The organism is Pseudomonas sp. DW-iso17 (assembly GCF_058725345.1).
Genome location: NZ_JBZXEA010000011.1, coordinates 614411 through 672081 on the forward strand (window position 1 = coordinate 614411; position 57671 = coordinate 672081).

At 54.0% G+C, this 57671-nt stretch carries 51 protein-coding genes and 1 pseudogene (2 of these 52 running past the window's edge); 26 read left to right on the forward strand and 26 right to left on the reverse strand.

The features are described from left to right. The 3 genes from AC4PS6_RS10690 to AC4PS6_RS10700 all read right to left on the reverse strand — a co-directional run. A protein-coding gene (locus AC4PS6_RS10690) for a nucleotidyltransferase domain-containing protein (protein WP_056854279.1) crosses the window boundary here: on the reverse strand, positions 1 to 947 show its 5' portion. The gene continues 304 nt to the left of window position 1, outside the view; only the first 947 of its 1251 coding nucleotides appear in the window; the start codon lies at positions 945 to 947; its stop codon lies beyond the left edge, outside the window. Next, positions 948 to 2114: an SAVED domain-containing protein gene (locus tag AC4PS6_RS10695; RefSeq protein ID WP_416364690.1), complete on the reverse strand. Its 1167-nt coding sequence runs from the start codon at positions 2112 to 2114 to the stop codon at positions 948 to 950. Between the two features lie 415 nt (positions 2115 to 2529). Continuing rightward, the gene (locus tag AC4PS6_RS10700) at positions 2530 to 4161 is read right to left on the reverse strand and encodes a TniQ family protein (protein WP_492180798.1); all 1632 of its coding nucleotides are present in this window, start codon (positions 4159 to 4161) and stop codon (positions 2530 to 2532) included. Positions 4162 to 5265: 1104 nt separating this feature from the next. On the opposite strand from AC4PS6_RS10700, the gene AC4PS6_RS10705 reads away from it, so the two are divergent. The 8 genes from AC4PS6_RS10705 to AC4PS6_RS10740 all read left to right on the forward strand — a co-directional run bounded on the left by AC4PS6_RS10705 (position 5266) and on the right by AC4PS6_RS10740 (position 13716). Continuing rightward, entirely contained in the window at positions 5266 to 5904 is a 639-nt protein-coding gene (locus AC4PS6_RS10705) for a TnsA endonuclease N-terminal domain-containing protein (RefSeq protein WP_011953077.1), read from the forward strand. After that, a complete protein-coding gene (locus AC4PS6_RS10710; protein WP_016497347.1) occupies positions 5885 to 7843 on the forward strand; it encodes a TnsB C-terminal domain-containing protein in 1959 nt (652 codons plus the stop codon). The genes AC4PS6_RS10705 and AC4PS6_RS10710 overlap by 20 nt, the downstream gene beginning before the upstream one ends. Continuing rightward, complete coding sequence (locus AC4PS6_RS10715) at positions 7840 to 8799, forward strand: TniB family NTP-binding protein (protein WP_010951429.1); 960 nt, start codon at positions 7840 to 7842, stop codon at positions 8797 to 8799. Before AC4PS6_RS10710 ends, AC4PS6_RS10715 begins: the two co-directional genes overlap by 4 nt. Before the next feature lie 75 nt (positions 8800 to 8874). Further along, complete coding sequence (locus AC4PS6_RS10720; protein ID WP_010951430.1) at positions 8875 to 10791, forward strand: TniQ family protein; 1917 nt, start codon at positions 8875 to 8877, stop codon at positions 10789 to 10791. Between the two features lie 56 nt (positions 10792 to 10847). After that, on the forward strand, positions 10848 to 11207 hold the full coding sequence (locus AC4PS6_RS10725; RefSeq protein ID WP_010951431.1) for a histone-like nucleoid-structuring protein, MvaT/MvaU family: 360 nt from the start codon (positions 10848 to 10850) through the stop codon (positions 11205 to 11207). 645 nt (positions 11208 to 11852) lie between these two features. Further along, positions 11853 to 12695 (forward strand): TIGR04255 family protein, encoded by an 843-nt coding sequence (locus AC4PS6_RS10730; protein WP_010951432.1) that lies wholly within the window; start codon positions 11853 to 11855, stop codon positions 12693 to 12695. Further along, positions 12692 to 13375, forward strand: a complete 684-nt coding sequence (locus AC4PS6_RS10735) for a transcriptional regulator (protein WP_126404318.1) — start codon at positions 12692 to 12694, stop codon at positions 13373 to 13375. The genes AC4PS6_RS10730 and AC4PS6_RS10735 overlap by 4 nt, the downstream gene beginning before the upstream one ends. 2 nt (positions 13376 to 13377) lie before the next feature. Then, the gene (locus tag AC4PS6_RS10740) at positions 13378 to 13716 is read left to right on the forward strand and encodes a hypothetical protein (protein ID WP_492180800.1); all 339 of its coding nucleotides are present in this window, start codon (positions 13378 to 13380) and stop codon (positions 13714 to 13716) included. Between the two features lie 153 nt (positions 13717 to 13869). On the opposite strand, the gene istB is transcribed toward AC4PS6_RS10740, so the two are convergent. Both istB and istA read right to left on the reverse strand, forming a co-directional pair. Continuing rightward, positions 13870 to 14673 carry an IS21-like element ISPsy20 family helper ATPase IstB gene (istB, locus tag AC4PS6_RS10745; protein WP_492180801.1) on the reverse strand — a complete coding sequence of 268 codons (804 nt, stop codon included), beginning with the start codon at positions 14671 to 14673 and terminating at the stop codon, positions 13870 to 13872. Beyond that, positions 14666 to 16165 (reverse strand): IS21 family transposase, encoded by a 1500-nt coding sequence (istA, locus tag AC4PS6_RS10750; RefSeq protein WP_102619021.1) that lies wholly within the window; start codon positions 16163 to 16165, stop codon positions 14666 to 14668. Before istA ends, istB begins: the two co-directional genes overlap by 8 nt. Positions 16166 to 16210: 45 nt before the next feature. On the opposite strand from istA, the gene AC4PS6_RS10755 reads away from it, so the two are divergent. The 4 genes from AC4PS6_RS10755 (at position 16211) to AC4PS6_RS10770 (ending at position 18593) form a co-directional block, all read left to right on the forward strand. Then, the gene (locus AC4PS6_RS10755; RefSeq protein ID WP_492180802.1) at positions 16211 to 16708 is read left to right on the forward strand and encodes a hypothetical protein; all 498 of its coding nucleotides are present in this window, start codon (positions 16211 to 16213) and stop codon (positions 16706 to 16708) included. 310 nt (positions 16709 to 17018) lie between these two features. Then, entirely contained in the window at positions 17019 to 17942 is a 924-nt protein-coding gene (locus AC4PS6_RS10760) for a hypothetical protein (RefSeq protein ID WP_010951435.1), read from the forward strand. Positions 17943 to 18162: 220 nt separating this feature from the next. After that, a complete protein-coding gene (locus AC4PS6_RS10765) occupies positions 18163 to 18372 on the forward strand; it encodes a hypothetical protein (RefSeq protein WP_003298409.1) in 210 nt (69 codons plus the stop codon). 14 nt (positions 18373 to 18386) lie between these two features. Beyond that, positions 18387 to 18593, forward strand: a complete 207-nt coding sequence (locus tag AC4PS6_RS10770; protein ID WP_003298411.1) for a hypothetical protein — start codon at positions 18387 to 18389, stop codon at positions 18591 to 18593. Between the two features lie 143 nt (positions 18594 to 18736). Here AC4PS6_RS10770 and AC4PS6_RS10775 read toward each other — a convergent pair whose 3' ends face one another. Both AC4PS6_RS10775 and AC4PS6_RS10780 read right to left on the reverse strand, forming a co-directional pair. Continuing rightward, the gene (locus tag AC4PS6_RS10775; RefSeq protein WP_003253468.1) at positions 18737 to 18865 is read right to left on the reverse strand and encodes a hypothetical protein; all 129 of its coding nucleotides are present in this window, start codon (positions 18863 to 18865) and stop codon (positions 18737 to 18739) included. Between the two features lie 122 nt (positions 18866 to 18987). Next, positions 18988 to 20685, reverse strand: coding sequence for a phosphoethanolamine transferase (locus tag AC4PS6_RS10780; protein ID WP_003298414.1), 1698 nt, complete (start codon positions 20683 to 20685; stop codon positions 18988 to 18990). 490 nt (positions 20686 to 21175) lie between these two features. Between AC4PS6_RS10780 and AC4PS6_RS10785 the strand changes: the two genes are divergently transcribed. The 3 genes from AC4PS6_RS10785 to AC4PS6_RS10795 all read left to right on the forward strand — a co-directional run bounded on the left by AC4PS6_RS10785 (position 21176) and on the right by AC4PS6_RS10795 (position 22982). Beyond that, the gene (locus AC4PS6_RS10785) at positions 21176 to 21514 is read left to right on the forward strand and encodes a zinc ribbon domain-containing protein (RefSeq protein ID WP_079732563.1); all 339 of its coding nucleotides are present in this window, start codon (positions 21176 to 21178) and stop codon (positions 21512 to 21514) included. Positions 21515 to 21568: 54 nt separating this feature from the next. Beyond that, positions 21569 to 22474 carry a cation diffusion facilitator family transporter gene (locus tag AC4PS6_RS10790; protein WP_010951438.1) on the forward strand — a complete coding sequence of 302 codons (906 nt, stop codon included), beginning with the start codon at positions 21569 to 21571 and terminating at the stop codon, positions 22472 to 22474. A 157-nt stretch (positions 22475 to 22631) separates the two neighbouring features. Then, complete coding sequence (locus AC4PS6_RS10795; RefSeq protein WP_011953105.1) at positions 22632 to 22982, forward strand: DUF3147 family protein; 351 nt, start codon at positions 22632 to 22634, stop codon at positions 22980 to 22982. Positions 22983 to 23014: 32 nt separating this feature from the next. Here the strand turns inward: AC4PS6_RS10795 and AC4PS6_RS10800 are convergent, their stop codons facing one another. Continuing rightward, complete coding sequence (locus AC4PS6_RS10800; protein WP_010951440.1) at positions 23015 to 23341, reverse strand: DUF2790 domain-containing protein; 327 nt, start codon at positions 23339 to 23341, stop codon at positions 23015 to 23017. Between the two features lie 689 nt (positions 23342 to 24030). Between AC4PS6_RS10800 and AC4PS6_RS10805 the strand changes: the two genes are divergently transcribed. Both AC4PS6_RS10805 and AC4PS6_RS10810 read left to right on the forward strand, forming a co-directional pair. Next, positions 24031 to 24705 (forward strand): heavy metal response regulator transcription factor, encoded by a 675-nt coding sequence (locus AC4PS6_RS10805; protein ID WP_003253457.1) that lies wholly within the window; start codon positions 24031 to 24033, stop codon positions 24703 to 24705. Next, positions 24702 to 26120 (forward strand): heavy metal sensor histidine kinase, encoded by a 1419-nt coding sequence (locus AC4PS6_RS10810; protein WP_010951441.1) that lies wholly within the window; start codon positions 24702 to 24704, stop codon positions 26118 to 26120. Before AC4PS6_RS10805 ends, AC4PS6_RS10810 begins: the two co-directional genes overlap by 4 nt. A gap of 57 nt (positions 26121 to 26177) precedes the next feature. Here AC4PS6_RS10810 and AC4PS6_RS10815 read toward each other — a convergent pair whose 3' ends face one another. Beyond that, positions 26178 to 26765, reverse strand: a complete 588-nt coding sequence (locus AC4PS6_RS10815) for a hypothetical protein (RefSeq protein WP_010951442.1) — start codon at positions 26763 to 26765, stop codon at positions 26178 to 26180. Positions 26766 to 27031: 266 nt separating this feature from the next. Between AC4PS6_RS10815 and AC4PS6_RS10820 the strand changes: the two genes are divergently transcribed. Next, positions 27032 to 27253 carry a hypothetical protein gene (locus tag AC4PS6_RS10820; protein ID WP_010951443.1) on the forward strand — a complete coding sequence of 74 codons (222 nt, stop codon included), beginning with the start codon at positions 27032 to 27034 and terminating at the stop codon, positions 27251 to 27253. An 82-nt stretch (positions 27254 to 27335) separates the two neighbouring features. On the opposite strand, the gene AC4PS6_RS10825 is transcribed toward AC4PS6_RS10820, so the two are convergent. From AC4PS6_RS10825 to AC4PS6_RS10835, 3 genes are read right to left on the reverse strand one after another with little or no spacing between them, the layout of a single operon-like run. Next, positions 27336 to 28790, reverse strand: coding sequence for a phospholipid carrier-dependent glycosyltransferase (locus tag AC4PS6_RS10825; RefSeq protein ID WP_010951444.1), 1455 nt, complete (start codon positions 28788 to 28790; stop codon positions 27336 to 27338). Next, the gene (locus tag AC4PS6_RS10830; protein WP_010951445.1) at positions 28784 to 29767 is read right to left on the reverse strand and encodes a glycosyltransferase family 2 protein; all 984 of its coding nucleotides are present in this window, start codon (positions 29765 to 29767) and stop codon (positions 28784 to 28786) included. Before AC4PS6_RS10830 ends, AC4PS6_RS10825 begins: the two co-directional genes overlap by 7 nt. After that, on the reverse strand, positions 29733 to 30152 hold the full coding sequence (locus tag AC4PS6_RS10835; RefSeq protein ID WP_010951446.1) for a GtrA family protein: 420 nt from the start codon (positions 30150 to 30152) through the stop codon (positions 29733 to 29735). The genes AC4PS6_RS10830 and AC4PS6_RS10835 overlap by 35 nt, the downstream gene beginning before the upstream one ends. A 370-nt stretch (positions 30153 to 30522) precedes the next feature. Between AC4PS6_RS10835 and AC4PS6_RS10840 the strand changes: the two are divergent. The 3 genes and pseudogenes from AC4PS6_RS10840 to AC4PS6_RS10850 all read left to right on the forward strand — a co-directional run. Beyond that, positions 30523 to 30654 (forward strand): annotated as a pseudogene (locus AC4PS6_RS10840) (helix-turn-helix domain-containing protein); the annotation flags it as partial. A gap of 27 nt (positions 30655 to 30681) precedes the next feature. After that, positions 30682 to 31377, forward strand: coding sequence for a LysR substrate-binding domain-containing protein (locus tag AC4PS6_RS10845; RefSeq protein ID WP_492180827.1), 696 nt, complete (start codon positions 30682 to 30684; stop codon positions 31375 to 31377). A 210-nt stretch (positions 31378 to 31587) separates the two neighbouring features. Next, on the forward strand, positions 31588 to 32895 hold the full coding sequence (locus AC4PS6_RS10850; RefSeq protein ID WP_009395904.1) for an OprO/OprP family phosphate-selective porin: 1308 nt from the start codon (positions 31588 to 31590) through the stop codon (positions 32893 to 32895). Between the two features lie 285 nt (positions 32896 to 33180). On the opposite strand, the gene AC4PS6_RS10855 is transcribed toward AC4PS6_RS10850, so the two are convergent. Further along, positions 33181 to 34343, reverse strand: a protein-coding gene (locus AC4PS6_RS10855; RefSeq protein WP_282374564.1) for an IS3 family transposase whose coding sequence is annotated in 2 segments (ribosomal slippage) — positions 33181 to 34088 and positions 34088 to 34343 — 1164 coding nt in all. Because the reading frame shifts where the segments join, the coding sequence is not laid out codon by codon here. An 88-nt stretch (positions 34344 to 34431) separates the two neighbouring features. Here AC4PS6_RS10855 and AC4PS6_RS10860 point away from each other — a divergent pair. Together AC4PS6_RS10860 and AC4PS6_RS10865 are read left to right on the forward strand one after the other, a co-directional pair. Further along, positions 34432 to 35457, forward strand: coding sequence for a hypothetical protein (locus AC4PS6_RS10860; protein WP_011953109.1), 1026 nt, complete (start codon positions 34432 to 34434; stop codon positions 35455 to 35457). 127 nt (positions 35458 to 35584) lie between these two features. Beyond that, entirely contained in the window at positions 35585 to 35809 is a 225-nt protein-coding gene (locus AC4PS6_RS10865; protein WP_010951451.1) for a hypothetical protein, read from the forward strand. A gap of 92 nt (positions 35810 to 35901) precedes the next feature. Here the strand turns inward: AC4PS6_RS10865 and AC4PS6_RS10870 are convergent, their stop codons facing one another. The 5 genes from AC4PS6_RS10870 to AC4PS6_RS10890 form a co-directional block, all read right to left on the reverse strand. Beyond that, positions 35902 to 37899 carry a heavy metal translocating P-type ATPase gene (locus AC4PS6_RS10870; RefSeq protein WP_010951452.1) on the reverse strand — a complete coding sequence of 666 codons (1998 nt, stop codon included), beginning with the start codon at positions 37897 to 37899 and terminating at the stop codon, positions 35902 to 35904. 202 nt (positions 37900 to 38101) lie between these two features. Then, complete coding sequence (locus AC4PS6_RS10875; protein WP_003253432.1) at positions 38102 to 38425, reverse strand: DUF2790 domain-containing protein; 324 nt, start codon at positions 38423 to 38425, stop codon at positions 38102 to 38104. A 162-nt stretch (positions 38426 to 38587) separates the two neighbouring features. Further along, entirely contained in the window at positions 38588 to 41749 is a 3162-nt protein-coding gene (locus AC4PS6_RS10880; protein ID WP_010951454.1) for a CusA/CzcA family heavy metal efflux RND transporter, read from the reverse strand. A gap of 24 nt (positions 41750 to 41773) precedes the next feature. Beyond that, a complete protein-coding gene (locus AC4PS6_RS10885; RefSeq protein ID WP_010951455.1) occupies positions 41774 to 43024 on the reverse strand; it encodes an efflux RND transporter periplasmic adaptor subunit in 1251 nt (416 codons plus the stop codon). A 68-nt stretch (positions 43025 to 43092) separates the two neighbouring features. Continuing rightward, positions 43093 to 44364, reverse strand: coding sequence for a TolC family protein (locus AC4PS6_RS10890; RefSeq protein ID WP_010951456.1), 1272 nt, complete (start codon positions 44362 to 44364; stop codon positions 43093 to 43095). Positions 44365 to 44768: 404 nt separating this feature from the next. On the opposite strand from AC4PS6_RS10890, the gene AC4PS6_RS10895 reads away from it, so the two are divergent. The 3 genes from AC4PS6_RS10895 (at position 44769) to AC4PS6_RS10905 (ending at position 47717) form a co-directional block, all read left to right on the forward strand. After that, a complete protein-coding gene (locus AC4PS6_RS10895) occupies positions 44769 to 46112 on the forward strand; it encodes an OprD family porin (protein WP_003253422.1) in 1344 nt (447 codons plus the stop codon). A 489-nt stretch (positions 46113 to 46601) separates the two neighbouring features. Beyond that, a complete protein-coding gene (locus AC4PS6_RS10900) occupies positions 46602 to 47276 on the forward strand; it encodes a heavy metal response regulator transcription factor (protein WP_003253420.1) in 675 nt (224 codons plus the stop codon). Positions 47277 to 47393: 117 nt separating this feature from the next. Beyond that, positions 47394 to 47717 carry a hypothetical protein gene (locus tag AC4PS6_RS10905; protein WP_010951457.1) on the forward strand — a complete coding sequence of 108 codons (324 nt, stop codon included), beginning with the start codon at positions 47394 to 47396 and terminating at the stop codon, positions 47715 to 47717. A gap of 101 nt (positions 47718 to 47818) precedes the next feature. Here AC4PS6_RS10905 and AC4PS6_RS10910 read toward each other — a convergent pair whose 3' ends face one another. The 8 genes from AC4PS6_RS10910 to glmS all read right to left on the reverse strand — a co-directional run. Further along, complete coding sequence (locus AC4PS6_RS10910; protein WP_012269855.1) at positions 47819 to 48346, reverse strand: hypothetical protein; 528 nt, start codon at positions 48344 to 48346, stop codon at positions 47819 to 47821. A gap of 189 nt (positions 48347 to 48535) precedes the next feature. Beyond that, positions 48536 to 49963, reverse strand: a complete 1428-nt coding sequence (locus tag AC4PS6_RS10915; protein WP_196997244.1) for a hypothetical protein — start codon at positions 49961 to 49963, stop codon at positions 48536 to 48538. Positions 49964 to 50014: 51 nt separating this feature from the next. Continuing rightward, positions 50015 to 50416 (reverse strand): hypothetical protein, encoded by a 402-nt coding sequence (locus AC4PS6_RS10920; RefSeq protein ID WP_153428583.1) that lies wholly within the window; start codon positions 50414 to 50416, stop codon positions 50015 to 50017. 698 nt (positions 50417 to 51114) lie between these two features. Beyond that, the gene (locus AC4PS6_RS10925) at positions 51115 to 52884 is read right to left on the reverse strand and encodes a TnsD family Tn7-like transposition protein (protein WP_235865619.1); all 1770 of its coding nucleotides are present in this window, start codon (positions 52882 to 52884) and stop codon (positions 51115 to 51117) included. Between the two features lie 15 nt (positions 52885 to 52899). After that, positions 52900 to 54351, reverse strand: coding sequence for an ATP-binding protein (locus tag AC4PS6_RS10930; RefSeq protein ID WP_492180803.1), 1452 nt, complete (start codon positions 54349 to 54351; stop codon positions 52900 to 52902). Beyond that, complete coding sequence (locus AC4PS6_RS10935) at positions 54348 to 56516, reverse strand: TnsB C-terminal domain-containing protein (protein WP_492180804.1); 2169 nt, start codon at positions 56514 to 56516, stop codon at positions 54348 to 54350. The genes AC4PS6_RS10930 and AC4PS6_RS10935 overlap by 4 nt, the downstream gene beginning before the upstream one ends. Beyond that, entirely contained in the window at positions 56513 to 57367 is an 855-nt protein-coding gene (locus AC4PS6_RS10940; RefSeq protein WP_492180805.1) for a TnsA endonuclease N-terminal domain-containing protein, read from the reverse strand. Before AC4PS6_RS10940 ends, AC4PS6_RS10935 begins: the two co-directional genes overlap by 4 nt. A 282-nt stretch (positions 57368 to 57649) precedes the next feature. Continuing rightward, on the reverse strand, positions 57650 to 57671 hold the final stretch of the coding sequence (glmS, locus tag AC4PS6_RS10945) for a glutamine--fructose-6-phosphate transaminase (isomerizing) (RefSeq protein ID WP_014720585.1). 1811 nt of this gene lie beyond the right edge of the window; the window shows 22 of its 1833 coding nt (coding positions 1812–1833); the start codon falls outside the window, past its right edge; its stop codon occupies positions 57650 to 57652.

Consider the following 57671-nt stretch of genomic DNA (forward strand, 5'->3'; position numbering starts at 1 on the left):
GGTCGATTCCACTTCTCTGCAAAGTTTTCGCCGTTATCAGCAGGGTTGCAGACAAAGCAATCGCTACCTCTTTGCGCGATGTGCTGCGGCATTCTGCGAACGATTTCCAGAATTGCATCGAGCGGTGCCAGAGGCTTCGACTGGGACTCCTTCACGACATCCAGGTACGCGTGAGTGGCCAGAGTAGTGATAACTGCAGATATGGGCCGAGTATCAGCGCTCCTTGTTTTGATGGCCCATTCATCGCGATGCCGCTTAAGCAGCTTTATGGTCGCACGCAGGGGATCTTGATCGATGTAGTCCTGATAATGCGGCAAAGGATCTTGTGTCGCGGCATCAAGCATTCGCTGGCTTTTGGCAATCACCAAGCTTTCCAAGGAGATTTCCTGGGCGGAAGCGACCTGCAACCAATTCGAGTAAGGAATAGGGCTGCTTGCTTTCCACCCTGTGACCCGATCCGGAACCTCCAGCTTTCCCTCGCCATTTGCTTCGCCATTTCCGTTGATCGCGCGGGCAGGTGTGACATCGATGTGAAAACCTGGATTTTCATCGGCATAAACGATCCGAATACCACGACGTAGTTGCTTAACTTCTTCCTGAACGCGGGAGCCTTCTCTAAAACGCTGTTCAATCGCCTCTAGAACTTCCTTCGCACCAGCGCCTTGAGCGTGAGGGAGCCAGATAATCGCGTCCGCATCAATGGTGTCCAGATCCGCAGGCGCACCGGGAATTGGCTTGATGGTGGTTTTCAGCCGCATTGAGCCCTGAACGAAGATATGGGCCTCAGCGAGCAACGGATTGTCAGAAGCCGAGAGGATTTTTTCCAGTTGGGAGTAGCGGTCGTTGATTTTTTCGTACTGCGCTTCCGACAGCGAGATTTCCCGCGCGGCGCGAAGCAGAAAATATTCCCAACTGCTGCGCTTGGTCTGTTCGTTGCTCAAAAGCATTTACATAGCCTCCTGGGCCACCGAGCCCAATTGCAGTGTTTGCGTAAACCGATCTTGGTTGTCCTTGTCCCGATCGAAGATCAGGTACGTATGTTGATGCTGCGTTGTGAGCAACGCGCCAAACTCGATAGCCAGTGCCGCAGGGATGGCGGCGAAGACGTGGATAGGATTAGGAGTCAGAGCCTCAAGCTGGCTCAGTCGTATTTGGAGCGCGTCGCGAAAGGCATGAATCACCCTACGGTTCTGTACCATCGCGTAGCTTGGTTCAGGAATCGACAGCTCTGCAATACGTGCACCGGGTAGAGCGTCGGTCACGTCGCGAACTGGAACTTGCGCAGAAATGGAGAGCACCAACGCCAGTGGACCATCGCCGTTGGGTGGAGGCGTAAACAGAAAACTGGGCGGCTCAGCAGACTGATCGGGCCAGCGCAAAAGATGCTCGCGGTGAAAAGAGAAGATTAAGCGCTTGGAACGATCGCCGATGCTCTGGCCCAACATCATCAAAGCTGGGATATCGGCCAAGCCTACTACTGCTAGCGCGGGCGAGTCGCCATAGGTGCCGCCGCGACGCTTGAGTTGCTGCTCCAGCTCGTACTGGATGCTGTCTTTGACGTTCTGCCAATAGGCAGCGTCCCTGCCGCGCGGTCCGGGCGCAGGGAAGGCAATTTTGATGCCTTGATCGAAGGCGGTTAATCCCTCCGCAGACATCGCAGTCAACAGATCGCGAACCGGAATATCGTTGATCGTCTGGAAATGCTGACTCTGGACAATGAGAGGAATCGCTCTGCCACCATCAGGGGTCGTTGCGGCGATTCGGATGCGCTCTAGGTATGCTTGGTGTAAACCACTCAAATCATTTTCAGGATAACCGTCTGCGTCACGATCAATTTTGTCATGACAGCCTGGGCACAGGAGCATCAGGTTAGCAGTATCGTTCGTGTGCGCCTCAGCATCATGATCCGCGCGTCCCCGAGGCCCCTTGGGACTGGCGGGTAGGATATGCGCCACTTCGCCCCATTTCATTGGCTTGCCGGCACGATAGTCGAACGTTAGATCTGTGCCGCACAGTTCGCAATGACCAGCGGTCTGTGTCCATACGATCCGCTTCGTCTCATCATTCGTGTTAAAGCGCCCACTCGCGGGCTTAGCGTCTTCTGGTTCTGCCATTTCGACCTACCCCCGAGAAACATCCATGATTGAAAACGATGATGGCAATATAAGATCATACTAAGGTCATTTGCCGCGATTTCAAGAGAGATCTGAGGGTGATTAATGCCGAGTCAGCTTGGCCAGGACGCTTTTTTTGACTCATCGAAACGGAGTGATGGCAGCTTTCGATTTCTTGCAAATGCTGATGGGTTATGGCGCTGACCAGAAGCGTATTTATCGAAATTAGCGAGTTTATGCAGAAGACATAAACTCGCTAATTTCGATACATATCTCGCTCAAAAACCAAACGACGTCAATCTCCGGGCGCCCCCCACAAGAACCAGCTAAAGAACCCGATGCGCTATAATCGGTTCTTAAAGCTATCGCTCCAGCCCCTGAGGACGTTTTCGGGGCGGATGGAGCGCAGATGCCCTCAGAAGCTAATCGCAATCGGCGGTCCCTCCCAGTCTCTCGATACGCCGGTAGACTTGAGCAAGGCCTCTGCATCCACGCCTGTTCTCGCCAAGCTTTCCAGATCCCACTCGAAGAAGCTGGAAAAAACCAAGAAAACTTTGCTTGCTACCGCCGAGGTCAATCTTACAGTCGAATAGTTCACCGGCAGCTTCATTCTTATGATTTCAGAGATGCTCCACACCAATGTCCTTAATCGGAAATACCACACTGACTCTTGGTGACGCTTGATCTGGTGATAAGTAAGCGGGAACCTCTGCTTACGCAGATCTAGGCCGTGAGGTAACGAGTTTGGGAGCAGCGTCTGCAAATTTCTAATGTTCACCCTTTTAGGATCTTTCGCAACGCTATACAACTCATCCACGCCCGCTTCAATAAGGGCTGCATAACCAGCGTCTCTTGAGTCGATAGTCTTCTCAACCTTAACGGCAACCTTCTTAGGCATGCGAAGTTTTGCGATCAGCCACGCATTATCATTTTCCATTAGCCAATGAGTTGGTTTATAGGCTTTTTTCCAGAGGTATTCCACATCAGCCTCGGAGCGCAGTGCCAAAAGCATCTCGATTTTTTGACGGTACTTAATCATTTTACCGGAATGCGCATCTACATTTTTAGAAGGTCGTGGCGAACTCGAAGCACTTAGCAGGATAGACTCCTTCTTCAACGCTCCCTCGAAATTATCAGCACTGGAAAATAAATGAAGCGCGATAACCAAATGTCGCGCTAATGGCATATTAAGCTGACCCTTGTCTGACTTCAGCCTAATCCATTGCTCATGCTTTCCATTATTGTAGGCCGGATCAATTTGCGCTAAATACTCATCGCCATAAGCACTTTGAATACTATCAAAAAGTTTCGCAATGCCCGCATTGTTTCCAAATACAAATCCACGTTTCTTACATTGCCGCACATAGCAAGAACTCAATACTGCGCTACCTATTGGCGGGATCTTTCGTTGCAAGATATCGTGCGCGAATAGCGCGACCTTCTTCTCCAGATCCGAGCCCTTATGCGTCGTCTTAGCGTTGAGCGGACTCCACCCGCATGCACATGGCTCAGTCAGATTTGGAAGCAGCTTCAATTTTCGATAGAAAGGGTGGGAGCACTTGGGGCAAGCATGGATCAGCGAGTCCCCGTGGCGCCAACAGACTGAAACACCGGGTATATGGTGTGATCGATGCCAGTAGGCAGAACCGCAATCGATCAAATCCTCCTGAACGCAGTTAGGGCAAAGCTTAGCTTTCCCATGGATGGACTCTTCGCGGCGAGGAATTCGTACCACCCCATCAAAAGCGTGCGATCCAGAATGGTCCTCCGGTCCTTGCCTAACACCTAGAAAAGGTCTGTACGCAGGAAACGTCGTGTTGTTACTGATCAGTTCTGCGAGATTGCTCTCCAGCTGCCCTGGTAGCCTGTCGGCGAGCTTCTCAATCTGCTGAGGCACAATGCCACCGATGCTAAATGGCTTAGATGCGAATAAATCACGGTAGGTTTCCGCCGCTGTTCTATTCCCTGACAGGTAGTGATAGCGGGTGACGCGAGAGTGCAGCATTTCATCCGGCATCGATACAGGGAAAAATAGTAGATCAGACATCATTTACCGATTAAAAAAGTAGGGTTAAAGAAAAACGCGGATCCAAGATGGAGTATATAGATTACACATTAAATTTTGTACCGGGTTTAGGCTCTCTGAAATGACCACACGATAGGGTGTCACCCTGCTCCGAATTTTGATGGATTATCCAACCGCAATCGTAGCAGTATTCATTGAATCCAAAACACGTATCGATAATCCAGCTCCCGCTAGTTGAACGCGTGAGGAATATACAATCAAGATTATTCTGATCGCTAGATAAAACATACTTCTTGTAGGTTCACAGAAAAGCTGCACGCTTTCACAAATAGATGACCGGCCGGGCTTCAACCATGGCCCCTGTCGGTCACCATCAAGCCCGCCTTCGCGGGCTTTTTTTTGCCTGGAATTCCTGCCGGGGCGCCCTACTCCGCTCATTGGAAAATGATGCAGATGGGGGGATTTGAGGAAGTGATTTGATGGGGCGCTGGAAGTGCTGAGAGGGTCGGCGGGCGGATCTGAGCAGCAGAGAGATTGAGAGGACTTTAAAACTAATATTTGAACACCTTAATAGTTAATTAAGCGTACGTGTTAAGTATTAATTTGAACAATTTAGTATGGAAATGGAATTTGGTGGAAGTTGCCATTTTGGATTTTTTGTAGATTTCGAAGGGATGTTGGAATAAGATCTATGACCAACTTTTCCGCTTTGCACTGAAGATTTTCAGCCAAATCAGCTGTTTGAAGCGAGAGCTTCAGACCTGATCCAAATTGCTCCAGCGATCACGAAGTGGCCGTTTAGAAATAAAGAGAGCAAGCCGATTGCTTTAGATTCTGATCAGTCATGAGAGTCATGACCAATGAGAGAAAAGGAGACCTGAAAATGTAGAAAAACGCGATCAATCCCGAGAGGACTGACCGCGCTTAGCGAAGCAGACTTGCGTCCTCAGAACCCGCAATGTCTGCTTTTTCGAAGCGACTGTCAATCCTCTCCCATTTTTTCGACCTTAGCGAGGTTACTCGACGGCACAGTGTTGCCTGTCGAAAGGCCTCACTTCGCCCGCCCTGCGCCTTGATTTTTTGGCGCAGCGTCGGCGCTCGTTTCGAGATTTTCGGAGGTGTTTCATGACAGTACGAAAGGTGGTCACGCGGCGGTCCAACCATTACCGCGGCTACTTCCCATCGCTCAAAAATAAAAAGCCTGTGCCCTGGGAGTCCCAGCTCGAAGGCGCTCTTTTTCGGCTTCTTGAGCTGTCTCCTGCGGTCATCGGCTACGTCCCGCAGCCCAGTGAGGAACGTGTTCCATCGCTCCAGGGCTACTTCAAATATTACCCAGACGTACAGGTTTTCCTCGCGGATGGGCGCGAGTGGTGGTTTGAAGTGAAGCCTCACGACCGACTGAAGATTGCCAGCGTCAGGCAGCGACTGGATGCCGCTGAGCGCTACTTCAACGCCACTGCCCGTAACTTTTCGGTGATCACTGAAAAGTTAATTGAAGCTGAACCCCTGGCTACCAATCTTAGAAGGCTGATGTATCACCGGCGCGGTCCAGAGCTTTCGCATCAGGCGTTGGAGGAGGTAATGGCGACCTTCAACGAATGGCCGCCTATGACCGTTGCAGATCTGCTCTACGTGGTTGGTGAGGGGAAAGCCTGGCGCTTGTTAGGCCTTGGGGTGGTGGGCATTGACCTTGATAGGTCAATTGACACTGACTCCCCGGTCTTCCTGCAAGGGGGGCACCGTCATGCAAACCTTTTCCCTTAGGGTGAAATTGGTCGTCATCGTTCGTGGCGTACTGATGGTGCTTGAGAAGAGGCTTATTGACCGGAAGCTGCTCTTTTTCGATGAGCTTGGTGAGCCCACGAAGCTATCCGAGAAGGAGTTCTATGAGGCCTACGAGAAGCGCGAGATCGAGATCTCCGCTGATCAGCCATACCTTGGGAAGGTTCCGTATGTGCGGAACGTCCCTCCAGATATTTCATGCTTCCCCAAAAAACATGGAGATGAGGCATTGCGTCGACGCAAGTATCTGGACGACCTAACTAAGCGCGGTAAATACAAGCTACCGGGTGACGAAGACATGATCAAGAAACTTAGAGATATCGCCAAAAAGATTGGGGATGCGTGCGCACCCTCGGTTTCCACTATTCGACGTTGGGCAGCCAAATACATTGGCCAGAACGTAGTAAAGCTTATCCCTCAGCATGCCAAAAAGGGTCGGGCTGCCGCGATACAGGGAGAGCTCGAAGTTATTCTTGAAGGGGTGATTAATAAAACCTACCTGCAGGATACGATTCCAGCGGTCAGCGTGGTCGTTTCAGAATTCGAAGATCAGATAAAAGAGAGGAACAAAAGTCGTTTGCCTTCGGATCAGCTCAAGATCCCAAGCGGAATGACTGTCCGAAGGTACATCGCCAAGCTGGATCCGTACCTTGTGGATAAGGAGAGGCTCGGAAAACACGCAGCAGACAAGAAGCACCGTGTTGCGGCGGGTGTCCTACGTGTCCATGAGATTTTGGAACGTTGGGAAATTGATCACACCTTGTTGGACGTCCAGCTTGTGGATGAAACCTCGGGGCTGTGCATTGGGCGCCCCTATCTGACGATCGTCCTCGACCGCTTCTCTCGAATGGTGATGGGATATTTGCTCCACCTGTCGGCGCCAAATACGGAAACCGTGCTTCGTGTGATCGAACGCTCAATCCGTCCAAAAGCCGAATTGCTGAAGCGCTTTCCGAAAGTGAGAAATGAATGGTGGGCACGTGGGCTGCCGGCTCGAATAGTCCCAGACAACGCAGCGGAATTTCACGCGGGCGATCTCATCATGGGATTCAACGAGTTGGGTATCGAGATCATGTATCCCGCTTCAAGGGCCCCTCAAAGGAAAGGTGCCGTCGAACGCTTTTTCAGCACACAGAACCTGGGGCTTATCCACAACCTCCCGGGTACCACCTTCTCGAATATCCAGCAGCGTGGCGATTACGACTCGGAGAAGAATGCATGTTTCACGCTCCCTCAATTGGAGGCGGTGGTAGTGAAATGGATCGTCGATGGTTACCACCAGACTCCTCATCGGGGGCTGGACAACAGAACACCGGCTCAAGTCTGGGGGACTAGCGAGGCGAACCATGTCATCAGCCTTCCCGTCGACCTGGACTCGTTGGAGTGCATTCTGGCCAAGCGGGCCTCGGTGAAGGTTCACCATTACGGCATCGAGGTTGCCAAAGTGGGCTACCACTCTACGGAACTTGCTGAGCTCCGTATGCGTTTGGCAGACGGAGAAAAGGTAAACGTCCGCTATCGAGACGAAGCCGGGCACGTTTGGGTTCACGACCGCTTCAGAAACTTGTTCTTCAAAGTGCCCGCCAAAGATGAGCGAATGGCCGGTAAGAGCAGGGAGGTGTGGAAGGCTGCCGAGAAAGCGCTGCGAGAAAAATATAATGAGCAGCCTAGCTTCGAGGCTACGCACAGGTGCTACCAGGAAATTATGGAAGATGCAGACGAGGCCCGCCGTTCGCAGACGCTCAGAAAACGACGCGCAGCTGCCATAGCGAAAATCGACAAGGAGGGTCGAGTGACCGAAAGCACGCCTCCACCCAAGGTACTCGCTGAAGTGGAATGGACCGGTGACTCTATTCCTAACATTCCGCCAGCAGCCTTCAAGGTCTCGGTTCGTCGCCCTGCTGGGAGTTCTAAGCCATGAACGCCATCAATCTGTACGAATGCTACGAGCATGGTGAATACAGCTTTACGCTCCGCGATCGTTTTATTCACAGCCCTCAAGTCGAGCGAGCGTTGACGCGACTAGGCGATATCCACGGCGATAGTCGGCGTACCAGAGCAAGTAAAGGGTTGCTGATCCAAGGTCCAAGCGGAGTGGGCAAGAGCACATTGGTCAAGGAGTACATTCGGTCATTGGAGGAATTGGAGAGCCATGACCCACAGAAGCGGACAGTTCTGTTCGTCGAGATGCCTTCGTCTCCAACCAAAAAGAACCTGGCAGCAGCCATTTTGGCAGAGCTGAAGGATCCCTTCGCAGAGGCACGAGGACATTCGGCAGAGGTTAAATTTGCGCGAGTAGTCCTGCTGCTGAAGAACCTTGGCGTGGAGATGTTGGTCCTCGATGAGGCGCAGCACCTGGTCGATTATCGTCGTAATGGTGCGTATGAGGCAGCAGACTGGATCAAGAGTCTGATGAATGAAACCAGTATCGCGTTTGTTCTGATTGGGCTGAAGCGCACCGAAAATCTCCTGCTAGCAAACGAGCAACTGCGACGCAGGTTTTCGGCCACGGTGGCATACGATCGCTTCACCTTCTCCGCTAATACGTCTCTTCATTTCGTGATGTTGTTGCAGGCAATCGAGGGCGAACTGCCTGTTCAAACCATCAGTTTTGTAGAGCCAGCGATGATTAAACGCTTCTACCTGGCTTCCTATGGATTGATCGACTACCTCATCAAGATTGTGGACAGGGCTGTTTGGCTGGTTCAAGTCCAGGACCTTGTCGGGATTGAACTTCCTGTGCTGGCCCAGGCTTTTGAAGACGAGGTTTGGAGCTACGCCACCGAGGATCGAAACCCCTTCAGTGCGAGCTTCAATTTCCAGCCTCTGTTCGGGAAGCGGGAGCCGTTTGAGACGTTCGAAGAGAGCAGTACCTGACGGCCAAGGGCCGGGCTTATCGGCCCGGCTCTACTCCCCTGATTTTTATGTCTTCGATTTCATGGATGTGTAGGAATGTTTGGTCTTTTAATCAACCCACGACCACACCAAGACGAAAGTCTTTTGGGGTACCTGCAGCGCCTGGCGAAAGCCAACGGATTACCCAGAAAGGAACTGCTCACCGCCTTTGCACGAGCCGACGAGACCGATGTTGCGGACTGGCTGCAGATGATGGAAGGACCACTGAGCTGGCCTGCGGTATCTGCTGAGTTTCGTGATCCAAGGCCCAAGGGGGTCAAGTTATGGACGACTCATCACGCTCGTTACTGTCCGATCTGTTTGGGCGAAGCCGGTTATTGGAGAGAAAGCTGGGGCTTGACCCTGGTTACGACGTGTTCTGTCCACGGCACTGAACTCCACGGGCGGTGCCCCAACTGTCTGAAGGAAACCGATCCAAGCGCAATGAGTGCGAATAGTTGCCAAGCGTGTGGCACCTCATTGAGTGGGACCAATTTTGAGATCGCGCCGGCGAGTGATACGGCCGCCTGGCTCACCTCTGGCTTTGAAGATAGGTTTTACGCCGACTCGTTGCCAGCTGACGCGGGATTGGCGGCCCTCACCTACGAACAGTTTCACGAGTTGTCATCGCGTCTCGCTGTCAGAAGTTTGCCTACGGAAAGAACCCAGCCGCTGAAGGTTGCTGATTCGGGTTCGCTAGAGATATCGCGGCTTATGGCAAACGCGGCGGGCGTGGTTCTCATGAACTGGCCTCTCGCATTCAGAGAACTGCTGAGTGGCCTCAAGGCAGTCCATTCCGATAACGAACATTGGACGCTCAGCAGATCGTTCGGCCCGATATACCACGACATCCACCGTGATCTGGATGACTCTTGTTTTGACTTTCTTCGTCGAGAGTTCGAATCATTTCTGCAGCATGCGTGGGAAGCACCGTTAGCGAAGCGAAATCGCAATTTGAGTGAGGAGACGATTGAGAGACATCGTTGGGTGTCGTTCGATTCTGCTGCTGAAGCTTGTGGTCTCGGGGTATCAGTCATAAAACGCCTTCATCAGGAGGGACAAATCGCCTATCGGGAGAAGGTCCATGAAGATCGAGTCTTTACGGTCGTGGACCTGGATCATTTGAAGGCAATCTCGCAGCATCTCCAGGGCGTGGCTGATATGAAAGAAACCTCGACTTTGCTAAGCCTCTGTCGCAATCGGGTTAGGCAGCTGCTAGCTGGTGGTACCCTCCAGTTCTTTGGTGGAGAACCGCGCCCAGGCGAAAGGTGGCTGATTGACTGCCGCTCGATCAACGAATTGATTGATGAGAAGCTGCCTACCAGCTCTGACCAGAGCCTGGTGTCGATCAACTACTTGGCCAAGCATTCTCTGCCCAAGGGGGGTGGGTTGGTCGAGTTGGTTCAGGCAATACGTGCAGGTGAACTTCGCGCTTACGGCCCAGCTGAGAATGGCTCGGTTGCGGTAGGGGCGTGGTTACTCAAGCCGCAAGATTTTGCAGCGTGGCAACAAGCCCGAGCTGAGAACAAGAGTCCGGTCTTTCCCGGCCTGTCGGTAGTCAAGGCTGCTGCGCTGTTAGGCGTCAAAGAACAATGCGCATACGCGTTCGTTCGACTGGGTCTGCTATGGAGCACTGCTGTCGAACGAGGCCGGCGTACGCAATTGATGGTTAAGCCTCAAGCCATCGACAGATTCAGGCGTGGCTATATCTTGGGACCGGAGATTGCGGTGTATTTGGGGAAGTCGACCAGGGAGGCGTTCAAGCACCTTTGGGAGGCCAGGTTTCGCCCCGTTGCGGGGCCATCCATTCCAAACGCGGCTTGCCGGCAGTACGTTTGGGTAAGAAGCAAAAAGCTGATCGATTACCTCGCAAGTGAAGCCGCCCAGATCGACGATCCTGAAGCCATCACGTTTTTATCCACACCGATCGCTCAGCCTCGTGATTGCCGATTCAGGCATGTGGGATCAAGATAGTTAGCACGCTTTCTTTCTTGATTGCTAAAATCATCGAACCCATTTTGGAGAATCTTATGTCCCGTCTCGCTGAATTCCGCCTGCTCGAACAACAGCTCGCAGCCCAACTGGCGGAGCTGGAAGCGCTGAAAAATGACTCTGCCCTGAAGCAGGAAATGGAATTTGAAACGAAGCTGCGCAGTTTGCTCAACGAGTATGGCTACGGCCTGCGCCAAGTGGTGCTGATCCTCGATCCGCAAGCGGTGGCTTCCACTGATATGGCCCCAAAAACCTCTCGGAAACCACGCGAAGTAAAGGTCTACAAGAATCCACACAGCGGAGAGGTTGTTGAGACCAAGGGTGGTAATCAGCGTACGCTTAAGGCCTGGAAAAACGAGTATGGCGCTGAGGTAGTCGAGTCTTGGCTCGCCAATTGATTGCACTGCAGGCGGCTTCTGGCACGAGATGAATCGTGGTGCGCCCCGAATGCAAATTCCCATTCTGGGGCGTGACGAAATTTTCTGCGGGTGGTGGTGACACACAGTTTATGCGCATTAAATAGAGGTCCACTTCAAAAAATGGACTCTCCAAAATGCGGAATGCTCTCGTCTCAATCTCAGTGAACACCATCGCAAGCCTCCTGACTGCGCTTGTGCTTCACTGGATCACCCGTCCTCTTTCCGACCTCTCCATTCAGCCAATCACGGCCTCAAACTCTGGATCCAAGAGCTCTTCGTGCTCTTCGTAGATGAGAAATCTGGACCAGACAGCACGTTTCTGAACCACCCCATCAGAGCAAGCGTTCCCCTGGATTGAGCTATCTGGTGACGATTCGTTGAGTTTCTTCTCACTGCTAGGAAGAGCTCTGATTAAAAATTCGTGCTTCCTCAGAGGCTTAGCGATGGTGTCTGTAGAGGCTTTTCTGGAATGACGAGTAAGCTCCTGATGGAGGCGTTTTCTGCACTCCATCCCTCACGGGGACCGCTTGTCAAATCGAAAGGCCCTGCTATACAGTTCTTGTCAAAGGATTTGTCAAATGATGTAGAATCCGGTCCCTCGTTGGGCGCGGTGGAGGAGTTAACATGTCAGAACGCGAAGGGGTCTTAGCAAGGGCGCCGCTTATCTATGCGTTGAGCGTAATCAGATTTGCCCCGATTCTTAAGCTGCCAAAGCTGATCCCAGACATTCAGCACACGATCCGTCAGAGCCTCCCGGGCTTCTTCCAGATGGTCAAGGGCGTGCCGCCTGGAGTGATGCACAGCGGAGAACCGAATTCTTGGGCGTTCCTTAATCGGGATGCTGACTACGCGTGCGTGCTGGCCATGGATCACATGATCCTGCAAAGCACAAATTATCTTCATTTTGATAACCACTTAGCGCTTTTCCGTGAGTGCATTGAGGCGCTGGTAGGGCAAGCAGGTGCATTGGATATCACCGCTATCGGGATGCGGTACGTCGATAAAATTGAACCAGCTGAAGGTGAGACCCTAGCCGACTACCTTCCGGAAGCCATGCTCCCACTTAAATGCGATGAGCTAGCGGCGCATGGGAAAGTCCCCAAGGAGCAGCTTGGAATCTCTACTACCACCTACCATCTAGATCCGGAGTATCTGCACATCAGATGCTGGCGGCAGACTGGTATGTGGATACCGGAAGATTTGGTCGAGCCGGCCATGGTTTTCGAAATTGCTAAGCAATCGAGGAATTCATCCAAGCATGGTGCTCCTCTGCAAGGTGCATTTGTGCCTGTTAGCGAAAATGGTGCTCTTCTCGATACGGATGCGCATTGGCCGCTGCAGTTAGCCGAACGACTGGGAACCGAGGAGATCTGCACGAGACTCGACGGTTTGCATAAGACTGCTAACTTTGCTTTTAGGACAGTCGCGAAAGATCATGCCTTTGAGGTTTGGGGGAAGGCGAAATGACTACAGCAATGAATGGGCAATGGATTGATCCTACCGGGGCTGCTGTAAGCAGATCTTCTACTTGGGAAAACCCTGAAATTGCTCCGCGTGTAGGTAGCACGACAGCAAACCCTGTATTGGCGATTGCTTTCACAGCGATGCTGGCCGTTTCGGTAGTAGTCGCTCCTGGGACTGCCTCCCTGCCCTATCCACAACTTATCGGCTCAGCAGGCATGAGCTTTCATGGCGTGCATGCTGGTGCCTGGACCGAGGTGGACACCAGCCAGGATGCCAATGTTACCGAAGACGTAGCGCCGGCCTTAATCGAGGAGCTTAGGAGCGACTTCAAGTTGTCAGATAGCTCCATCGCGCAGATCTTCAACGTGTCTCGTCAGACCGTGTACAATTGGCGGACTGGAAAAACCGCCACTGGTTTTCCCGAGAGGCTTGCGGCTTTAACTGAGGCGTTGCGCCAAGTTAACGCCGAAGAAGCGCAGTATCTGCATCGGGTGCTTTTCTATCCAACCGCCGATGGCCGCCTGATTCAGGATGCGCTTTCGGATGAAGCGTGGAATCGAAATGGCGCTAAAGGTGTGTACGGAATGGTTGCGGAGTTGGCTGGCAAGGCGCAGCAGCTACGTGATAGGGACCTCAAAACCATCGCCAGGTTAGAAAAATCGGGCGGTTCGAATTTGGTTTGATTATGGCTGATACACCTGAGCAAGAGATCGTAAGTGCCATTAGCGCTGCTGGTTGGCTGCAAGGAGATACCGTCTCAGGTGACGCCTTGATTGAACACATATCCGAGGAGGTCCTGAAAGGCCAATTCGAGGGGGTGGCTCCAGCTTATTGGATGTTGGCCTCCCATTCCTGCACGGTGCATGCACGCAACCTTTGTGATGCGCCGTGGATAGAGTGGATTGCCGTTAAGGTAAAGAAAAAGGCCTTTGATAAGCAGCTGCACGCCCTCAATCCACGTACGCTGCACCTGCAGCACGCGGAAAAGCAGGTTTTGGAGCTCAAGATTGTTGGCGCTGATTGAAAACTGACCCACCCTGCCGATTGAAAATTGACCCAGGACGGATTGCTGATTTCTGTCCCAGCAATTGTGGATAAGCTTAGCAGCAGTGGGCCGATTCAAGACGCATCAACCCCCACCGCATGTAGGCATGCAGCAGGGTATTTATGGTGCGGATCAAAATGGCTCATCGTCCTCGACATCATCTCCGTCCTTGCGCTTTCGTTCCCGTGACTTGATCTTTGTCTGGGCGGCCAAGGTGCTGTGTTGTAGGCGGTAGGACTCGTTGCCCGTTTCGACGATGTGGCAGTGATGTGTCAGCCGATCCAACAACGCGGTGGTCATCTTGGCGTCGCCAAACACACTCGACCATTCCGAGAAGCTGAGGTTGGTGGTGATGACCACGCTGGTGTGTTCGTACAGTTTGGACAGCAGGTGAAATAACAGGGCACCGCCGCTTTGGCTAAAGGGCAAATATCCCAGCTCATCCAGTATCACCAGGTCTGTGCGAAGCAGTCCCTGGGCGATTCGCCCTGCCTTGCCATCGTACTTCTCACGCTCCAGCAGATTCACCAGATCCACCGTGGAAAAGAAGCGCACGCGTTTGTTGTGGGCCGTGATTCCGGATATAGCCAAGGCACTGGCCAGGTGTGTTTTCCCGGTTCCAGGGCCGCCAATGAACACGACATTCTGCGCCGTTTCAGTGAACGCTAAGCTGGATAGATCGCTGACCAGCCGGGCATCAGCGCTGGAAGCGCTGAAGTCAAAGCCAGCTAAGTCACGGTGCATGGGGAGTTTTGCCATGTTCATCTGATGATTCACCGAGCGCACCGCGCGATCCGCATGTTCCTGCTGAAGCAGATGTTCCAGCAGCCATTTCGATGAAGCCGTCGACGCTGTTCCTTGAGAGACCAGTTCTTCCCAAGCACTGGCCATGCCGTGCAGGCGAAGTTCTTTGAGTTCAGTCATTAGGTCACGCATTGCGATTCTCCTCATCGGTCGCACGGAGCCGGTCGTAGCGTGCTGTATTGGCAACAGGCGCGACCTTGAGTTGCAGGCTGGTTTCTACACTGGGAGGTAGTGCGGTGGAGGTCAGGCGGGCAAGGACATTGAGGATGTGATCGGCGCTCAGACTTCCCGATTCAAGTACCAGCTCCACCGCCACCAGCACAGGTTCGAGCCCCGCAATTGGCACAGCAGCCAGTACCTGCATCATGATTCGATCACCGTTGGTGTGACGCCTCAGTCCTCGTTTGAGAAGCCGTAACGGTTTTGGCAGATCAGCAAATGGCGCACCGTTGCGCAATGCACCAGGCTTGCGTTCGATGAGTGGGATGTAGTGCTGCCAGTCAAAACTGACCTGATCTCGATCAAAGAGGCGCTCGTGACTGGCGATCACCGTTTCGTCAGCAATGACCACGATCCGCGAAGGGTACAAACGGCTACTGACCCACTGGCCGACGCGCTCACATGGCACTGAATAGCGATTTCGCGCCACGCTGATCAGGCAGGTGCTGGAGACCCGCACGGTACGCTCGACGTAGCCATCAAATGCCGTCGGCATTGGCATCATTTCGACCTGCTCCAGCTCTAAGACCTCGGCCACCGTCAGCCCGTTGTACTGCGGATGCACCAGTTCGCTCCAGAGCGACCGACAACGTTGGCCGAGCCAGACATTCAGTTCCTCGAAGGTGTGAAACATACAGTTTTGAGCATCGAGCCAGATTCGCCTCCGGCTGTCCTGAACGTTCTTTTCGACGATGCCTTTTTCCCAGCCAGAGGCCACGTTGCAGAAGTCCGGATCGAACAGATAGTGCGCGCACATCACGGAAAACCGGGCGTTGACCGTGCGCCCTTTGCCTTTGTTGACCTTGTCGACAGCCGTTTTCATGTTGTCGTAGATGCCGCGACGCGGCACACCACCCAACGCTCCAAACGAACGGGTGTGGGCATCAAACAGCATCTCGTGGCCTTGGCTGGGGTACGCAACTAACCAGAATGCGCGGCTGGCACACAGCTTCATGTGGGAGACCTGGATACGTCGAAAAAGACCACCGATCAGCAGACCTTCTTCGCTCCAGTCAAATTGAAAGGCCTCACCGAGCGCAAACGTCAGCGGTACAAAAGCGCGTAAAGACTTGCCTTGCTCGCCTCGCCAAGAGCGCACAAACGCCGTGAGCTGGCTGTAACCGCCGTCATAACCCTCGGCTTTGATCTGCTCAAAAAGTGCTTTGGCGCTCCTGCGGTTGTGTTTTGGCCGGAACGAATCGGCCTTGAGCGCCTGCTCCAGGGTCTCGTGAAAAGGGCTGAGCTTATTGAAGGTTGCGCACCGTTGGTACGCTGGCTGAATGGCTTCGGGCGCTCTGACCCATTTTCGGATGGTGTTTCTCGACAGCCCGGTACGCTTGGCTATCTGATGCAGCGAGAGCTTGTCGCGGAAGTACATCCGCCGGATTTTTCCCAACATTTCCATGCTGATCACCCTGTGTTCTCCTGCTCGAAAAGTGAGCAGAAGCAGTTGAACACCTGGGTCAGTTTTCAGTCGGCAGAAGAGCCTCTACTGGGTCAGTTTTCGGTCAGCGGCAACAGTATTGCGATGCCGGACGAGTTGGTCAACCGCCTGAAGGCAGACCAAGGTGACGACGGCATGAAGGGCATCGCCGTGCTTGTCGACGATTTCCTCCATCAGAACAACCAATTTTTCGCTAGTGCTTGGGTTTCCTTCAACCCCAAGGGCGAGATTCGCGACCCGGCTGAGCCCTACGAGGTGGTGTTCCGGTTTTTGACCAAACGAGAGCACGCCAGGCGCGCAAATGAGCTGCACGACCAGCTGAATGAATTGCTCGGGGTGGCCAGAAATCTCAACGATGGGCTGTACTTCGGTGGAGCAGACGTCACGGTGCTCCAAGACTTTACCATGCTCGATGCGGAAGACTTCGTGCGGTACAACCTTCACGACTGGCTCAGTGTTGGGGATACCGATGAAGATGAAGAAGGTGCCGATGATGCTGACTGAGCTGCTATCGGCCTCCCCTTTAGGATCTGGGTTTGACCTTAGCTGACCGGCTGCTCTACAAACCAATTGATTTTCTCCGGAGCCGGTGTCACTGTCGCTCCAAGAATAGCCCCCACGCCTCGGGCAGGTCCCAGACCTGTACTGCGCACCAGGGGGTTAGTTGTTTCTAGGGCCCGCCCAGGTCGATCAGGCATGCTTTGGGCGGGCCTCAAACCAGTGGGTGACCACCAAAAGGGTCAGTTAGGCCTACTGCTGCCTATCCTCGCTCGTTACCATCCAGAGACCCTCTATTGATACGGTTTCAGCAAAGATGGATGTCTATAAGGTCCGCATCGAAGACACAGAAAGCAAGATCATCGACAAGGAAGGTTTCGAGGCCGAGACCTTCCGCAGAGATCCATGGTACCAGCCTGGAAGTGCCGGCAAGCTAGCTCAGTTTGCTGTATGCCCGGCATGCGACAACCCTGTCCAGCTGGTTGGGCTGTATGAGCTACCGCCTAACGTGAAGAACCCATTCGGGAAACATGCTACTAAGAGCATTCGCGGCATCGCTCCATTTGATAGTGAGGCCCGTAACGATTGCCCGTACTTCCAGCCTCGCCAGCACAAGAAAACAGAACGAAAAACCAGGTTTGACGGCGTCCCACGGAAGATTCTCAAGCTATTGATCGAACAGTTCGATCGCGTGGTTTACATCCTGGAGAAAGAGACCCAACTGGTCCTTTCCGAGAACGCGTTGAGAGGCATGCTGCAGCGTTACAAGGGAGAGCGTGGCTACCTCTATACCGGCGCGACGCTTCGCAATGTGCCATGGATCTTTGCTTACATGTCGGACGCCACCCGCCTGTTTGGCCAGAAGGTCATTGGAAATGCTGAGCTGGTGAAAGCTATTGCCGCTGAGGTGCCAGGGGCGGAAATCAGCAGCACTGGTCGGCTGGAATCGAAGAAGGTGCCTGGTTCGAAGGCGGCATATTTTGATCTCAAAATGAGTTTCATCCGCCATCGAATCGTCAAAGACAGTGAAGCGTCCGGCTTGGTTGAAAGCATGGAGTTTGTAGTGTCACAGCCTCGCGGAGGTGAGCTTGAGCACATTCACAAGGAAGTCATCAAATTCGATTCGGCTTGGTTCGAATCCCTTATCCGGATGCCGGTTGATCATCCTTATCGCAGAATGGATAGAGTGAAGATGGCCCGGGAGGAACTGGGCGATCTGCTGGAGCTGACTCAGGCCTGAGGAGGCCTGTTGTAAACCACTTTTTTTCACTGTAACCACAGTGGTTTACAGTGAAAAAAAGTGGTTTACAACGTAGCTACGACACGCGCCCTGGCCACTCCCCAGGCCAGCGCGCTCCTCATTGATTCGTTCAGTCGGGCGTCGAACACCTATGCTGCTCGGGGCCTTGCCACGCCGCGGTGTCCTATAATTCATCTTCAGCTGAATGGAGCAAAATGTTGTGAAGCGCACATTCATTGGAATGGTCGAGGCTGGTGAGCCACTGATGAGGCAAGCGCTTGAAGCTATCCGACAGGCCCACGAAGCGGAGGCTGCTGGATTGCCAGACCTTGAGGTACAGCGTCTTCACCCATTGGCAGATTCGCTCTATCAGGCGGTCATTGATTTTCAGCTCCTCAAAGCAGGTAAACCACCGTCGACTATCCAGTGAGGACCTGCCGCTACATGACGAAAAAGATGCCAGCTCTTCTCCCCGACCACCCCATGTATACCGACGCAGTGGATGCGATGAAGCAATACCACGAGGCGCAGGCTTCTGGCTCATCTGCCGAAGAGGTTGAGCGCCTGCGTCAAATCGCAGAATCACAATTTCGGGCTGTCAGCGAGTATCAGCTCAACGCTCTGGGATATCAGTCTCGTCGTCCGCACTGAAGGGATAACCGATCCGGAGGTAGCTTCAGAATCCATCAAGCCAAGCGGAAGACTCACGACGCGGTCCGATTGATCAGCGAGACGGTCGGGAGGGTTTGCACACAGCCCCAAAAAAAAAGCAGCTCCCGAGAGCTGCTTTTTTCTTACTCCCCCTTTTTGTGCTTGTGGGGTTTCAGGTCCGGATGGTCCTTCTGCTTTTCAGGGGTGACTCGCTGCCTTTTGTCCGGAGTGCCATCTTCATTGGTGCGCTTTGGGCCTGGCTTGATGCTCATGCAAAACTTCCTTTTCCGCTTGGGTTGTTGAATGCAGCTATGTAATTAGTCCAGCTTCTCTCAGCTGTCAAAGCAGGCTGGTGCAGAACCGCCTGGCCGATGATCCGGTCCACATCGAACATTCAGAGGCCAGAATAAGAGCCTCCGACAAAGGGCTTACAAGGGGCAGTGAAATCCAGCGCTGAGCGATACGAAGACGTCTGGACGTTCATCATGCCGAGCACGGTGTGGAACAGGTTGTCGTGGCTCAGCGGTGACGTGGTTTGAGCTTTCAAACAACCCACGTTGACCTTTTCGCTCTTCGCGAGCGAGTCAGACATCCAAAGTACCAACGGCACCTTTGTTTGCTCGTCAGGAGCCATCGCGTAAGGCAGCCCGTGTAGATAGAGCCCACCCTCCCCCAGCGATTCGCCGTGGTCCGAAACGTACATCAGCGCAGTGTCGAACTTGGTGTTGGCCGCCAGGATATCGATGAGATTTGCAGTCACATAATCGGTGTAGAGGATTGAGTTGTCGTAGGCATTGACCACCTCCTCCTGCTTACATTTGTCGAGCTCGTTGGTCTCGCACACCGGTGCGAATTTCTTGAATTGCGAGGGGTAGCGCTTGTAGTAGGCCGGGCCGTGACTGCCTTTGTAGTGGAGCACCAGGACAGCATCGCCTTCCTGGCGCTTGATGAAGTCTTGCATCTCCGTGAGCAGCACCCCGTCCTTACACTCCTCGCTGGTGCACAGTTGGGAATCCGCGTGAGAGGCAGCCTTGTGGTTGGGAACCCTGTCGCAGACCCCTTTGCACCCCGAGTTGTTGTCAGTCCACATGACACTGATGCCAGCGCGTTGAAGCACGTCGAGCAGCCCTTCTCGGCTCTTGGCCAAGCCATCTTTGTACTGGGCCTTACCCACGTCCAGGAACATGCATGGCAGCGAGACCGCGGTAGCGGTACCGCAGGAGCTCACGTTCGTGAAGCTAATGACATTTCGCTTTTCTAGTTCCGGATTCGTTTCACGGGAGTAGCCGTTGAGGGAGAAGTTGGCGGAGCGAGCGGTCTCTCCTACTGCCAGTACCAGCAGCCTGGGTTTACGAGCCGCACCCTGTCGATTAACTACCGCATCAGTACCAATGGCCGTCAGCGTTTTAGGTGAGGCCAGCTGACGCTTCAGGTACCCATGGCCAGCCGCAAACAAGTTGGTAGGTACCAGAATCAGCCGGATCTCCCGATTGTTGCGCAGCAAGGAGGCATACGACTGGTACTGACTCAACGCGATGCCAGATAAGGTCAACAGAGCGAGCGACAGAGCAATGAACCTGCTGACCAAAGCTTTGGCCCAAGGCTTGCGCCGGAGGGGAACCCGGGCAATCAGGTAGACGGGCAACACCCCAACCATTGCGACCCAAAGACCGAGCTTCCAATTCAGCAGCTCGGTTGCCTCAGCGACGTCGGTCTCCACAACGTTGGTGAACATTGTGTAATCGATCACGATGCCGTAGGCATTCATGAAGTAACTCGCAAAAGACGCGCTGATCAGTACCAGGCACAGTATGGGTTTGGCCAGCCGCCCCCATGACAGCAAGCTCAGAACGGTAAACACCCATGCGAATACTATGACTGGGAGGCTAGCCGCTAGCTGCCAGTTCACTTCATCGGTTTTGAATACCAGCTTCCAGAGCACGTTCCAGAGCTCAGCGTTCGCGAATAGCAGTAACCAAAAAGTCACCAGGCCGATTAGCAAATTAGTACTGATGCCTTTCTGCCGCGCATTGCGAATAGCAAAGATCCATTTGCTTAACAGGGTGTGAACAATGGATTTGGAAGGTGTCATTATCAAACTCTGGAAGCTGCTTATCCATGGCGGTAGCTATGGAGTTAGCGGGAGCTACAAGGCAAACCGTCGACAGATGCTGAGCGATTGCGCAATGTGCGGAGCGTCAGAGGCCTTAGGCCCCTAGGCGTTGGGGACGCTTAGTATGTGTGAGGCATAGGGATAAAAAGAGAAATGAATCTCGCTGAGCGCATTATTTCCGGGACCTGATAACGACACGATGACCTCGGGATTACAATGCTGACAGAAATCCAATTACTGCTGTTTTGATTGTCATTGATCACGCTATGATCAAAATTAGGGGAATACTACCCACCAAAAGCAATGCTCCGCTCAGCTAGATAAATTTAATTTCACAAACAAAACGGTTTCGTTTTGTCGTAGGCTAATTTTGAACTTTCAATTCAACTTACAAGTCTTTCTCGCGAGCAGAACATAATTTTCAACTTTTGCTCGTTAATATGTCACCCATCAATGAGGGGCGAATACCATGAGCTTTTTCAAAAACATCCTGGGCGGGCACCATGGCCGTGGAAACCACGGTGGAGGCAAGCACCACAGCGGGGGACATGGGGCCGAGCAATATGATCGCCATGGCCGGCAGCAGGGCTGCGACGGCGGTAATCAGGTGTATGACGGCGGGCGCCCTCCCACTCCTGCCCCCATCAAAGATCTGCAGGGCTGCAGGCAGTGCCGGACGGCCAACGATCCGTCAGCACGCTTTTGTCTAAACTGCGGAACACCGCTATCGAGTGGTTGCACCGCCTGCGGCTCGCTGCTGAGTGCAGGAGCAAGATTTTGCAGTCAGTGTGGCCAAGCGACGCTCTAAGGCTAGGTAGACAGGAAGGCCAACGAGACCACAACCCTGCGCAAGGAGAAATACGTGGGTTCAAATCATGACCATGGCAGCGCTGCAGTACGCGAGGGGCATCAGAAGAAGCTAATCATGGCGCTCGGCTTGACTGGCAGCTTCATGATTGCAGAAGTGATCGGTGCGTGGATTACCGGCAGCCTGGCGCTGCTGTCGGACGCATCTCACATGTTCACAGATACTGCCGCCTTGGCGATCTCACTGATTGCACTTCAGATAGCCAAGCGGCCGGCGGATCAGAAAAGAACCTTCGGCTATGCGCGCCTGGAAATTCTGGCTTCGACGTTCAACGCCGTGCTGCTCTTCCTGGTGGCGATGTACATCTTGTATGAGGCCTACCAGCGCTTCTTCATGCCGGCGGAGATCGCTACCGGAGCGATGATGTGGATCGCAATCGCCGGCCTGATCATCAACCTAATTTCGATGCGCCTTCTGGCATCTGCGAGCAACGAAAGCCTCAACGTCAAAGGAGCCTACCTCGAAGTTTGGAGCGACATGCTCGGCTCGCTTGGCGTAATCATCGCGGCACTTATCATCCGCTTCACCGGCTGGACCTGGGTCGACACGATTGTCGCTGTGGCGATCGGCCTTTGGGTTCTGCCGCGGACGTGGCAGTTGCTTCGCGAAAGCCTGGGGATCCTCATGGAGGGTGTCCCGAGGGGGCTCGACGTTACGGCAATCGAGGCCACCATCCTCGGAGTAGATGGCGTGACGGACGTTCATGACTTGCACGTGTGGGCTGTCAGCAGTGGCAGTAACGTGATGACGTCGCACGTAGTGGTTCGGGATTCTGCAGATGGGGATGCTGTGTTGGCGGCCGTCGTGGATGCTGTCAGCGATGCATTCGAAATCCATCACTGCACCATCCAGATCGAGCGGGCAGCTTTCCACGAGAGCGTTCCCTCACCCTCGCACTGACCGATCGGTAAACACCATGCAAACACATCACCCTCCTGGCTGAGGGTGATGTTGCAAAAAAAATGCGGTGAGGGATGCCGTAAACGGCAGGAGCGCTTCAAGGGGGTTGGTGAATGGCTTCGCCTGCCCTCGTCAACAACCTCCAGAAGGCTCAGCGATGGCCTGGATCATCACGAAGTACCTACTCACTGCCGGTATAGTGATTCTCGTGTCAGAGCTGGCGAAACGCAGCGACAAGCTGGGCGGCTTGGTCGCCGCCCTACCCTTGGTCACGGTCGTGACGTTGGTCTGGCTCTATTTAGAGAACCAGAGCATGGAGAAGATCTCCAACCATGCTTGGTACACGTTCTGGTACGTGCTTCCGACCCTGCCGATGTTTATTGCTTTTCCATTGCTGCTACCTAAGCTCGGCTTTTGGCCGACACTGATCAGCAGCATCCTCATCACAATGGCCAGCTTCGGAGGCTTCGCCATACTGCTGCGCCGGTTCGGCATTGAGCTTCTATGATCCGGTGGCCGCAGGGATCATCTTGATGAGTCTTAACGGCTATTAACACACTCGCCCTTCACCAGGTAGCGAACCATGTGCAGTTCGCCTTTCGAGTCTTCGTAGGTCATCATGCTTCTTACATTACCGCAGTACCGCACATTGGGTGATACATACACCAACTTACCAACGTCCAGGTCCATGCCATAGGCGTAGTCTTCTAGTTGAGGCATGGGCTTTTTTACGCGTTGAGCATAATCCGCTGTAGCCTCTCTAGCAGTACGCTCGATGTGTTTATTGATCTCCATACCGCTTTGGGCATTGGCTGTTAGTGATGTAAAGAGCATAAACACGGCGATCGCTGATACAGTAGTGTTCATAAGAAGTCCCTTAATAAAAAAGCGCCCGTAGGGGGGCGCTAAAATTCACCTACCAAAGGAGCGTATGGTTTACAGGTGAATGCACTGGCGCGAACAACTGCTCGGTGCTCTTGCCAAGCTGCTTTGAAATGAGACAATTTCCAAAGCAGCGATGCCTCTTCCGCTGCCCTTAAACTAGCAAAGGAGGCTAACACCAAGATGATCGTGCAATTACAATTTGGACATGTAATAGATTGTAAGATAATTATTCGAGAGAATATCGAGCCGCCACGTGAACTAATTTGCAGAAAGGCGCTGCGGTTTGCGGCCGTGCATGGGGTCTGCCTGCGTGGCGCCCTCGATCCAAGGCCAGTACCAGTCCTTGCAAGCTAACGACCGAAATGCTGCCTGTCCTGGCCGATTCCACCTGCCAGGCGAATCTGTCATACACCGCCGCAGGCCCCAGAATCCGCTATGCTTAGGGGTGGAGCCTGCATGACTGTCAGAAATCTTGCGGCTACATTACAAATTTGTAGGATTTCGCCGCGGCCAGCTTCTTCGCGTTAAGATTCAAGCGTCCTCAGGTGACCCGGCGTATGGACAGAGGTAGCGACTACCACATGCCATACCCTCAGCCAAACTTTCGAACAGCCTGCAACCATAATCTTGGCGGATTAGGCCAACTCCTTCCTCACACCTTGAGATAAGTTATGCGCGTTCTAGTTGTGGAAGACGAAATTAAAACTGCCGAATATCTTCAGCAGGGCCTATCCGAAAGCGGGTATGTCGTAGATATCGTGCACAACGGTGTAGATGCTCTGCACTTGTTCAACACTAATGTCTATTCGTTGGTCCTCCTGGACGTGAACCTCCCGGGTATCGACGGCTGGGACCTGCTGGAAACCATCCGTAAGACCAGCCGGGTCCGCATCATCATGCTGACCGCCCGCGGACGCATCAATGACAAGCTCAAGGGCTTGGACGGCGGCGCGGATGACTACCTTGTGAAGCCATTCGAATTCCCTGAGCTGCTTGCTCGCATCCGTTCGCTGCAACGCCGTGGTGATGAGTTAGTCGAGAAGAGCTCGCTGAAAATTGCCGATCTGGAACTCGACTCCGTCCGCCATCGCGTCTTCCGCGGTGGCACACGCATCGATCTCACCACCAAGGAATTTGCGCTTCTGCACCTGCTCATGAGCCGAACGGGCGAAGCGCTGACTCGCTCTCAGATCATCTCGTTGGTCTGGGATATGAATTTCGATTGCGACACCAATGTCATCGATGTAGCCATCCGGCGCTTGCGCTCGAAGATCGATGACCCGTTTGAAACCAAGCTCATTCACACGCTTCGTGGCGTTGGGTACGTTTTTGAGGAACGCGCATGAGGCCATTCAGCCTGGCTGCAAAGCTGGGGTTAAAAGTTGGGTTGATGAGCGCAGCGTTGCTGCTTCTGTTCGCCACCTTTGGCTATCTGATGGTAGGCAAGGCTCTGGAAAGAAATGCCAGAGCAGACCTGGAAGTAAAGATGGCGGGGATGGCTCACAACCTGTCCACCATCCCGGACATCTCCGGCGTCAACGCGGATGCGCATCAGCTTGTCGATTTGGTCATGGGCCACAACAACCTGTATGTGAGCATATTCGATACCTCACAGAATCAGACTCCCCTGCTCTCGATTGGCTCGAAACAGGTCAATCTGGAGGTGCACAAGTTTCAGCCGGCGGCCCAGCCCAAAGAGCACGAATGGCGTGATACGCAGGACCGTCCTCTGCTGAGTGCTTCTCGAATCATGCGTTTGGGCGATGGAACAGAGGTCAGCGTCTATATGACCATGGACCAGTCATCCAGTGAGGCGCTGCTCGATGCGTTGCTGACCTGGGCCTTGATGATGTCCCCCGTCATCCTCGCACTGATCTTGGCCATTGGCTGGTGGACTGTGCGCAGAGGCCTGCTACCACTGACCAAGTTCCTCAAGATCGCCTCGAAAATCTCAACCGAGAGCCTCGACCATCGCCTTCCAACTGATGGGATGCCGGCAGAACTCAAAATGCTCGCCGACGGCATCAACATCATGCTGGCTCGCCTGGATGATGGGGTTCAGCAGCTCTCGCAGTTTTCTGACGACCTTGCTCACGAACTTCGAGCACCGCTTTCCAACCTGATGGGCAAGGCCCAGGTTGCCTTGACCAGAGAACGATCGCTTTCCGAGTACCGGGAGGTTCTGGAGTCGTGCACAGAAGAGCTGGACCGCATGAGCCGCATGGTTTCCGACATGCTGTTCTTGGCCCAGGTCAGTCATCCAGCATCAATGGTGGAGTTCGAATCCGTCTCCTTGGTCGACGAGGTTCAGCGAGTGTGCGATCTCTTCAGCATTTCAGCAGAAGAAGGCGAGATTCAGCTGCAGATCTCCGGCAGTGATGACGTGGTGCGCGGGAATCGCCTGATGGTTCAACGTGCCGTCTCGAATCTGGTCTCGAACGCGATCCGTTACTGCCCTCGCGGCCGCACGGTCTACGTTAAGGTGCAGCATAGTGCGAGCGGTACGACGTTGAGTGTCGGCAACCCCGGCCGTGGTATTGCCAAGGAACACCACGCGCACTTGTTTGAGCGGTTCTACCGTGTGGACAAGAGCCGAGCACGGAGCGAAGGCGGTACCGGTCTTGGCTTGGCCATTGTGCAGTCGATCATGAGTCTGCACCAGGGATCGGCGAGCGTGGAGGTGACCGAAGAAAACTTCACCTGGTTCCACCTTCACTTTCCGGAAGCCCAGCAAATGCAGCCGGCAATGACCGCCGCTTAAATTGCGCAGACACGATTAGGCCCGTCAATCGACGGGCCTTTTGTTTGCCTCAATGCATCAGTGCCGAAGGACCACAGGGTCCATGGGCGACCGCAGAATCACCGACTTAATAATCTTCTGTTCGTCAGGATTGGCGTTTTTCCACAGGTGTGAGAAGTACTGAGCATTCACTTTCTCTTGAGCACTTACGCTGCCGGCGGCATCGATCAGGCGCATGGTCGAGTAGACACAGATCAGCGCCAGAATGAAGAACGCCGTGGCGACCACCATCACATAACGCTTGGCCAGCACCGGTGCCCGCTTGAGCTCCTGGATAGAGGCGTCCGCCGCCTTTGTCGCTGCTGTAAGCTCCGAGATCAGTGGCTGGATGGCGGTGTCGACTCCGCGGCATGCAGCTGAATACGCTGATGCAGCGGCGCGCAAGGCAACCTCCTCCGCGTTCGACCAAGCCTTCTCCGCCTTTCGCACCTCCTCCTGAATCTGCCGGCCGACAGCGTCCACCTGCTCCACCAGTTCGTTCGACCTCTCCAGAACAGCGCTGGAGGTGCGCGTCTGCGAGGTCAGCTCATCGAGCTGGACAGTGAGTTTTTCAGTGCAGCGGCGAAAGTCACCGATAGCAACTGCCCAGGGCTCTATGTCATTCATGGCTATCTCCTAGGGCGGCCAACAACGCCGCGCTGAATTAACGCGCTAGATATCAAAATTGTAATTTAAGAGAAAATTCGAAGTCGCCCTCGACAGTGCCGAGATAGACATGATCCTTCCAGATTTGAAGATTTAACGCATCCTATCTGCAGCCAAAATTACGGAATTGTAATTATTGACTCACCTTGTCGTTAGCTTCGCGTTCCTAAACTACAAACCAACAAAGGCCGCTAATCAGGTTGGCCTAGTATGAACCGAGGTTCACAATGAAATTTGTCAAATCTATCGCTATTGGCAGCCTGCTGCTGGGTCTCATGGGTACCGCTTACGCTGAAGGCGGCTTCGAGCGAACGAAACAGTTCAACGAGAACTTCCGAACCGAACAGGCTCGCCTATGGAGCGATGACTCTTCGGACCAGAACAAACAACAAGTCGCTCAAGAGCAAAAGAAAGAAAGCAAGGATGGTAAGGAACAAGCCGACAATTAATCGGCGGTTAAATAGGACTTCAAATGACGAAAGAAATCGACAAAAAAGCCAGGGTAAAACCTGGCTTTTTTGTGCTTGGAATTTAGCCTTCGTTCTTGCGAGGCGTTTCCGCATTGCTTTCTCCGGCCAGACCCTCGGCACCTTGTGCGGGGCGTTTCCAATGGCACAGCAGGAGCTGGCTGGCGTTCGCTTCGGTGATCGATGTGCAAGCTAGATCAGCGGGCAGACCATCCTTGCTGTCTCGCAAGCGCCTGGACAGATAGAACGAGCCATCCCGCGGCCACTTGGCAGGATCCTTGATGTTCTCGGACTTCCCGCTGCTGTAAAACTCCGACGAGTATGAGCGGCGGCCAGGATAGATCAGGGGAGCGGAATGAGCAGACTGCACATTGAGCCAGGCTTGAACCACATCCCGCTGATTCTGAGGGCGCTCCTCTAGTACCCCGGCGTAGATGATGCCCGCACCGATGATTGGCAACACCAATGCGCTCGCAGCGGCAGCCCAGGTGGTCTTCGGGCCAACTTCGCTGACCCGTGCAGACAGCAGCAATGCCCACGCTGGCAGCGCGGGTAGCAGGTAGGTCCACAGAATGTTGCCTGCAAATGTGAAGAAGACCGGTGTCGCCAAGGCCCACAGCCAGAGGTAGGCTTTGAAGCGCTGCATCGATCCACGCTTGCGGATCAACAGTGGTAGAAACAAGGCCCATGGCAGTAGCGACAATCCGAGCTGGATCCAGATGCTGCCGTACGGCTTGGCATGAGCACTACCATAGAGGTCCCCTGCCCAGTTACTGACGACGTAGCGGCTCCAGTGCTCACCAACGAAGAAGTACTCCATGAAGCCGGGCGTTTTCATCTCGGCCGCGACATACCATGGCACGGATATACCGAACATGAGTACAAGGCCGCTAATCCAGGGAAGCCTCAGTACCCGTCCCCATTCCTTGTAGATAACGAACCAGGCGAATGCCGGCGCCCCCATAAGCACCAGGGTCAGCGGCCCTTTGGCAAGCAAGCCCAGCCCGAGACCTGCGAACATCAGGTAGGCATCCGCCTTGCTGGCGCACTTCATCCAACGCCAGAAACCGTAGCTGGCCAGCAGAATCGAGAACGACAAAACAGGGTCAGTCAGCACAACACCGCTGGAGACCAGGCCAAGTGTGGTGCTGGAAAAAATAATGGCAGCCCAGATGCCGGCGTTACGAGAAATCTGCTGCGTGCCGAGTTTGATGATGATGAAACAGCTTGCCAGGTGGAGTAGCCACGCTGGGAAGCGCGCAGCGAACTCGTTAACGCCGAAGACCGTCATGCTCGCGGCCTGGGTCCAGAAGGACAACGGAGGCTTGCCCCAGAACGGTACCCCGTAGTCGAACATGGGCGTGATCCAGTCATTCAACTCGACCATCTTGCGAGCCATTTCAGCGTAACGGGCCTCAGATGTGTCCATCAGCGGGTAGATGCCCAGCCCCACCAAACGCAATAGCAAAATCGAACCCAGGACCCACCACAGCGTCCTCTCGTTCTTCAGGTTCAGCATTTCTTACCCTCGATCGAAGCCATCGAAGGGTGGAGTGACACGGGATCTGCCTTGTTGCTGTGCTTCAGGAAATAGAGAGGCCGGCGCTTCACTTCCGCGAGTGTCACGCCCAGGTACTCCCCCACCATGGCGACACCGACGCACATGAATGAAGCCATTCCGACGATCAGGTGATGGATGTCGAAACTGCCTGCCACAAGCGACGCAAGCATGTAGCAGATGCTGGAGACGAAAAGACCGAAACTGATGAGGCTGAAAATGCGCAGTGGTTTGCGAGAGAAGCTGACGATGCTCTCGATGGCCAGATTGAACAGGCCAGCTGCATTCCATTTGGTGCTCCCGGCATGGCGAACAGTGCGATTGTAGGGCAGTTCGATGGTACGAAAGCCTACCCAGCCGATCATGCCTTTGAGAATCCTGGAGCGTTCATCCAGGGCCCGCAGGGCTGCCAGCGGCGCAGGCCCAATCAATCGGAAATCGCTGACATCGGCCGGCATGTCCACCTTCTCCACCAGGCGCTGCATGACCCAGTAGTAAGCCCGGGCACTCATGCGCTTGAACCACGAATCACCGATTCTCAGGTTGCGCTGCATGTTCACCACGTCGTAGCCGCGTTGCCAGTAGTCCACCATGGCCGCGATGAGCTCTGGTGGATCCTGCAGGTCGACATCAATGAAGATCAGCGCACTGCCACGGGCATGGTCTATCCCGGCGCTCAGTGCAGCCTCTTTGCCGAAGTTGCGACTCAGGGACAGGCAACGTACAGATGACCCATCCTGATAGTGGCGAAGAATGTCGGCCGTCCGGTCATTACTGCCGTCGTCGACATAGAGGATTTCGCAGGAGACGGGTAAGCGCTTCACCACGCGGGTGATTCGCTGGTGGAACTCGGGGATGGTTTCCTCTTCCTGGAAGCAAGGGACCACGATGGTTAACAAGGGATCAGGGCGCTCGGGAAAGCGATGTAATGTCTGCATGATTGAATGTCCAAAAACGATGTGCAATGAATCCAAGTGCAGTGAGGCTTAAGGTCACTACGACTTGGGAGATGAGCGGTGACAGATTCGACTTGATGAGGAACCACATACCCACGCCATTGCCGAAGTTTGTGGTTAACGCGACCAGTGCAAACCTGACAGGCTGAAACTTACGAGAGCCATCTGCCACAAAACAGAGCGCCCTATTTCCAATGAAGCTCGCGATTGCGCCAACCATGCCGCCACAGATACTGGCCAGTAACGGAGTAACGAATTCTGTCGTAACCAGCAATAGGAACACCGCATAATGGACTCCCGTTGCTATGAAGCCGATCCCCAGATAACGAATCAGTAAGGTAGTAAGAGGTGGGGTTTGATTTTCCATGCCCAAAGCCTATGGAGGCAAAGGTGAAAAAATAGTGAACTAAATGTAAATGCGTAATTAGCCGAATCTATATATGGTAAGTAACAAGTCGGCGCACTAGGCTAGCACGCTACAATATCAGAGGGATTGCCTGAAAATTACGCTTTCGAAATAAAAGCCTTCCGATAACGCATGCATGACCCGTGGATTACAATGTTGACAAGATAAGGAAACACCGGGTGGCATTGAGATAGATTCCCCGAATTAAGGGGGACCTAATGGTTACACAAAATGAAACATATACAAGCACCGTTGTTCCTTACAGCCCTGACATATTGGATGATTTGCCAATTGATGATCAGCTGGCCGTAGAGTTTTCGCAACAGCACGTTGTGCCAGTTTCAAACAGGCTGCCCGAGGGCTCAATGTGCCAGTGGTAGGCCTGCGGAAACGCTTGGAGAAACTGGAAGAGCACATTGGTGCTCCCGTGTTTGTCTACAAACACAACAAGCTTGCCCTGACCCGCACAGGCGAGAGGGTCAGCCATTACCTGTGCCAGCTCTTCGGCCCAGACGGCCTTGGCAAGTCCGGTGAAAAGGAAGTCCCCAGGCTTACCATCGCGATCACAGAGCCAGTGCTGAACGACATCGTAAACCGCGATCTAGTCGCCTACGTGCGTGATCATGCCGAAATGCAGCTGGAAATCCATTCAGAATGCACAACGCAGATGCTTTCTGAGTGTGAAGTCGATGTGGGTATCGCTTTGGTGAGCCCAGATGATAAAGGCGCGCTTGATCGCCATCCTACGTATAGGTTTGAACGGCTTGGCCGGATTGGGCACGCCCTGTTCATTTCCAGCCGCTATTCAAGAAGCGTCACCCTTCCAGTGGAGAGCTTGGATTTGCACAACTTCATGCTCGTTGTCCCTTGGGATGAAGAGATCTTGGCGGGCTCACGAAAGTGGGCATCGATAATGGCTGAGCATCAGGGCGGTACCACTCGGGTCAAGAGCTACAACCTATCACGAGGCCTTGTCGTTGGCGGTGCGTGTATTGGAGTGCTGCCCGACTACAGCCGAAAACTGGAGAGAAATATCCTACCCGTGCCGGGTTTCCTGGACGACCTGGAGGAGAAAGATGTCTATCTTGTTATCAAAACGAAGCTTGTCCGCAATCCGCAGGTTTTGGAAATTCGAAGATTGATCAAGAAGAGCTTCTTTGATAAGAAGGACTGGCTTGTTCGGTAACAGTTTTGTTAGGTTTGAAACTCCTCCGTTAACACTACAGAAACACAACTGTCATATTCGCTTGCAACCTAGTCAGAGTGCTTAGAACAAAGGCATCTTGTTACAGCAGGTGACAACCGTGGCCTGCTCCCATCTGCAAGATAAATTTAGGCCGGCGCAGGGCGAAATATAACGTCGGTAGCTAAGCACTTAACATACGAGAGGCAAGCAATGATCCGTTCTTCGAACATGCGGGAAAAGCTGTTGGCTGCCGCAATAATAGGCACATTTTCCTCGCAAGCATTCTCCGGAACAGTAACCACTGACGGAGCTGACATCGTTCTGAAGACCAAGGGCGGTCTTGAAGTATCGACTTCTGACAAGGAATTCAGTTTCAAACTGGGCGGCCGAGTTCAGGCCGACTACGGCCGTTTCGATGGTGTCTTCACCAAGAATGGCGATACCGCTGACGCAGGCTACTTCCGTCGCGCCTACCTTGAGCTCGGTGGCGTGCTGTACCGCGACTGGAAGTATCAGCTCAACTACGACCTTTCCCGCAACACGGGCAACGACTCCGACGGCTACTTCGACGAAGCCAGCCTGACCTACACGGGTTTCAAGCCGGTGCAACTGCGCTTTGGCCGTTTCTACACCGACTTCGGTCTTGAGAAAGCCACCAGTTCGAAGTGGACCACCGCCATGGAGCGGAACCTCTCGTACGACCTGGCGGACTGGATCAACGACAACGCCGGCATGGGTGTTCAAGCCACCAGCACCATCGCTGACATGGCTTATGTTTCCGGTAGCGTTTTCAGCGAAACCAATAACAACTCGGATGGCGACAGCACCAAGCGCTACAACGTACGTGGCGTGTTCGCACCGCTGCACAGTGATGGCAACGTCCTGCACGTCGGTGCTCAGTACGCTTACCGCGACCTCAAAAACAGTGCGGTCGATACCCGGATTCGTTCGCGTCTGGGCGTCCGCGGTGTAGATACCAATGGCGGCGGCGATGCCGGCACCAACGGCAACCGCATGCTGTTTGGCGGTGCTGCTGCACAAGATGGCCTGTGGAAGGACGACTCGGTCTGGGGTCTCGAAGGTGCCTGGGCCACCGGCCCGTTCTCGGTTCAAGCGGAATACCTTCGCCGCAAGCTGAAAGCTGACCAGGCCAACAACGACATGAAGGCCTCCGGTTACTACGCCCAGATGGCTTACACCCTGACCGGCGAGCCGCGTATCTACAAGCTCGATGGTGCCAAGTTCGACACTATCAAACCAGAGAACAAGGAACTGGGGGCCTGGGAAGTCTTCTACCGCTTTGACGATATCAAGGTCGAAGACGGCAACCTGGTCACCGCGGCGGACCAATCGAACGAGCGCAAGGCCAAGAGCCACACGGTGGGTGTGAACTGGTACGTCAACGAGGCGGTGAAAGTCAGTGCCAACTACATCAACGTGCGCACCGACAACAACGAGAACACCGTGGGCGACGACAGCGGCAATGCCATCGTGACCCGCCTGCAATACGTCTTCTGATCCCTCTCATCAGTCTGACGTGAGAAAGCCGGAAGCGCTCAACGTGCTTCCGGCTTTCCTGTTTCTGGAGGTGATCAAGCATGGAGCGCCCTCCTCCTACCTGCTTTCGCTTACCGATGACCGCTCTTGCCAAAGCTCGGCGAATCTGATGTGATTGCCGCGTCGGGCTTTGCATGGTGGCCGTGCAAGCAAATCAAACCTGACTCCTATTCATGATTGAACCTGATTCGACGTCCAGCTTCGCGTCTAACGGCCCTACAAGCGCAGCTACCCCAACTGTAGTGGTCAACTAATCCCGGACACGACGTTAAGTTTTTTCTCGGCCTGAGCCGGCGTTAGCCCGCCATTAAATTGATGAGGCCGTATCCAGTTGTAGCGATGCATCAAATAATGACTGATGTCTCGTTGTGCCTGCTGAACCGACATATAACCCACTGAAGGTATCCACTCGGTTTTCAAGCTGCGAAATACTCGCTCCATCGGCGAGTTGTCGTAGCAATTGCCCCGGCGACTCATGCTCTGGCTGATGCGGTACCGCCACAGACGCTGACGGAAGTGGCGACTTCCATATTGCGATCCCTGATCCGAATGAAACAGCAGCCCTTGAGGCTTCCCGCGTTGCTCATAGGCCATATCCAGTGCTTTGGTGACCAAGTCAGCATCCGGGTTTCCTGATAACGCCCAGCCCACTATCCGGCGAGCATAGAGATCCATAACCACGGCCAGGTAGTGCCATTTCCCTTGCGCCCAGATGTAGGTGATGTCACCGCACCAAACCTTGTTTGGCTCGGGAACATCGAATTTACGATTCAGTGTATTTGGAATGTCAGGCCGCTCGACCGTTGCTTTTTTGTAGGCATGCGAGCCAGGCTGCTTGCTGATCAACCCCAGTTCCCGCATCAAGCCTCGCACCTTGAAACGCCCGATCTGCTCGCCATCATCCTGCATCATCGACACGATACTTCGGCTGCCAGCAGCGTTTCGGCTCTGGGTGAACAGTTCGTTGACTCGACTGCGTAATCGAATTCTCTCAACGCCCGGAGAACGCCGCCTGAGGCGATGGGCGTAGTAAGTCGAACGGGTGATTTCGAACACCTCGCACAAGCAGTCAACAGGTTCATGGGCGCTTAGCTGATGGATCAGTGCGAACGCTCGAGATCTTCCGACATCAAGAGCGCGGTAGCCTTTTTTAATATCGATTTCTCTCGTTCAAGACGGGCGATTCGGGCTTCCAGCTCCTGGATCTTTTGCTGCTCTGGGGTGAGCGCCTTGCTCTGCGGGGTGACGCCTGTGCGTTCCTGCAGAAGCTGACTGACCCAACGGCGCAGGGCCGACTCGCCAATGCCGAGTGAACGACTGGCTTCGATGCAGCTGTAATTTTGTTTGAGTACGAGGTCAGCAGCCTCGCGTTTGAATTCAGCGGAAAAGACACGACGTTGCTTGGTCATCTGACACCTCGATATGGCGAGCATTCTCGCCTAAATGAGTGTCCGGTTTCATTAGACCACTACAAACGTCGCTCATTAGGGGATAGTCATGTCTGCAAAAAAGCTGCTTCAACCTCTCGCTGCTCAGCTGCACGCCTCGTTCTCGGCTTCTGGCCGCCCGTACTCTCATCTGCACCTCCACCAGCTGTTCCACGCGGCCATCGGCTCCGTTGCACCGCAAGTTGCCATCCAAGACAAGCTGCCAATTCAGGTCTGTCGTGACAACGAGACACGGCAGTACAACCTCTACGCGGCGGTCGAGCGGGCGAAAACGTGCTTAGGATTGACCGATCTTCAAGCAGTCGGTGTGGCTGAAGAAGTCATTGAGGTGCTACGAACTGCGGGAATCGGCGTGAACCAGGTTCGCCTGCTCCTTGACCCCTCCTTCAGCTCGAAGACTCGCAAAAAGGCCTTCAAGGCTCTCTGCAAGAACCTGGATCTGAACGAGCTAGGCGATCGCTTCGTCCCCAAGACTGCCACGTTGGCCATCGCTGCTGGTATTGCGCCGCCTCCCAAAATGTCGTGGAAGGATCGCTTCGCCCTGGCTGCAAATTCCCCCATGCGGGGGCCAAGCGAGCTCATCAGCATGGTCAACCGGGATGAGTGTTATCTGTGGGTATTCCCACCGACTGACCATCATGCGACGGCTCCAGCGACGCATGACCGTTTCTTTGGTGAAAAGACCCACCCGAGCGCAGAAATGGGCATGGGGTTCAGCATCATCGATTCCGGCTGGACCCGCCCCAAGTACCCGCTATCCAGGCAGTCACAAGAGACCTTCATCCAGTATTCGCTTTCTGCGCCGATGTGGTCCTGGCGCGCACAAAGTGACACCTGGCGCCTGGGAAACATCCTGCGTTCAAGAATCCTTGACGGGGCTCCTTGGCATAACGAGCCTCTGAGTGACGTGCTTCCGAGCGGCCTTAAATCCCTGCCCCGGATCTATGGGTGCGAAACCTGCCGAACGCTGTTCATTGAGAATCACAGCGACTACCCGGATGTACCCACTCAGTGCCAATGCGGTGAGGCGAGCAGCACGGGTGACCAAAACGAGTCATCTGCTCTCAATAGCTGATTTTCCTTACGGTGGCGGGCTGAGCCCCCCGTTAGGGATTGGCTATGGGAGCGGGATTCGCTCACCCCAAACCTGAAGGCGCCGCCACCTAACCGAGCGATATGAGCTGAATGCTCGCGGAGTAGATATGCAAAAGAGTAAAAACAAACAGGACACCCTGGCGGCGATCAATGCGCTTGTCGAGATTGCGTATGATCAGGGATTTGCGGACGGACACGGAGTCGGCAATCAAGTCGGTTTCGTAGCCGGTGTCATGAGCCTCAAAGCTGCATTGGCCTGCGGCTTACGGCATGGCTCACCTGAGTGCGGAAAGGCCCTTGAAAGCCTCAAGCGCATCGGGATCGACGAGTGAGAGAAAAGTACGGGTCGTGCGCTGATCGCGCACGACCCGTACTTCTACTTCAGGTCATTTCCCTGCTTAGCTTCATGATTGAAGCTCAGGGATCAGGTGCTTCTGCGGTAGGCCAACAGGCGCAAGGCGTTGAAGACGACCAACAGTGTGGAGCCCTCATGGATCGCAACAGCGGCACCAATGCTCAAGCCCATGATGGTGGACGGAACCAGGATGGCCACAATCCCCAAGCTGACGAACAGATTCTGGTGGATGATCGATCGCGTGTGACGGCTCAGCCCCACCGCAAATGGGAGTTGCCTGATGTCGTCAGCCATAAGCGCGATATCAGCCGTTTCCAGGGCAACATCAGATCCAGCAGCCCCCATTGCGATACCAACGCTCGAACTGGCCATGGCAGGGGCATCATTGACGCCGTCACCCACCATGGCCACCTTGGCGCTAAGGCGCAGGTTTTTGATGGCCTTGACCTTGTCTTCCGGCATCAGGTCTCCCCACGCTTCATCTAAGCCAACTTGTTTGGCTACAGCCTCTGCAACGCGGTTGTGGTCTCCAGAAATCATGACCATGCGTTCGATGCCCATCTCTCTAAGCTTCTGGAGTGCCTCTTTGGCCCCCTCCCGGGGTGTGTCCAATAGCCCGATAGCGCCCAGATCCTTGTCAGCACGCCGTACCACCATGGTGGTACGGCCTGACTGACGTAGACGCTCCGCAGCCTCCAGGGCTGCCTTGCTGAGTGCGGGAATACCATTGGTACCGAACATCTCGACCTTGCCAATCCAGACGAACTGCCCATCAAGCTCAGCACGCACGCCGCGGCCAATCATGTTGCTCATGTTCTTGGCTTGGAATCGGCGCCGTGTGCCAATCATCTCTTCACCGTCACGCACAATTGCCGCAGCCAGCGGATGGTCGCTCATCGACTCCACAGCGATGGCGACGTTTAGCAGATCCTCGATCTGCGTGCCGCCTATGGGTATTACATCGGTGATACGTGGGCGCCCTTCGGTCAGGGTACCGGTCTTGTCGAATGCCATGGCATTCAATGATCCAAGCTCTTCAAGTGGCGCACCGCCCTTGATCAGCACGCCACCTCGGGCTGCCCTGGCGATGCCAGAGAGAATGGCGCTTGGTGTAGCGATCGCGAGCGCGCAGGGGCTGGCTGCAACCAGTACGGCCATCGCCCGGTAGAACGAGTCACGGAACGGCTCGTCAAGGAAAATGCCGGCAAATAGCAGCCCGACTACCAGCAGTAAAACCAACGGGACGAATATGCGTTGGAAGCGGTCCGTGAATCGCTGGGTCGGTGACTTCCTGACTTCGGCTTCACTGACCATCTTGATGACCCGCGCCAAGGTACTCTCCGTAGAGCGCCGGGTTACCTCAACCTCGATGAGCGTTTCGCCATTGATGGTACCGGCGAAGACTTTCGAGGCTGCATCCACTGCATCTGGCTTGCTGCGTGCGAGTTCGGCATCAGGAACAGGTTGCTTGTCCACGGGGACGCTCTCACCGGTTACTGGCGCCTGGTTGATACTTGAGGAGCCTACGACTACAAAACCATCGGCCGGCAGGCGGTCATTGGGGCGCACGATGACAACGTCACCGGGAACCAGCAGCTCCACGGGCATCTCCACCGTGCCATTTGCTCTGCGTACGATCGCGGTGGCTGGTGCGAGCTTGGACAGTGCCTCAATCGCTTTCTTGGCCCGCCCCATCGCGTAGCTTTCAAGGGAATGCCCCAGACTGAACAGGAACAGCAGCAGAGCCCCCTCCGCCCAGGCGCCGATGCTCGCGGCACCGACTGCGGCGAGAAGCATCAGCGAGTCGATCTCGAAGCGTTTCTGACGGATGTTGGTAACCGCTTCCTTAGTGGTGAACCATCCACCGAACACGTAGGCCGACACGTACAGAATCAGAGGCAGACGATCAATCAGGCCAAGTTTTCCTGCGAGAGCTCCGGCACCCAGGAGAGCACCACAGATCAGCGCGAAAATCAGCTCTGTGTTCATTCCAAAAATGCCGCCATGCTCATGGCTATGACCTTCATGCCCGGCTTGGTCATCAGGGCGTTCAAGCAAACTCTTCATAACTCGTCCCTTCTGGGGTCAAGGCTTCCAATTGCCCTCTGCAGTTGGGGAGCCGTCTCTGTTGGTTGGCTAAGATCTATTGCACGGTTTGCCCGAGCCCAGGCGTTAACATTTCGAAGCTATGGGGTATCGGGCGTAATAAAAAATGCCAGGCACTGCCTGGCATTTATGAATTCTCTAATTGTTCTGTTCAAATCGTTTACTACTTGTTGTTGATGCATTGCGAATACATCGAGTAACGAACAGTCTTGAGCGTGCCCTGGGAGTCCTCGAAGGTCATCAACCGTGGATAGACCTGGCAGGTACGGGGGTCCTGCGACTGACGTACGAATTTCGCAACGTCTATCTTCATGCCATATTTGTAATCCTGAATCTCTGGCATTGGCTTGCCATTTTTCTCCGCGTACTTGGCCACTGCGGTCTGGTGTTCCTTGGTGTATTGAAGCTGCTTGCTCTCGGAGAAAGTGTTGGCCTGCGAAGCCACCGAGAAAACAACAAGTGCAGCAGCGATAATTAGCTTTTTCATAAAACCCTCTCAATTTCAAAACTTCTCGGGCGTAACCTTAGCAATGCATAGGCATCACCGGCATGACGAGAAACTTACAATTTTGAAAGGTAAGTGCATCTACTTCACTTTAAACAAAAAAGCCCACAACACGTGTTGTGGGCTTCTCTTTAGCGGAGGCTGTTAGCTAACCACTTCGGCCTCGTCGCCGTCTTCATCCTTGCGGTGTGCCCAGTGATACAGGGCAGGCAGTACCAGCAAGGTCAGTGCGGTGGAGGACAGGATCCCGCCAATCACCACCGTCGCCAATGGCCGCTGAACTTCGGCACCGGTGCCGGTGGCCAAAGCCATCGGGATGAAGCCCAGGGACGCTACCAAGGCTGTCATCAGAACAGGTCGCAGACGGGTCAATGCACCTTCATCGACTGCCTGTCTGAGCGTTCGTCCCTCCTCCCTTAGCCCGCGGATGAAGGCAATCATCACCAGGCCGTTCAGTACTGCAACGCCGGACAGTGCAATGAAGCCGACACCTGCCGAGATCGACAGTGGGATGTCCCGCAGCCACAACGCCACAACACCACCGGTGAGTGCGAATGGAATACCGGTGAAGACCAGCATGCCGTCCTTCAGGTTGTTGAACATCAGGAACAACAAGGTCATGACCAGCAGCAAGGCGACTGGAACAACGATCTGCAGGCGTTTGGCAGCCGACTGCAGCTGCTCGAACTGGCCCCCCCAAGTCGTCCAGTAGCCCGCAGGGATTTGCACCTTCTTGTCCAGCGATGCGGTCGCCTCCTCAACGAAGGACCCCAGATCGCGGCCTCGAACGTTGGCGCTGACGATAACCAGACGTTTGCCGTTCTCGCGGCTGATTTGGTTCGGGCCCAGTTGCAGGTCCAGATTGGCGACCTGGGACAGCGGGATGAAGCCGATCTGATTGGCACCCTGTGCCGCATTGGCAGGTACCGGGATCAGCAAGCTGGACATACCCGCTACGTCGGTGCGAACGGTCTCTGGTAGGCGTACTACCATGTCGAACCGACGGTCGCCCTCATACAGCGTGCCGGCCTGACGGCCACCCACGGCGATAGCGATCGAGTTCTGAACATCCGCGATGTTCAGGCCGTAGCGTGCTGCTTTTTCGCGGTCAATGTTGATGGTCAGCACCGGCAGGCCGGATGTCTGCTCAACTTTCACTTCCGATGAGCCCGGGACCGCTTTGAGCGCTGCCGCGATCTTGTTGGCGGTGTTGTTGAGCACGTCCATGTCATCGCCGAAGACTTTCACAGCGACGTCACTACGCACGCCCGAAATCAGCTCGTTGAAACGCAGTTGGATTGGCTGCGACAACTCGTAGTTGCTTCCTGGAACACCCGCTGCGGCCTTCTGCACTTCAGCAATCAGCTCATCACGAGGCTTCTTCGGGTTAGGCCACTGATCCTGAGGCTTGAGCATGATGTAGGCGTCAGAGGCGTTCGGCGGCATCGGGTCAGATGCAATTTCTGCGGTACCCGAGCGTGCGAACATCCGCTCAACTTCAGGCACCTGCGCAATCACCGCTTTCTCCAGACGCTGCTGCATCTCGACAGATTGAGTGAGGCTCGTTCCAGGCACACGCATGGCCTGCATCGCAAAGTCACCCTCACTGAGGCTTGGGATGAACTCGCTACCCATACGACTTGCCAGCAAACCACTGAGCACGACCAAGGCTACTGCGGCCGAGAAAGCGATGTTCCGATGTCCCAGCACCCATTGCAGAACCGGTTCATAGCGCAGTCGAGCTGTGCGCATGACCACGCCTTCCTCTTCCTTCACCTTGCCAGTGACGAACATGGCAATAGCTGCAGGAACAAAGGTAACGGACAGGACCATTGCACCCAGCAGCGCCATCACAACGGTGAAGGCCATCGGGTGGAACATTTTGCCTTCGACGCCGGTGAGGGCGAAGATCGGCAGGTACACCACCATGATGATCAGCTGACCGAAGATCAGCGGCCGGCGAGCTTCTCGCGCCGCGGCAAAGACCTCGTGGAAGCGTTCGGTTTTGGTGAGCATGCGGCCATGCTTATGTTGCGCATGAGCCAGTCGACGGATCGCGTTTTCTACAATAACCACGGCACCGTCGACGATGATGCCGAAGTCGAGTGCCCCCAAACTCATTAAGTTGGCACTGACCTTGTTGTTGAACATGCCTGTGAAGGTGAACAGCATGGACAGCGGAATCACCATCGCGGTGATCAGAGCCGCACGGATGTTGCCGAGGAACAGGAACAGAATGGCGATAACCAGGATCGCGCCTTCCACCAGGTTCTTCTTCACCGTCGCGATGGCTTTTTCAACCAGGTTGGTACGGTCGTAAACAGTCACAGCCACCACGCCCTTTGGCAGGGTGCGGTTGATGTCCGCCAATTTGGCGGCGACAGCTTGAGATACGGTGCGGCTGTTTTCACCAATCAGCATGAACACGGTACCGAGCACGACTTCGCGGCCGTTCTCAGTAGCAGCACCTGTACGGAGCTCTTTACCGATGCTGACGTCAGCAACGCTGCTGATGCGAATCGGTGCACCATCCACACTGGTGATCACGATGTTGGCGATGTCTTCGATATTGCCTACCTGACCCGGTGCACGGATGAGCAACTGTTCACCATTACGCTCGATGTAGCCGGCACCGACGTTGGCGTTGTTACTTTCCAACGCTGCGACCAGGTCATTGAGTGTCAGCTTGTAGGTAGCCAGGCGCTTTGGATCCGGCGCAACCAGGAACTGCTTGGCATAACCGCCGATGGTATTGATCTCGGCCACACCCGGGACGTTACGCAGCTGAGGCTTGATGATCCAGTCCTGGATCACGCGCAGGTCGGTCGGGGTGTACGGCGTACCGTCCTCTTTGACCGCGCCATCTTCGGCTTCAACAGTCCACAGGAAGATCTCGCCGAGGCCGGTAGATACCGGACCCATGACGGCCTCTACACCTTCTGGCAGCTGTTCCTTCGCAACCTGCAGCCGCTCGTTGATCAACTGGCGGGCAAAGAAGATGTCAGTGCCATCCTTGAAGATCACGGTGACCTGAGACAGGCCAGAGCGAGACAGGGAACGGGTCTGCTGAAGGCCCGGGAGACCGGCCATGGCCGTTTCAACTGGAAACGTGATCCGTTGTTCGGTTTCCAAGGGCGAGTAACCAGGCGCTGCAGTGTTGATCTGCACCTGGACGTTGGTGATATCGGGTACCGCATCGATGGGCAGCTTTTGATAGCTGTAGATACCGATACCCGCCATGATCAGAACGGCGATCATTACTACGATGCGCTGCTCGATGGCGAATCTGATGATACGTTCAAACATGAGAAATCATCCTGTCAGTTCGCATCAGTGACCGTGTTCGGCAGAAGCTTTGCCGAGCTCGGACTTGAGTGTGAAGCTGCCACTGGTTGCTACCTGGGCGCCGGCTTCAATACCGTCGATGATTTCCACGTACCCATTGTCGCGGCGACCCAGTTTTACCGGGCGGGTGTCAAAGCCATCTGGGGTGCGTACGAATACCGAAGGTTTGTCTTCAACGGTCTGCACAGCGTGCTCAGGGACCGCTACGGCAACTCGATCGGTCTGGGAGGTGACCGCAATGTTTACGAACAGGCCTGGACGCCAGGCGCCGTTGGGGTTGGTCAAGGTGACGCGGACAGTAGCTGCACGGTTTTGCTCGCCCAGCAGGCTGCCGACATAACCCACCTTCCCTTCGACCTCGACGTTCATGTCAGGCGAAGAGACTTTCACTGCACGGCCAGTCGTGACCTTGCCCAGATCTGTCGGCGGAACTGCGAAGGTCGCCCAGACCTGATTCAGGTCGGAAAGGATGAAGGCGTTGGTCGCCTCGCTGACGACTTCGCCGACGGTCAGGTGTTTCTCCACTACCACGGCGTCGAAGGGAGCGCGGAGCTCGTAACGATTACCGCCAACGGAGTTAACCGAGGCACCGATTGCGCCGACCTTCTGCTTGGCGTTGGCCAAGGAGATCTCCGCTTCTTGCAGCGCTTGGCGTGCTTGGAGGTAGTCTTGCTCTGCAGAGATCTTGTCCTGCCACAGTTGCTTCTCACGTTCGAAGGTCACACGCGCCAGTTCGACGCGACGCTGTGCGGCCTGTTGTTCGCTGCGCAGGTCAGAGATCTGCTGGCTGGCGATTACCGCGAGGACTTGCCCTTTCTTGACCGTCTCGCCCAGGTTGGCCTGGACAGCCTCAACAACGCCAGGAACACGAGGAACCACGTGGGCAGTACGATCTTCGTCGAAGCGAATTTCGCCAGGGAAGCTCACGACGGTACCGAGGTCACGAGGCGCTGCAGCTTCCAGGGCAACACCAGCGGCCTTGATCTGTTCAGCGCTGAGCGTCAGCTTGCCCTCTTCTTCACCGCCCTCTTCGCTGTGGCCTTCTTCACCATGGCCCTCATCACCTTCCTCTTTGGCGGCAGATGCGGCTTTCTTTTCGTCGCCATGGCCATCGTTAGCGCCATGCTCGGCAGTACTGGCGGCCTGCTGTCCGGAACTGTTGTTCCAGGCAAGGCTGCCAAATCCGAGGGCTGCCACAGCGGCTACCGCGAGGGCGATCTTGCGTTTGTTATCCATTGCTACTCCTGCTGATCGTAGGCACCGGCTTGTTCAAGGCTGTGTGCCGAAGAAAATGTTTGGCCCGTTCAGCGAGTGCCGGCGGTTGAGCCGACTTCGCCATAAACCCTTTCCACCTGCGCACGCGCATTGGTCGCCGCTGCCAACGATTCGAGGTATTGGCCACGAGCGACGATCAAGGTGCGCTGGGCATCCAGCACTTCGATGAAACCGAATTTGCCCATCTCGAAGCCGCGGGTTGCGGTCTCTACGGCTTGTTGGGCTGAAGGCAGAATGGTCTTGTCGTAGGACTCGACCTCCTGCATGGCGGTGGACCATTGGTTCAACGCGGTTTGGGTTTCGGTGCGCAGGCGCAGCTCAACAGCATTGCGCTGGTCCCGGGCCTGATCTGCACGACGAGAAGCGGAAAGAATGTTGCCCTGGTTACGATCGAACAGCGGCAAAGGCATAGACAGGCCCACAGTGTTGACCCGCTCGCGCACAGAGCGGTCGTACTGGCTACCTACACTGACAGTAAGGTTCGGGATACGCTGAGCTTTCTCTGAGCCGAGCGAGGCATCGCTCTTGTCTATCTGCACCACGGCCTGACGCATTTCTGCTGTTTGGTCGAGCTTAGCCAGCAGATCTTCAGTGCGAGGTGGCAAGCCCGGGGAGAGGGTTGGCGATTCGAGTCGATCAAACACGGTGACTGAGCTCCCGGTAATTTGAGCGAGCTGTTGGTAAGCGGTCGCTTTTTCCGTTTCTGCACGTCGAACTTGCAGCTGGGCTTCGGCCAGTTGCACTTGAGCGCGGGTCGCCTCCACTGGGGACGACTTACCTGCGCGAACACGGCCATCGACGATGCGAAGACCGCGCTCAGTCAGTTCGAGAGATTGCTTGGCCAGGTCGAGACCTGTCTGGGCCCGCAACGCGGCGTAAAAGGCTTGGACGACATCTGCACGCAGGCCGTTAACGCGACGGTCTAACTCAAGCTGTGCGGCGGTCTGCCCGTATGTGGCGACGTCAACACGAGCCCCCCGCTTACCGCCCAGCTCAAGGGTCTGGCTGAGAGAGACAGTCGTCTGGCTGGTGTTACGACGGGTGTCTTCCACGTCATACGAGATTGTGGGGTTGGGGATAAGCCCGGCCTGCTTGCGAGCACCATCAGCGATCCCAATTTCTTGCCTGGCCGCGGCCAGGTCTGGGTTGGCATCCATGGCCGTCGAAAGCGCCTGGGGCAAGCTGATGCTTTGGGCAAGGGCTGCAGGCGCCATCAACCCAGAGATGACTGCACAGAGTGCAGCGATCTTCCAGGGCGAGACGGGGGTCTTGGGTAAGACATTGCGGTTATACCGGGGCACTTTGATGGTCCTCGTGCACAAACTTCGATAAAGCTTGGCGAGAACGCCGAAACAGCTGCCAAGCCCCACTTGATTAGGTGATGGCACTCTAATGAGCGGTAGCTATCAGAGGGGTGGCTAGAAAATTACAATTTCGTAAGAAAGCTTTGTAATGCCCGTAAATACTGGGAAACCCAACCCGACACGATGATTTCGATACAAGCAACAGAGATGGCAAACACGCGGTGCGAAGGTGCCGAATAACAGGTAGATGACGAAATTGTAATTGTCCTATCACCCTCCCGTTATCTTCGGCCTGCAAATATGAGCTCGCGCTACGCTAGGCGCGCCGCCGGGTCAGAACAACTAACGACACCCGCGCCGGTAAACATAATAAAAACTGCCGTGAATCAAAGGAGCATCGGATGAAAATCAAAGTACCACTGTATTTGGCGGCAGTTTCTGCGCTGTCTGGAAGCTATGCTATTTCGGCACAAGCTGAAGACAAGCCAGAAGGCTTCATTGAAGGCAGCAGCCTTACAGTGTTGAACCGTAACTTCTACTTCAACCGTGATAACCGCGACAGCACCGCCCCCACTTACAACAGTGGCAAGGGCAATACGAACGGCTACTCCGAAGCCTGGGCGCACGCGATCATCAGCAAATTCAACTCCGGGTTTACCCAAGGTACCGTTGGCTTTGGCGTTGATGCCTTTGCCATGATCGGCCTCAAGCTCGACACCGGTGATGGGCGCAACGGCGGCCGTAGCTCCTTCGACGTGCTGCCCGTTGATAACAAGGGTGAAGCTCGCGACGAATACACCAAGGTCGGCGGCGCAGCCAAAGTCCGCTTGTTCGATACCATCGTGAAAGTGGGTGATGTCTTCCCATCGACCCCGGTCGTCGCATCGGGTGACTCTCGCCTGCTGCCAGAGAGTTTCCGCGGTGTGACCGTTGAGAACACCAGCATCCAGGGCCTTACCCTCCAGGGTGGTCGTCTGCATGCGATGAGCCAGCCGGTCTCAAGCAACCTGAACGACAACTTCGTGACGTTCTACGGCGGCCCGGTCAACTCGCCATGGATCGGTTACGGTGGCGGTGACTACTCGATCAACGACAACTGGACTGTGAGCGTCTACGCCAGCCAGCTGAAAGACGTCTGGAATCAGTACTACGCCGGCACAAGCGTGGTTTACCCGCTGAGCGACGATCTGGCGCTGATCGGTGGCTTCAACTACTACAAAGCCGTAGATGAAGGTAAGAAGCGCCTGGGTGAATTCGACAACAACATCTGGAGTGCCAAGGTCGGTGTGCGTTACGGTGCCCACACCCTGGCCCTGTCGCATCAGCGCAACAACGGCGACGACGATTTCGACTACCTGCGTCAGTCGGACTCGATTTTCGTCGACAACTCCATCCAGTACAGCGACTTCAACTCGCCGAAAGAGCGTTCCTGGATGCTGCGCTATGACCTGAACTTCACCAGCTACGGCATTCCAGGCCTGACGTTCATGACGCGCTACGCCAGAGGCTCGGGTGCGGATTACTCGAACGCTAACCAGTTCTACATGCGCACCGACGACAACGGCAACCCGCTCGACAATCAGAAGCGTTGGGAGCGTGACGTCGAAGTCAAATACGTTGTCCAAACCGGTCCGGCAAAAGATCTGTCCTTCCGGTTGCGCCAGGCAACCACGCGTGCCACTGCTTTCGAATCGGATCTGGATGAAACTCGTGTAATCATCGAGTACCCGCTTTCGATTCTGTAATTCGCTAACTGGGCCAGTTATCCATTGGCGGGTCCTGTTAGTAAAACGAGCATTACGCATTCACCTTGAGTGGCTTAAGTGCTCCTTTGGTAAAAGGTGGATATTTGGCGCCCATTGGGCGCCTTTTTTTTGCCTAAAATTCAAGTAGGCGTTCGATTGTACGCATCGCATGCCGGTGAAGTTCATGACTACACCAATGACCAGTCTCTTCAATGTGAGCGACCTCGCCGTCATCTGAGCGGAACGAAGCCAGCACAAAGAAGAAAATAACCCAATACTTCATAAGGTCAAATCACCTGCTGGAGAGAGGGCCCGCAACTGTCAAACCCAAACCGCGACAAGATATACCGCCAGACTATCAACTGTATTACCTAGAAATTACAAATCCGTCATTTGAGCCCCGGCACGCTCATTTTGATTTACCATCCCTTTCAATAATGCCGGCGCGCGTGCGCGGTTAATTGCTCAGTGATATCGAGACAAAATCCCATGCGAATTCTGGTAATTGAGGATGAAGTAAAAACTGCGGAGTATGTGCGTCAAGGTCTGACGGAATGTGGCTATGTCGTAGATTGCGTCCACACCGGGTCAGATGGATTATTCTTGGCTAAGCAGCACGAATATGAGCTGATTATCCTGGATATAAATCTGCCAGAGATGGACGGTTGGCAGGTCCTTGAGTTGTTGCGTCGTAAAAACTGCCCTTCCCGTATCATGATGCTGACGGCGAGAAGCCGGCTGGCGGATAAGGTCCGGGGGCTGGAGAACGGAGCAGATGACTACCTGATCAAGCCATTTGAGTTCCCTGAGCTGCTGGCCCGGGTTCGCGCCTTGATGCGCAGGTCAGATCACCCTGCATCCGTAGAGGTCATTCGCGTCGCTGACCTGGAGCTTGATCAGAGCCGGCACAGGGCATTCAGGGACGGTCAGCGCATTGACCTGACCACGAAAGAATTCGCGTTACTGCATTACCTGATGCGTAATACCGGTGTGGTGCTGAGCCGCACCCAAATTATTTCGCAGGTTTGGGATATGAATTTTGACTGCGACACAAACGTTGTAGAGGTGTCGATTCGAAGACTCAGAGCCAAGATAGATGACCCTTTCGAGACCAAACTGATACATACGCTTCGGGGCGTAGGGTATGTGCTTGAAAAACGATAGTTGCCAAGCTCTCTAGTACCGAAAATCCGCTACATGCTCCCGTCGCTTGCGAACTTGAGGTTTCTGTTTACGATCCGCGGCGCTGATTCCTCACTCAACAAATGAGGTAGGCTGTACATGAGGTATAGCATTGATTATCAGCAGGTTTCGCAAGGACAATCCGATGCCAGCATTGATGCCTGTCCAGCTGACATTGTCTTCAACAGCGACCATGGCCTAGCTCTTATCCCGTGCGTTGGCGATGTTATCAACCTCCCCTCTACGGCGGTCAAAGAAGGGGTTTGCGGCATCGTTAGATCAAGGATTTTCAATTATCTCAGAGGTCCTGAAGAGCTGTACTGTCACGTCAATATTCTCGTTGAGGAGGCGGACATCAATTTCGAAAGTCTCATCTCGGAATACATGCGCAATCAGTCACGTGCTCGCTCGCCTTCTTCATAAAGTCGAAGGCGGGCCAGTCCATTAATGGTTGTGTATGGGTGAGGGTTCAGCAGAGCGAGCGCCTACTGAGCACCAGAGATGAATAGTCACAGCCTAGTGGTTTAACGCGGTACTGCTGGTGTACGCAGGGCCGGACTCATTGTTTTTTGAATGGCGCATTGCAGCACATAGAAATATAAAACCCCGGAAGCAAATACGATTGCGGACAGATAAGCAAACTCAGAGTCTAAAACCCCGGAAACCATATACAATTTAATCGTGATAGAACCCATAATAATTCCGGTACAGTACATGACGCCTGTGAACTGATTGCCCAAAAAACTCAGTATGCCGCTGAAGGCATTGTTCGCACTCAACAGCATTGCTTTCAGTATCGTCCAGCCGAGAACTGGCAGAAAAGCCTTGATCATGAAGGCGAATAACATCGACGATGCAAACAGTTTTATCGGGGTTTCTGCCCACGGCTTGATGGTGCCGTCTACTTCAACGCCGGTATACAAGATGATATTCAGAATAATCGCCATAAGGGTGCATATGCCGAGGCGTATCATTTCCCGCTTAAGCGGGGCCATCATTATCACTGCGTGAATCTTGTTTCCAAAGTATCGTTTTAGTCCTTGGATCGACATTTTTCTTCCTATGCTCTCGGGTATGACGCTGTTGTAGCGTTGTATGACGGTCATGCTTTTACCCGAAGAGAGGTGACGCTTCAACGGTCCTGAATTGCGCAGGGGATCTCATGTCCTTCCCCTGGCTGGGTAGCTTGCTGAGAAATTCTCATCTACCTGCGTGGCAACGATGCGGCCACCCCGCCGCCGTCAGAGCTCTGGAGGACTGGCTGCTGTCAGCAACTCATCGAGTGACGGAACCTTAGCGTTTGCACTGAGGACGAGTGTTCTGGATCGGAGTATGGATACATCAAAGAAAGATTCGCACTCGACTCTTCCGTTTACTTCTCTCCAGTGGGTGACTTCTGGTATCAACTCATTAGGCACCGGGTATAGTGCCATAGGGTTATGGAATACCTCCACTTCAGCAGACCACGGCTCGTAGCCATATTGCGGCCAGAGCTGACCGTAGTCGCTGGACGCTACATCCAACAGAAATGGGATACCTCGTGATGCTCCCGGAGAACGGTCGAAAAACTCACCAAACCGCAAGTATCGGTACCCGTCTAGATGAGCTCCACCTGAGATCGGCACTCGGCTGAGCTTTGGCACTGTGCAGGCATTGGTGAAAATGACCGCTGAAAGATGGGCATTTTCCATTAGCGTAAATAGGCCGTTGGGGCGCCCTGATAGCAGAGATGTCTCTTCCTCCACAGTTATCAGGTGCGTACCACGATGCGCAGATGAGTGAACTGCAAAGCCATAGAGATAGCTGATGAGCGACTCCCTGCTCCACAGCATTGAACTGGGCGCATGGAAATCGGCTAAGGCCAGAATGAGCGGCTTACCCTCCACGTGCGGTAGGGATTCGTAACGCTTGTCCAATTTGTTTTGGATGGTCCTCGCAAACCTTTCTGCAGCCGCTCCTAAGAAACGCTCATGTCGGTCAGCGGGTGGGGGGACCGGCGAGGCGCCAAAATGCTCATACCGCTCTTCCGGGTTGGCTGTCACTGCTTCAACCCAGGCCTCATCTCCCAGCCTATTCTCGATGTGAAAATCGGGTGATTCTTTAGGCTGGGTGACCAAGAGTCCCTGTTCACGAAAAATCGCTAATAGGTGGGCTTCCCAGAGGCGGGTGTGAAAATTCTCAGTCTGGCAATCGGGAACCCAATTTCTGTCTGGGGATGGCAGTGCGAGATACAGTTGATTCAGCGCCCACGCCCCAATACGGCGGCTTGGATCAAATAGTGATTTGAACACCACGCTTGGTGTGCGCTTACCCATTCTGCTTAGAGGAGCACGTCGTCGTTCACCTGAAGGGAGTGGAAGCGGATGGGCTTGGGTATAGAGAAAATGGCTGATTGAGGCGCGGGCTTCGGACTCGCCAGTGGTGCACTCACCATGGCTGAGGAGCACCCACACGCTATCGACACGACGCCGCAAGGTGACAATTCCGAAGCTGCCGGAATTGATATTTCGGGTTAGAGCGGCACAAGAAATTCCGTCCTCACTAAGCCATGCCCCTACTGGCGGGCTGTCCCCAAACCCCAACCCTCGTGGAAGCGACAAAGCGATTAGATCGAACATCGGCGCAGCAATTTCTTTCATTCGCTGATCTCGGCAGTCGTCAAAATGCATTCCATCAATGCCTCGGAGCGTGCCCGCCGGCGATGGCATCGGTGGAGGTACCTATTGAAGAAGGGGGCTTTGCTCCACCAGGACGTCTCGGTTGGTGAAGATGGTCTCAATGGTTGCAGCCTCGGCAGCCACATGAGTCTTTCGCGTGATCTCTTCAAGGGCCAGTTCGAGCCGGTAGTCTTGGAAATACTCGTACAGCTTTTCAGAGCTCTCGGATATCTCCTCCCCACCATTTTTTGCGAACAAGATGTGGATGATCGCTGCGAGTGGGAGGGAGATGTCGAGATCCTTCTCTTCTGCATCTGACTCCGAGTTCAAACCGTCGAAATACCTCTCCAGATGATTCTGGAGCTCCTCAAGCCAGAACTGAGATAGGTTGCTAGGTAGGGAGCTTTCAGGCCCGGTCAGAAGGACTTCATCTCTGAATAGAGCCAGCAGATTGGGGTTTGCCATGGAGGACCTCACGATTAGATTTGAGAGCAACTGGTCAGCATAGTCCACCTCAAGATGACCACCTCCTTGACGCCCATCCTGGTGCTCCTGAGCATCAGACGAGTGAATCGCCCCGAAACCTGTAGATACAAAATGACCGCTTCTCGCCGTTAGCTGCCTTTCTTGAAGGACAGCTTTGGGTCGATAGCGGCCTTCGTGGAGGTTGGTGTCTACGGGGTCGGTTTAGTCATTCTGAATCTCCGGTTTCACCTCCGTGAGGCCGGCCATCGTCATGCATCAGATCTTGATTGACACGCGTGCCGCTTTGGATAGCCTTGCAATTGAGGGCTGCAACTGCGCATTTGTCGGGCCTGGGTACCAGCATGAGCCCCCGCAATTTTGGCAGCAGAGGAAGCTGGTTCCTCTGAAGTAGTGACGGCGGGCATTGCCAGTCGGATTCTGAACCCAAGGTCGCCAGACTAGGAGCTAAAGGATCGCTGCGACTACTCCTCATCCCTTACCGAAAAGTCACGCGTCGGTCGTAAACGGCCCTTTCCAGGCCAATCAACTTTTGTGATTGGTGAGTAGGGATTTCTCGGCTTTTCTGTGAAAAGCACCCCTTCATTTCACAAAAAAAATGGCGAAGATTCCAATTTCACGGGGTCTGGCCTATCACCTATTTTGTGAACCTACACTTCTCATATCGCGACCTGCGTAGCTTAATGCCAGCTATTTTTGAGAAGTAAACGGATTTTTGTCGAATGCCCTGTGGCACAAAGAGTTGAATGCGGGGTGTCGAATGGTGATTTATTACCGGCTGGCTCACACGTTAACCGTATGCTCGCGAGCCTGTAGAGCGAAGAACGCGTCACGGGCTTGCCCTCCGAGAGCAGTTTGCGCCTAGCCCACCGTAAACGCCGTTCGTGAAAGCTTTCAACTGATTCACATACCTTGTCAAGCGCTGCTGCACAGAGAGGAAGCTTGCTGAGCTGCTTTTCGAAGCGAGACAGAACATGAAGTTCTCTCCCAATTCTGGTACGTGACACGCGAACCGGCTTACCTTTAAAACCATAGAGTACATCAGCACACTGCCGTACTTCCCCGGCTAGTCTGTTATCGAGAGAAGCGAACATCTCTGAACTATTGATTCGGGGCGCGCGATGGATACTTGGGTTTTTAGTTGATCTCGACAGCCACTGCTTGTCATTTCGATATAGCCAAGCGTACCCCTTGCACGCATGTGCTTTTTGCAAACGGTAATCTGCCTCGAAGACCCTGCGTCTTGCACATAGCTGAATTTGAAATCGAGCCTTCCTCCAAGCATCTTGACCGCCAGGTACGCTGCGGATGCGGCGATAGACGTACGCCAATGAGACGCCTAAAACGGCAGCAATCTTTTTGGCATCAGCTCCCTCAAGGGCATGTTCCCATACAGCGGTCAACGAACAGTCCAGTCCTTCACTCGACGTCTCCGGTATATCGCGCCTAGGTAGCCGCATGTGTGTTTTCGGACCAGACGCCACTTCCCGCTCCAGCGGGCGTTGTTCATGCAGCAACCTCGCCATGTCAACGTCCAGTGCACCGGCTAATAGAATGTATTTGAGCGGATGATGAGAGGTGATTGGTTTACGAAGCAGCTTCGTGACCCATGTGGCGGGTGTATCCCCACCGACGTTCCCGAGTACAGCAAATTCCCAATCTCGAGGCAGTACTGTAAAAAAATTGGACATGTGCTGTGCCAGCAGTTGCAGATATAAACGGTGGTTTCCAGAGGCAAGATTAAGCTGTGTTGCCTTTTGCATAAACGTGTAGCGCATCGTATCTGCCGACAACGCACTGACTTCAGATTCAAGAACCTGAAGCGAGCGCAACGCTATATCGTGGAGCGGCGGCTTGCACACCGACGGGATATCAAGAGGTATCGTGTGTGCTTGGACATGCTCGTCACTCGGCAGTGTGAGTTGTCGAGAGTTGCGGCTGGACCAGCGATGATCAAGGATCCTGAGTGACGTGCCGTGATGCGGACAGACCAGCACGCCCGGAAGCATGTGAACCCTATGCCAGTAAGCGACCCCCCGTTGTACCTGATCTTGGGCAATACACTCTTCGCATAACCGCACTCTAGAGGCGAATTCAATACGGCTCGCGTTGACACCCAGCTTCAGCATCAGGCCTTTGCCATCAGCGGTCATCAACGCACGAGCATGTTCTACCTGGCGCATACTCAAAAATGGCGCGTAGTAGGGTAATAACGTGTGGCGCATAAGAATCTCGGCTACTGATAGCTCGGTACCGCTGGGTAGCGCTTCGACAAAATCCCTAAGATGACTTGGGAAGGCGACATTCTGTGAAAATGCCGCCGCCGATTTCAGGCCGGAGAACGCGGCTCGGATACTACGAACACCGCAAAGACTGGCATAGCGAGAAATCAGGCTGTGCAGCGTTTCGTCTGGAAACGCTGTGGGGAAGAAATGGAGTTTAAGGTGCACCTCATCACCCCCTACTTACTCTTTCTGATAAATCGGCGAGAACTCAAATAGATCCTCGTTAAGCCAGTCCGCAGCTCGCAGTGCATCGAGAGGATTGTCGTGTTCACTTAACGATTTAGCCTCTGAGCTTTCCACTGCAGCAGCAACCGGAGATTGGCGCTCTTTCGCGGGAGATGTATCTGCCGGCTTTTCACGGGAAACAACGCTTCGGAGTAAGGAAAGGCGGTCCGCTCGGGCCAACCCGTCGAAAACCATCATTTCGTTCAGTTGCTCCTCAATCGGCAGCAAATCGTCGAACTGCCGCATGCGCTTCGGATCTCGGCTACGCAGAGCCGAAAGGGCTGGCTTGAGAATCTGCATTTTTGAGTTGCTGACCTTCACCAAAGTCTCGGCAGTCAAACACTCGGAGCCACTCTGAACCGCGTATCGCTGACTCAATACCAGCAGCTTGACCAAGAAATCTGTGACGCCTTGGGTGTGCTCATACAGTGTGTCTAAAATTTCGTCGGTCAGCTCAGCGGTCTGCTTGCACCACTGATAGCTCCAAAGATTTTCGACCAACAACCGCCACTCCTCATCATCTTTCTCGAAGCGTTTGAATTCGAGCGTACCGGCTCCACAGACTCGGCGGGCCGTACGCATCACTTCTGAGAACAGGCTAATCATCGAGTTCGTGCCACTGAAAACGACCGGAATACCGATGTTGTTAACCAAGTGCAGAAAAAAATTCAGCATGCTCTCCTTACCACCAGTTTTCGCCAGGTGGAGGTTTTGCAGCTCGTCGATCAACAAGGCGCCGATGAAAAATGTACTCGCCACCTGCTCCATCTGTTGCAGCGCATCATTGATGTTTCGGTGCCTGTAGCGCTTGTGGTAGTCCTTGTCCCCTAGAGCATCCCCAACCGCATAAAAAAACTGCTGGCAAAACCCAGCCAGTGATCCATCCCGAGGGCAGTCAAGCTTCAGCCAAGTAATTTGGGTATGAACAAACTGCCTCCCCTCATAGCGCTCATGACGGATTGTCTGTGGATAAAGGCTCAAAATGGCGTGAAGTGCCGTCGACTTCCCAATGCCGCTCAGGCCGACGACGGTAAATGTCTCTGCGGTGGATTTGAACGCATCGTGGTAACGCTGAGCACCGGATAAAGAATGCAAATGCCGGACGGTAGCGGGCGACATCGGGTTGCGCCCAACATACCCTCGACGGATGAGCAGCGAGAAGAGAGCCTCCAGTTCCAAGTGCAACAGAAACGGCTGTACCACTGTTCTCAAACGGTCGATACAGTGAATTCGAGTGGCTCCTTCGAGGCTCAGCTCTTTCGGATCCACCGGCTGAGGAAAATTCGAGATCAGCTCTATAGCCGTCGCCTCCGAGAGTATTGGAGGCAAAGCTTCAATTAGCGGATTTCCGGCATACTCACGAATATCCTGTTTGACGTAATTGGCAAACGTCTGTGCACCTTTCATTGTGCCTGTCCTGGCCGTATTCTTTTGAGCAAATCGATAACCTGCGCGGTGCGCTCGCCGGCATATGAGTCACGCGCTGTCGATGTCGATTCAGATTGTCGAGAAGCTGGCTCAGCCCTGACACCTGCTGGTACAACCGCATTTTCACGCTCACGGAGCCGTTCTTCGGCGCGGTTTTCGCGGATGTTTCCTGTGGCCTCGGCCTTGGTGGAAGGAGCAGGCTCCAGCTCTCTTTCAGAAAGGGCATTGGTGATGATCTGATGGACTTGATCGCTAAGTTGCACACGGCTTTCCAGCTCAGCTCGTCGGTGAGTTGGTGGTTTCTGGCGATAGGCTTCGAGCAGGTCAAAAATTTCGTCCGAGCGGTAGTTCGCGTAACTGGCATCCGATTGTCGAAGATCACAACGGATAAACTGCTTGGCATCACCCTGGATCCAAATGTGCGCAGCAGAGTTCGGATCGAACCAACACTCTATTGACCAGACCCCCCCTTTGCGAGCTTTGGCAAACCAATTTTTCTCTACGGCCATATCACACACGTAGTGCATACCGCGAAACATCACTCCACCCTTTTGAACGGTCGCGCGCTCTCGGGGCAGGAGGTGGAGGTAAACCATCTCGTCGGGGCGTTTGTTAGATTCGACCAGATCGTTCTCGCAAGCCCAACTCCATATTCCGTTGGGTGTGGGTTCAACGCCGTCATTCATCATTGCCTGCGTCAGCCGGTCAGGCTGACGATGATGCCGGTTATAGTGGAGCACGCAGTTGATGAGGATCTGTGTGAATTCTTTAAGCGTGAGGGTGGCATCGAGCCGGTAGTCTCGCTCGCCTCGCTCTTTATCACGCGCAGCTACCCCGCCAGGTAGCCATCTAATGCCCGTCAGATCATTCAAAATGCCAAACCGACTCTCTACCATAGGCTTCCAATCCGGCCGATATGGCGGGGCAGTGCCCATCTCAATCCCCAAGCCTGACGAAAGCCCTTCTGCTGCAAGTGAGAGCATCTCGCCCCTGTCGGCATAAATCTGGTGGGGCAAGTGGTGACAATCCCAGTCATCTGCGTTGATTTCAACGCCGTTCTGCGCGCAAAACGCGACCTTTGAAGTAAACGCGTTGAATAGCGCCTGCCTCGCCCCATTCCAACTGGGGCCTTCCAACCCCACATAGAGACCAACGATCATTCCGGAAAAGCTATCCACTACGATATAAACTATGGGGCGGCCTATGAGCATCCTTCTAGAGTAGCTGTTGACCAAATAAATATCGGCAATAGTTGCGTCGATTTCAAACTGGTGACATGGTCCACGCAGCCAATCGCGAACAGTACCTGAAAGCGGGCGGCAGTCTTTCAGCCACCTCCTCAAACCTTTACGGCCACGCTCAGTTTCTATTTCGTCAAAAAAGATTTGGCCCCAATATCTAAACTGCCTCAAGCTGGGTATTTCTGAACTCGGAAGCAAATGAAGCTTTTCTTCGCTGTTTTTCGAGATATCTCGAACCGAGTAGAATCTTCTCAACATTTCGTCATATGCGCTCGAAATAGAAGATTTTTTATCTTTCACATAAAGCGCATACCCAACACGAATACACTTTTTATCAACAGTGCTAAGCATCTTGGAAGACGGTGTAAGAACGCCTTGAAATTTAGGCTTTCGACCTGGAGGCTTACTCGGATCATATTTTCTATCGAAAACACCTACCGCTGAATAATTATTAAGCAAGGAGTTTCGGATTTGACCATAAATCCAATAACGGTAAAGAAGCCGATAAATCTTCTTTCGCTGAATCCCCAAGTCTGAAGCTCTTTTGCTAACCAACGGGCCAAATTCCCCCCGTGCGAATATTCGCCCTGGGTAGTCAGGATCTAGCAGAGGGGCAATGATGGCCCATTTTTCGTCTCGGCCCAGCTTGGCTGCCTCGTCCAACTGATCCTCAAGCACAAGCATGAACTCGGGTGTGGCGATGGTCACTGGTTTCGTATCACCACCCGATACCGATCGATGCAGCTCTTCAAGACTAATAGCGTATGGCTGCCTAGGAGGATCAGCTAGGTCAATCACAACAGCCAGGTCATGCATTTCATCAAGGTAAATGAGCCTAACGATCGTACCGATAACTGACGAATCGGTAACAGGCTCAAAAACGTCATTTACGAACAAATTCATGACATTTTCTCCTTCATCGAAATATCGATAGAGTTCTGGATAACTTCGAAGTCAGGAACTAGCCCAGTAAGATGTAGAGGAGAGCTAACCAAGTCGATTTTCAGTCCCTTATTCCAAACCAGATGGAAGAATATTGCTTGGGCGTCGATATAGGAGATGGACAGAAGGGATGCAATTTTTCTTAAACAGGTGGCCAAAGTCCACGGATATTCGCGGCTGTTTGCCAAGCAATCAATAAAATTAGAATGCAGCGATACTTTCATTAAATCACGAGGGAGTTTTGAGTATTTTCTGATTAGCCCAAGGTTTTTAATCAGATCTCGTGTGAAAAACTCGTCTGTGACGATTTTCCAATCGACACCTTGACTCTGCCAAAAGCGCTTTTCAATCTCAAGTTTTTCAAGCGTGCGTTTACTTCCTTTGCCTACTAAATCAGAACGATACTTCACAGTTCTAGCTACCGACTTGAAATTTCCATTCTGGTCCTTAACAGTTAGTAGAAAATCGGTCGTCATCACATAAGGCAGCGTTGTTCTAGGGTACCGGGGGAAGCGTACGTTTATAGACGTGGCTATGGCTTGCGCCCGCTCTGAGGGGAGCAATGGGTATTGTTCACGAATATCCACGACGTCTTCTGAAAATTCACACACAAGGAAGTAAGAACGCTCGAGATCTGACAGCAAGTGATGGATCCTGTCGATCTTGACGCCTTGAATCTTGTGCGAACGACCGATCGAAGGAACGTCCTGTACCCGCAGCCAAGGCACGTAGCTCGCCCCGGCGCCTCCGCCAAATCCATTTGCAATGTGCCGATCAATGTCCTGCTGTGATGCAAACTTACGACCTCGCAACCCACGCCTCCTCAGTCGATGTGGACCGCTTCAACTCTTGCCGAGAAAAAGTCGTAGAAGAACATGACCACCGTAGCGACCGTATTTAAAGCATTTCTAGACTACACCCGCTGAAAACTGAAGCGATGAATCCAGACCAAAGGAAAGCCTGGAATGAAGAAACCCCCGTAGATACGGGGGTTTCAGCCTTGTGTCAATCTATGTTTCCGCGTGTCAAACTATATTGACTAGTGTCAATCTATATTGTTCAAAACCAGCCCCTTTTGGGTACGCCAGTGAGGCTTACTCCACCGTCACCGACTTC

Bases quoted from the DNA above. Each gene is read 5' to 3' on its own strand.
- AC4PS6_RS10695 (WP_416364690.1), bottom strand. From the start codon at position 2,114: ATGGCAGAACCAGAAGACGCTAAGCCCGCGAGTGGGCGCTTTAACACG.
- AC4PS6_RS10700 (WP_492180798.1), bottom strand. From the start codon at position 4,161: ATGTCTGATCTACTATTTTTCCCTGTATCGATGCCGGATGAAATGCTG.
- AC4PS6_RS10705 (WP_011953077.1), top strand. From the start codon at position 5,266: ATGACAGTACGAAAGGTGGTCACGCGGCGGTCCAACCATTACCGCGGC.
- AC4PS6_RS10710 (WP_016497347.1), top strand. From the start codon at position 5,885: ATGCAAACCTTTTCCCTTAGGGTGAAATTGGTCGTCATCGTTCGTGGC.
- AC4PS6_RS10715 (WP_010951429.1), top strand. From the start codon at position 7,840: ATGAACGCCATCAATCTGTACGAATGCTACGAGCATGGTGAATACAGC.
- AC4PS6_RS10720 (WP_010951430.1), top strand. From the start codon at position 8,875: ATGTTTGGTCTTTTAATCAACCCACGACCACACCAAGACGAAAGTCTT.
- AC4PS6_RS10725 (WP_010951431.1), top strand. From the start codon at position 10,848: ATGTCCCGTCTCGCTGAATTCCGCCTGCTCGAACAACAGCTCGCAGCC.
- AC4PS6_RS10730 (WP_010951432.1), top strand. From the start codon at position 11,853: ATGTCAGAACGCGAAGGGGTCTTAGCAAGGGCGCCGCTTATCTATGCG.
- AC4PS6_RS10735 (WP_126404318.1), top strand. From the start codon at position 12,692: ATGACTACAGCAATGAATGGGCAATGGATTGATCCTACCGGGGCTGCT.
- AC4PS6_RS10740 (WP_492180800.1), top strand. From the start codon at position 13,378: ATGGCTGATACACCTGAGCAAGAGATCGTAAGTGCCATTAGCGCTGCT.
- istB (WP_492180801.1), bottom strand. From the start codon at position 14,673: ATGCGTGACCTAATGACTGAACTCAAAGAACTTCGCCTGCACGGCATG.
- istA (WP_102619021.1), bottom strand. From the start codon at position 16,165: ATGGAAATGTTGGGAAAAATCCGGCGGATGTACTTCCGCGACAAGCTC.
- AC4PS6_RS10760 (WP_010951435.1), top strand. From the start codon at position 17,019: ATGGATGTCTATAAGGTCCGCATCGAAGACACAGAAAGCAAGATCATC.
- AC4PS6_RS10770 (WP_003298411.1), top strand. From the start codon at position 18,387: ATGACGAAAAAGATGCCAGCTCTTCTCCCCGACCACCCCATGTATACC.
- AC4PS6_RS10775 (WP_003253468.1), bottom strand. From the start codon at position 18,865: ATGAGCATCAAGCCAGGCCCAAAGCGCACCAATGAAGATGGCACTCCG.
- AC4PS6_RS10780 (WP_003298414.1), bottom strand. From the start codon at position 20,685: ATGACACCTTCCAAATCCATTGTTCACACCCTGTTAAGCAAATGGATC.
- AC4PS6_RS10785 (WP_079732563.1), top strand. From the start codon at position 21,176: ATGAGCTTTTTCAAAAACATCCTGGGCGGGCACCATGGCCGTGGAAAC.
- AC4PS6_RS10795 (WP_011953105.1), top strand. From the start codon at position 22,632: ATGGCCTGGATCATCACGAAGTACCTACTCACTGCCGGTATAGTGATT.
- AC4PS6_RS10800 (WP_010951440.1), bottom strand. From the start codon at position 23,341: ATGAACACTACTGTATCAGCGATCGCCGTGTTTATGCTCTTTACATCA.
- AC4PS6_RS10805 (WP_003253457.1), top strand. From the start codon at position 24,031: ATGCGCGTTCTAGTTGTGGAAGACGAAATTAAAACTGCCGAATATCTT.
- AC4PS6_RS10810 (WP_010951441.1), top strand. From the start codon at position 24,702: ATGAGGCCATTCAGCCTGGCTGCAAAGCTGGGGTTAAAAGTTGGGTTG.
- AC4PS6_RS10815 (WP_010951442.1), bottom strand. From the start codon at position 26,765: ATGAATGACATAGAGCCCTGGGCAGTTGCTATCGGTGACTTTCGCCGC.
- AC4PS6_RS10820 (WP_010951443.1), top strand. From the start codon at position 27,032: ATGAAATTTGTCAAATCTATCGCTATTGGCAGCCTGCTGCTGGGTCTC.
- AC4PS6_RS10825 (WP_010951444.1), bottom strand. From the start codon at position 28,790: ATGCTGAACCTGAAGAACGAGAGGACGCTGTGGTGGGTCCTGGGTTCG.
- AC4PS6_RS10830 (WP_010951445.1), bottom strand. From the start codon at position 29,767: ATGCAGACATTACATCGCTTTCCCGAGCGCCCTGATCCCTTGTTAACC.
- AC4PS6_RS10835 (WP_010951446.1), bottom strand. From the start codon at position 30,152: ATGGAAAATCAAACCCCACCTCTTACTACCTTACTGATTCGTTATCTG.
- AC4PS6_RS10850 (WP_009395904.1), top strand. From the start codon at position 31,588: ATGATCCGTTCTTCGAACATGCGGGAAAAGCTGTTGGCTGCCGCAATA.
- AC4PS6_RS10860 (WP_011953109.1), top strand. From the start codon at position 34,432: ATGTCTGCAAAAAAGCTGCTTCAACCTCTCGCTGCTCAGCTGCACGCC.
- AC4PS6_RS10865 (WP_010951451.1), top strand. From the start codon at position 35,585: ATGCAAAAGAGTAAAAACAAACAGGACACCCTGGCGGCGATCAATGCG.
- AC4PS6_RS10870 (WP_010951452.1), bottom strand. From the start codon at position 37,899: ATGAAGAGTTTGCTTGAACGCCCTGATGACCAAGCCGGGCATGAAGGT.
- AC4PS6_RS10875 (WP_003253432.1), bottom strand. From the start codon at position 38,425: ATGAAAAAGCTAATTATCGCTGCTGCACTTGTTGTTTTCTCGGTGGCT.
- AC4PS6_RS10880 (WP_010951454.1), bottom strand. From the start codon at position 41,749: ATGTTTGAACGTATCATCAGATTCGCCATCGAGCAGCGCATCGTAGTA.
- AC4PS6_RS10885 (WP_010951455.1), bottom strand. From the start codon at position 43,024: ATGGATAACAAACGCAAGATCGCCCTCGCGGTAGCCGCTGTGGCAGCC.
- AC4PS6_RS10895 (WP_003253422.1), top strand. From the start codon at position 44,769: ATGAAAATCAAAGTACCACTGTATTTGGCGGCAGTTTCTGCGCTGTCT.
- AC4PS6_RS10900 (WP_003253420.1), top strand. From the start codon at position 46,602: ATGCGAATTCTGGTAATTGAGGATGAAGTAAAAACTGCGGAGTATGTG.
- AC4PS6_RS10905 (WP_010951457.1), top strand. From the start codon at position 47,394: ATGAGGTATAGCATTGATTATCAGCAGGTTTCGCAAGGACAATCCGAT.
- AC4PS6_RS10910 (WP_012269855.1), bottom strand. From the start codon at position 48,346: ATGTCGATCCAAGGACTAAAACGATACTTTGGAAACAAGATTCACGCA.
- AC4PS6_RS10915 (WP_196997244.1), bottom strand. From the start codon at position 49,963: ATGCATTTTGACGACTGCCGAGATCAGCGAATGAAAGAAATTGCTGCG.
- AC4PS6_RS10920 (WP_153428583.1), bottom strand. From the start codon at position 50,416: ATGGCAAACCCCAATCTGCTGGCTCTATTCAGAGATGAAGTCCTTCTG.
- AC4PS6_RS10930 (WP_492180803.1), bottom strand. From the start codon at position 54,351: ATGAAAGGTGCACAGACGTTTGCCAATTACGTCAAACAGGATATTCGT.
- AC4PS6_RS10935 (WP_492180804.1), bottom strand. From the start codon at position 56,516: ATGAATTTGTTCGTAAATGACGTTTTTGAGCCTGTTACCGATTCGTCA.